At 36.6% G+C, this 57,671-nt stretch carries 55 protein-coding genes, 1 tRNA gene and 1 pseudogene (1 of these 57 running past the window's edge); 28 read left to right on the top strand and 29 right to left on the bottom strand.

The features are described 5' to 3' along the window. Together tilS and ACN1CN_RS06545 are read right to left on the bottom strand one after the other, a co-directional pair. Positions 1-258 carry the 5' end (the start) of a tRNA lysidine(34) synthetase TilS gene (gene tilS / locus ACN1CN_RS06550; RefSeq protein WP_419135064.1) on the bottom strand. It extends 1,053 nt beyond the left edge of the window, so 258 of the gene's 1,311 nt are visible here — the first part of the coding sequence; its start codon is at positions 256-258; its stop codon lies beyond the left edge, outside the window. A 134-nt stretch (positions 259-392) separates the two neighbouring features. After that, positions 393-1,679 carry an anthranilate synthase component I family protein gene (locus tag ACN1CN_RS06545; protein ID WP_419135063.1) on the bottom strand — a complete coding sequence of 429 codons (1,287 nt, stop codon included), beginning with the start codon at positions 1,677-1,679 and terminating at the stop codon, positions 393-395. A gap of 200 nt (positions 1,680-1,879) precedes the next feature. Here ACN1CN_RS06545 and ACN1CN_RS06540 point away from each other — a divergent pair, with 200 nt between their 5' ends. The 3 genes from ACN1CN_RS06540 to ACN1CN_RS06530 all read left to right on the top strand — a co-directional run bounded on the left by ACN1CN_RS06540 (position 1,880) and on the right by ACN1CN_RS06530 (position 4,655). Continuing rightward, positions 1,880-2,788 carry a DUF4349 domain-containing protein gene (locus ACN1CN_RS06540; RefSeq protein WP_419135062.1) on the top strand — a complete coding sequence of 303 codons (909 nt, stop codon included), beginning with the start codon at positions 1,880-1,882 and terminating at the stop codon, positions 2,786-2,788. 198 nt (positions 2,789-2,986) lie between these two features. Beyond that, entirely contained in the window at positions 2,987-3,361 is a 375-nt protein-coding gene (locus tag ACN1CN_RS06535) for a DoxX family membrane protein (RefSeq protein ID WP_070907066.1), read from the top strand. Positions 3,362-4,001: 640 nt separating this feature from the next. Further along, positions 4,002-4,655: a hypothetical protein gene (locus ACN1CN_RS06530; RefSeq protein WP_419135061.1), complete on the top strand. Its 654-nt coding sequence runs from the start codon at positions 4,002-4,004 to the stop codon at positions 4,653-4,655. Positions 4,656-4,707: 52 nt separating this feature from the next. On the opposite strand, the gene lpdA is transcribed toward ACN1CN_RS06530, so the two are convergent. Continuing rightward, complete coding sequence (gene lpdA, locus ACN1CN_RS06525) at positions 4,708-6,111, bottom strand: dihydrolipoyl dehydrogenase (protein ID WP_419135060.1); 1,404 nt, start codon at positions 6,109-6,111, stop codon at positions 4,708-4,710. Between the two features lie 285 nt (positions 6,112-6,396). Between lpdA and ACN1CN_RS06520 the strand changes: the two are divergent. After that, positions 6,397-6,616: pseudogene (locus tag ACN1CN_RS06520) on the top strand (cystathionine beta-lyase); the annotation flags it as partial. A 66-nt stretch (positions 6,617-6,682) separates the two neighbouring features. Here ACN1CN_RS06520 and ACN1CN_RS06515 read toward each other — a convergent pair. From ACN1CN_RS06515 to ACN1CN_RS06490, 6 genes are all read right to left on the bottom strand, one after another. Further along, entirely contained in the window at positions 6,683-7,777 is a 1,095-nt protein-coding gene (locus tag ACN1CN_RS06515; protein ID WP_419135059.1) for a DUF695 domain-containing protein, read from the bottom strand. A 279-nt stretch (positions 7,778-8,056) separates the two neighbouring features. After that, complete coding sequence (locus ACN1CN_RS06510) at positions 8,057-9,991, bottom strand: amino acid permease (RefSeq protein ID WP_419135058.1); 1,935 nt, start codon at positions 9,989-9,991, stop codon at positions 8,057-8,059. A gap of 326 nt (positions 9,992-10,317) precedes the next feature. Next, complete coding sequence (locus tag ACN1CN_RS06505) at positions 10,318-13,224, bottom strand: FAD-binding and (Fe-S)-binding domain-containing protein (protein ID WP_419135057.1); 2,907 nt, start codon at positions 13,222-13,224, stop codon at positions 10,318-10,320. Between the two features lie 252 nt (positions 13,225-13,476). Further along, the gene (locus ACN1CN_RS06500) at positions 13,477-14,010 is read right to left on the bottom strand and encodes a hypothetical protein (RefSeq protein ID WP_419135056.1); all 534 of its coding nucleotides are present in this window, start codon (positions 14,008-14,010) and stop codon (positions 13,477-13,479) included. 28 nt (positions 14,011-14,038) lie between these two features. After that, complete coding sequence (locus ACN1CN_RS06495; protein ID WP_419135055.1) at positions 14,039-14,470, bottom strand: DUF6896 domain-containing protein; 432 nt, start codon at positions 14,468-14,470, stop codon at positions 14,039-14,041. Positions 14,471-14,611: 141 nt separating this feature from the next. Next, positions 14,612-15,361, bottom strand: a complete 750-nt coding sequence (locus tag ACN1CN_RS06490; protein WP_264523141.1) for a DeoR/GlpR family DNA-binding transcription regulator — start codon at positions 15,359-15,361, stop codon at positions 14,612-14,614. A 223-nt stretch (positions 15,362-15,584) separates the two neighbouring features. Between ACN1CN_RS06490 and ACN1CN_RS06485 the strand changes: the two genes are divergently transcribed. The 24 genes from ACN1CN_RS06485 (at position 15,585) to ACN1CN_RS06370 (ending at position 42,171) form a co-directional block, all read left to right on the top strand. Further along, entirely contained in the window at positions 15,585-16,325 is a 741-nt protein-coding gene (locus ACN1CN_RS06485) for a carboxypeptidase-like regulatory domain-containing protein (RefSeq protein WP_419135054.1), read from the top strand. Next, positions 16,322-18,646, top strand: a complete 2,325-nt coding sequence (locus ACN1CN_RS06480) for a SusC/RagA family TonB-linked outer membrane protein (protein WP_419135053.1) — start codon at positions 16,322-16,324, stop codon at positions 18,644-18,646. Before ACN1CN_RS06485 ends, ACN1CN_RS06480 begins: the two co-directional genes overlap by 4 nt. Positions 18,647-18,661: 15 nt before the next feature. Then, positions 18,662-19,939, top strand: a complete 1,278-nt coding sequence (locus ACN1CN_RS06475) for a carbohydrate-binding protein SusD (protein ID WP_419135052.1) — start codon at positions 18,662-18,664, stop codon at positions 19,937-19,939. A gap of 219 nt (positions 19,940-20,158) precedes the next feature. Continuing rightward, a complete protein-coding gene (gene murQ / locus ACN1CN_RS06470; protein ID WP_419135051.1) occupies positions 20,159-20,980 on the top strand; it encodes an N-acetylmuramic acid 6-phosphate etherase in 822 nt (273 codons plus the stop codon). A 247-nt stretch (positions 20,981-21,227) separates the two neighbouring features. Further along, complete coding sequence (locus ACN1CN_RS06465) at positions 21,228-22,733, top strand: sodium:solute symporter (RefSeq protein ID WP_419135050.1); 1,506 nt, start codon at positions 21,228-21,230, stop codon at positions 22,731-22,733. A 304-nt stretch (positions 22,734-23,037) separates the two neighbouring features. Continuing rightward, positions 23,038-24,246 (top strand): anhydro-N-acetylmuramic acid kinase, encoded by a 1,209-nt coding sequence (locus tag ACN1CN_RS06460; RefSeq protein WP_419135049.1) that lies wholly within the window; start codon positions 23,038-23,040, stop codon positions 24,244-24,246. Between the two features lie 322 nt (positions 24,247-24,568). Beyond that, the gene (locus ACN1CN_RS06455) at positions 24,569-25,837 is read left to right on the top strand and encodes an acyltransferase family protein (RefSeq protein WP_419135048.1); all 1,269 of its coding nucleotides are present in this window, start codon (positions 24,569-24,571) and stop codon (positions 25,835-25,837) included. Positions 25,838-25,920: 83 nt separating this feature from the next. Further along, positions 25,921-27,492, top strand: a complete 1,572-nt coding sequence (locus tag ACN1CN_RS06450) for a glycoside hydrolase family 10 protein (RefSeq protein WP_419135047.1) — start codon at positions 25,921-25,923, stop codon at positions 27,490-27,492. Continuing rightward, a complete protein-coding gene (locus ACN1CN_RS06445; protein WP_419135046.1) occupies positions 27,479-28,801 on the top strand; it encodes an MFS transporter in 1,323 nt (440 codons plus the stop codon). The genes ACN1CN_RS06450 and ACN1CN_RS06445 overlap by 14 nt, the downstream gene beginning before the upstream one ends. Positions 28,802-28,824: 23 nt before the next feature. Next, complete coding sequence (locus ACN1CN_RS06440) at positions 28,825-29,166, top strand: hypothetical protein (protein ID WP_291285245.1); 342 nt, start codon at positions 28,825-28,827, stop codon at positions 29,164-29,166. Between the two features lie 24 nt (positions 29,167-29,190). Next, entirely contained in the window at positions 29,191-29,640 is a 450-nt protein-coding gene (locus tag ACN1CN_RS06435) for a GNAT family N-acetyltransferase (protein WP_419135045.1), read from the top strand. A gap of 2 nt (positions 29,641-29,642) precedes the next feature. Then, positions 29,643-31,256 (top strand): glycoside hydrolase family 3 protein, encoded by a 1,614-nt coding sequence (locus tag ACN1CN_RS06430; protein WP_419135044.1) that lies wholly within the window; start codon positions 29,643-29,645, stop codon positions 31,254-31,256. 137 nt (positions 31,257-31,393) lie between these two features. Then, positions 31,394-32,032, top strand: a complete 639-nt coding sequence (locus ACN1CN_RS06425; protein WP_419135043.1) for a peroxiredoxin — start codon at positions 31,394-31,396, stop codon at positions 32,030-32,032. Between the two features lie 173 nt (positions 32,033-32,205). Continuing rightward, complete coding sequence (locus ACN1CN_RS06420; RefSeq protein ID WP_007805605.1) at positions 32,206-32,514, top strand: thioredoxin family protein; 309 nt, start codon at positions 32,206-32,208, stop codon at positions 32,512-32,514. 106 nt (positions 32,515-32,620) lie between these two features. Next, positions 32,621-32,878: a DUF6952 family protein gene (locus ACN1CN_RS06415; RefSeq protein WP_017495510.1), complete on the top strand. Its 258-nt coding sequence runs from the start codon at positions 32,621-32,623 to the stop codon at positions 32,876-32,878. A 398-nt stretch (positions 32,879-33,276) separates the two neighbouring features. After that, positions 33,277-33,774, top strand: coding sequence for a thiol peroxidase (gene tpx / locus ACN1CN_RS06410; protein ID WP_264523128.1), 498 nt, complete (start codon positions 33,277-33,279; stop codon positions 33,772-33,774). A 9-nt stretch (positions 33,775-33,783) separates the two neighbouring features. Next, positions 33,784-34,158 carry a diacylglycerol kinase gene (locus ACN1CN_RS06405; RefSeq protein WP_264523127.1) on the top strand — a complete coding sequence of 125 codons (375 nt, stop codon included), beginning with the start codon at positions 33,784-33,786 and terminating at the stop codon, positions 34,156-34,158. 18 nt (positions 34,159-34,176) lie between these two features. Continuing rightward, positions 34,177-36,630, top strand: coding sequence for an FtsK/SpoIIIE family DNA translocase (locus ACN1CN_RS06400; protein ID WP_291285248.1), 2,454 nt, complete (start codon positions 34,177-34,179; stop codon positions 36,628-36,630). Between the two features lie 7 nt (positions 36,631-36,637). After that, complete coding sequence (locus ACN1CN_RS06395) at positions 36,638-37,330, top strand: LolA family protein (RefSeq protein ID WP_263362991.1); 693 nt, start codon at positions 36,638-36,640, stop codon at positions 37,328-37,330. A gap of 8 nt (positions 37,331-37,338) precedes the next feature. Continuing rightward, positions 37,339-38,793, top strand: a complete 1,455-nt coding sequence (locus ACN1CN_RS06390; protein ID WP_419135042.1) for an LptF/LptG family permease — start codon at positions 37,339-37,341, stop codon at positions 38,791-38,793. A gap of 2 nt (positions 38,794-38,795) precedes the next feature. After that, the gene (gene ribB / locus ACN1CN_RS06385) at positions 38,796-39,929 is read left to right on the top strand and encodes a 3,4-dihydroxy-2-butanone-4-phosphate synthase (protein ID WP_291285250.1); all 1,134 of its coding nucleotides are present in this window, start codon (positions 38,796-38,798) and stop codon (positions 39,927-39,929) included. A 7-nt stretch (positions 39,930-39,936) separates the two neighbouring features. Next, positions 39,937-40,335 (top strand): acyl-CoA thioesterase, encoded by a 399-nt coding sequence (locus tag ACN1CN_RS06380; RefSeq protein ID WP_419135041.1) that lies wholly within the window; start codon positions 39,937-39,939, stop codon positions 40,333-40,335. 152 nt (positions 40,336-40,487) lie between these two features. Then, a tRNA-Ser gene (locus ACN1CN_RS06375) sits at positions 40,488-40,572 on the top strand. A 291-nt stretch (positions 40,573-40,863) separates the two neighbouring features. Continuing rightward, entirely contained in the window at positions 40,864-42,171 is a 1,308-nt protein-coding gene (locus tag ACN1CN_RS06370) for a site-specific integrase (RefSeq protein WP_419135040.1), read from the top strand. Positions 42,172-42,207: 36 nt separating this feature from the next. Here ACN1CN_RS06370 and ACN1CN_RS06365 read toward each other — a convergent pair whose 3' ends face one another. The 20 genes from ACN1CN_RS06365 to ACN1CN_RS06270 form a co-directional block, all read right to left on the bottom strand. Beyond that, positions 42,208-42,519: a hypothetical protein gene (locus tag ACN1CN_RS06365; protein ID WP_419135039.1), complete on the bottom strand. Its 312-nt coding sequence runs from the start codon at positions 42,517-42,519 to the stop codon at positions 42,208-42,210. Next, on the bottom strand, positions 42,509-42,781 hold the full coding sequence (locus tag ACN1CN_RS06360) for a helix-turn-helix domain-containing protein (RefSeq protein WP_419135038.1): 273 nt from the start codon (positions 42,779-42,781) through the stop codon (positions 42,509-42,511). Before ACN1CN_RS06360 ends, ACN1CN_RS06365 begins: the two co-directional genes overlap by 11 nt. A 38-nt stretch (positions 42,782-42,819) precedes the next feature. Next, the gene (locus ACN1CN_RS06355; protein ID WP_419135037.1) at positions 42,820-43,110 is read right to left on the bottom strand and encodes a hypothetical protein; all 291 of its coding nucleotides are present in this window, start codon (positions 43,108-43,110) and stop codon (positions 42,820-42,822) included. A 2-nt stretch (positions 43,111-43,112) separates the two neighbouring features. Further along, positions 43,113-44,273: a hypothetical protein gene (locus ACN1CN_RS06350; RefSeq protein WP_419135036.1), complete on the bottom strand. Its 1,161-nt coding sequence runs from the start codon at positions 44,271-44,273 to the stop codon at positions 43,113-43,115. Positions 44,274-44,290: 17 nt separating this feature from the next. Next, positions 44,291-45,151, bottom strand: a complete 861-nt coding sequence (gene traN, locus ACN1CN_RS06345) for a conjugative transposon protein TraN (protein ID WP_419135035.1) — start codon at positions 45,149-45,151, stop codon at positions 44,291-44,293. A gap of 12 nt (positions 45,152-45,163) precedes the next feature. After that, on the bottom strand, positions 45,164-46,456 hold the full coding sequence (traM, locus tag ACN1CN_RS06340) for a conjugative transposon protein TraM (RefSeq protein WP_419135034.1): 1,293 nt from the start codon (positions 46,454-46,456) through the stop codon (positions 45,164-45,166). 4 nt (positions 46,457-46,460) lie between these two features. After that, positions 46,461-46,727 carry a hypothetical protein gene (locus ACN1CN_RS06335; RefSeq protein ID WP_374173157.1) on the bottom strand — a complete coding sequence of 89 codons (267 nt, stop codon included), beginning with the start codon at positions 46,725-46,727 and terminating at the stop codon, positions 46,461-46,463. Positions 46,728-46,732: 5 nt separating this feature from the next. Continuing rightward, complete coding sequence (traK, locus tag ACN1CN_RS06330) at positions 46,733-47,341, bottom strand: conjugative transposon protein TraK (protein WP_374173158.1); 609 nt, start codon at positions 47,339-47,341, stop codon at positions 46,733-46,735. Positions 47,342-47,372: 31 nt separating this feature from the next. Then, positions 47,373-48,527, bottom strand: a complete 1,155-nt coding sequence (gene traJ, locus ACN1CN_RS06325) for a conjugative transposon protein TraJ (RefSeq protein ID WP_419135236.1) — start codon at positions 48,525-48,527, stop codon at positions 47,373-47,375. Between the two features lie 52 nt (positions 48,528-48,579). Beyond that, entirely contained in the window at positions 48,580-49,215 is a 636-nt protein-coding gene (locus tag ACN1CN_RS06320) for a TerB family tellurite resistance protein (protein WP_419135033.1), read from the bottom strand. A 10-nt stretch (positions 49,216-49,225) separates the two neighbouring features. After that, the gene (locus ACN1CN_RS06315; RefSeq protein WP_419135032.1) at positions 49,226-49,840 is read right to left on the bottom strand and encodes a hypothetical protein; all 615 of its coding nucleotides are present in this window, start codon (positions 49,838-49,840) and stop codon (positions 49,226-49,228) included. 15 nt (positions 49,841-49,855) lie between these two features. Further along, entirely contained in the window at positions 49,856-50,539 is a 684-nt protein-coding gene (locus ACN1CN_RS06310; RefSeq protein ID WP_419135031.1) for a conjugal transfer protein TraI, read from the bottom strand. A gap of 13 nt (positions 50,540-50,552) precedes the next feature. Further along, positions 50,553-53,021 (bottom strand): TraG family conjugative transposon ATPase, encoded by a 2,469-nt coding sequence (locus tag ACN1CN_RS06305; RefSeq protein ID WP_419135030.1) that lies wholly within the window; start codon positions 53,019-53,021, stop codon positions 50,553-50,555. A gap of 33 nt (positions 53,022-53,054) precedes the next feature. After that, positions 53,055-53,369, bottom strand: coding sequence for a DUF4133 domain-containing protein (locus ACN1CN_RS06300; RefSeq protein ID WP_419135029.1), 315 nt, complete (start codon positions 53,367-53,369; stop codon positions 53,055-53,057). Between the two features lie 12 nt (positions 53,370-53,381). Further along, complete coding sequence (locus ACN1CN_RS06295; RefSeq protein ID WP_419135028.1) at positions 53,382-53,720, bottom strand: DUF4134 domain-containing protein; 339 nt, start codon at positions 53,718-53,720, stop codon at positions 53,382-53,384. Between the two features lie 130 nt (positions 53,721-53,850). After that, positions 53,851-54,309, bottom strand: a complete 459-nt coding sequence (locus tag ACN1CN_RS06290; RefSeq protein ID WP_419135027.1) for a hypothetical protein — start codon at positions 54,307-54,309, stop codon at positions 53,851-53,853. A 237-nt stretch (positions 54,310-54,546) separates the two neighbouring features. Further along, a complete protein-coding gene (locus ACN1CN_RS06285; protein ID WP_419135026.1) occupies positions 54,547-54,741 on the bottom strand; it encodes a YqaE/Pmp3 family membrane protein in 195 nt (64 codons plus the stop codon). Positions 54,742-54,818: 77 nt separating this feature from the next. Next, a complete protein-coding gene (locus tag ACN1CN_RS06280) occupies positions 54,819-56,021 on the bottom strand; it encodes a hypothetical protein (protein ID WP_419135025.1) in 1,203 nt (400 codons plus the stop codon). Positions 56,022-56,076: 55 nt separating this feature from the next. Then, entirely contained in the window at positions 56,077-56,946 is an 870-nt protein-coding gene (locus ACN1CN_RS06275) for a helix-turn-helix domain-containing protein (protein WP_419135024.1), read from the bottom strand. A 348-nt stretch (positions 56,947-57,294) separates the two neighbouring features. Then, positions 57,295-57,570: a hypothetical protein gene (locus tag ACN1CN_RS06270; protein WP_419135023.1), complete on the bottom strand. Its 276-nt coding sequence runs from the start codon at positions 57,568-57,570 to the stop codon at positions 57,295-57,297. Between the last annotated feature and the right edge of the window lie 101 nt (positions 57,571-57,671).

Genomic DNA, 57,671 nt, shown 5'->3' with positions numbered 1-57,671 from the left:
TGCTTCGGTATCAAATTGGGTACTAAAAATTGGAACAGCATTCTCATCACAGTACTTTTGAATAAAATCCTGATCCCCGAAACTTTCTAATCCGCGAAGTTGAAAATTACAATGCAAAACAGCAATCTTAACAGGCAATTGCTGAAACAAATGCAACAAAACCATACTGTCTAAACCTCCGCTTACCGCCAGAAACAGCTTTTTATCTTCCAAAAATGGAAACCTTGAAGCGAGATGATTTTGAAATTTTGAAAGCATTTATAAATGTAAAAATTTAATTCTAATTATCGAGAAAGATTCTTTTATGTTTTAAAAGTGCATGGATTTTATTCTTTTTCAGCTTTTACACCGAATCTCCTGACGCTCTAATTCTCTACCACATATTATCTTTTCTAACGTAGGACTTCGTGCATCGCTTTGGCTTTTAAAAGGCACTCCTCATACTCTTTTTCAGGAATTGATAGGGAAGTAATAGCACTTCCAACCGAAAATGAAACGTATTTTTGCTCCTGATTGTACAGGATACTTCTTATGACAACATTAAAATCAAAATCACCTTCTGGTGTAAAATAACCAACAGCGCCGCTATACAAACCCCGTTTAGTCTCTTCTAAGTTTTCGATGATTTTCATAACCGAAATTTTTGGAGCTCCGGTCATACTTCCCATCGGAAAAGTGGTTCTTAAAACATCAATTGGCGAGTATTGCGGATCTAATTTTGAAGTGATGGTAGAAATCATTTGATGCACCTGCAAAAACGAATAAATTTTACAAAGTTCCACTACTTCAACAGAACCTTTTTGTGCAGTATGCGACAAATCATTTCGTACCAAATCGGTAATCATAATATTTTCGGAACGTTCTTTTGCATCAGAGGCCAAAAATTGTTTTGATTTTTCGTCCTCAACCGGATCTGAGGATCGTTTTGAAGTTCCTTTTATCGGCTGAGAAATCAAAGTTTCCCCTACTTTTTTCAGGTAGCGTTCCGGAGAAACGGAAAGCAAATATTGTTTGTGGTTTTTAAAAAAAACTGAAAACGGAGCCTGTGATATTGCACTCAACTTCTGAAATTTTTCCAGTGGGTTAATTTCGGCATTCTCCGCAAAAAACTCCATACAAAAATTAGCCTCATACAGATCTCCTATATGAATGTGCTCCTGCATTTTTGCAACCTTTTCGAGGTACGCTTCTTTTAAAATACGTTGTTTAACCTCTATTCCGCTTAAAGTTTCGAAGCGGTCAAATTTGCTCTGAGTAATTTCTTCAAAATCATCTTCAAGTTCATCATCACAAAGCAGCAAGTATTGTATTTCAAGCTGATTTCCTCTTACTGTAAATATTTTTTTTGGCTGAAAGAAAAACAAATCCGGAAAATCCAGACCGTCAAAATTAGACGATGTCAACTTTTCGACATCATTCTTTAAATCATAAGAAAGGTATCCAAAAAGCCAGTCTTTAGTGGTTTGCTGATATTGTTTTAAATCTTCAAAGGCATTATGAAAATCCGTTTTTAAAGACGTAAAAGCATCTGCTGCCAATACAAAATCGAAACTGGAATACTCCTGTGGATAGGAGTTACTATCCAAAAAAACAACCTCACGAAATTGTTGTGACCAGCTTAAAAGCTGCTGTTTAAAATGCTCTGGATCTGAAATATTTTTATATGTGGTAACTCTCAAAAATAGGTATTTTTTAGGGCTCAAAATTACAACAAAAAAAATCCCTCAATAAAATAAATAGACAAAAAATATTGGCACACTTTTTAGTACATCGATTTAACAAGAACTCTTAACCACTTTACTGCCTATTGATTCAAAAAATACTTCTTAAAAAAAAACAGACCCTTTAAATTATTTATGAATCAAATTCTAAAACCTTTATGAAAACAGTTGCAAACCTTGGATTAACTTCCTTAGTGATTATCACTTTATTCTTTTCCTGCAAAAAAGCCGATCCTGCTGCGGAAACAGCAAGCACAGATTACAAAACCACAGCAGACAGCACTGCAATTTCTTCATCGGCTGCGGTGGAGAAAAAAGACAGTAAGCAGAAATTCATTCGGACTGCCGATATTAAGTTTAAGGTTAAAAATGTCGTCAAATCAACTTATGCCATTGAAAACGCAACACAAAAATTCGGGGGTTTTGTAACTTACACGAATTTGCAAAGCAACATTCACGATCAAATTAAAACTAAAATCAGTCAGGATAGTACGCTGGAAACTACCAAATACACCGTCGAGAACAACATTACGATTCGCGTTCCCAACACACAACTTGATACGGTTATAAAAACCATAGCCAGACAAATCGATTTTCTTGATTTCAGAGTTATCAAAGCCGATGATGTTTCTCTAAAATTACTGGCTAATCAGCTTTCGCAAAAAAGAAGTACGGTTACAGAGAAAAGGGTCGAAAATGCAATTGATTCGAAAGGCAAAAAAATCAATGACGTTATGGAAGCCGAAAATGCACTGGCAAACCAAAAAGAAGAAAAAGACAATCGTGCCATTGAGAATTTATCTTTGCAGGATCAGATTAATTTCAGCACCATTACTTTGCAGCTCTATCAAAACGAAACGGTAAAACAGGAAATAATGGCAAGCGAAAAAAGCGGTAATGCTTACAAACCAAATCTGGGCATTCAAATCATTGATTCTCTTAAAAACGGCTGGTATATTCTCGAAACGATCTTTGTTTTCATTCTTAATTTGTGGCCTTTTATTCTGATTGGTTTTGGTGGATTTTTCTTTTACAAAAAATACATTAAGAGACAAGAAAAGTGTTAATTAAATAGCAATTTCATAAGAAAAAATTCGTTATATTTGATATAGCATTCTATTTTTCCTAAAATAGAGCAATAAAGACTGTAAAACTCTCAACACAAAAGCCTTAAAAGCTGCTTTTCATTTTATTTGAGAGTTCAGATTGTAACGTTTTCCAAAAATAAATTATACTTTTTTAACCCATTAAAAATCTCAAGTATTATGAAAATTGCTACCATTATTGTCCGTGTTTTAATTGGTCTTTTGTTACTATTCGCCTCTCTTAGTTTTTTCTTTAAACTGGCACCGGAACCGGAAACTACCGGTGATTTTAAAGCTTTTAACATGGGACTTGTAGCCTCAACTTATTTATTGCCTTTAGCAAAATCAATCGAACTTCTTTGTGGTATTGCTTTTGTAACGGGGCGTTATGTAACATTGGCTAATATATTGATCCTACCAATTACGGTAAACATTCTGTTTATTAATTATTTTCTGGCTCCACAAGGTTTACCGCTTGCCATATTGCTATTCCTTGCCAATTTATTTTTAATCTACAGATATTGGGATAATTATAAAAGTGTTTTCACCAGATAGTCTATTTTCACTTTATACCAAAAGTAAACCCGACAGATTTTAAAAACCTGTCGGGTTTGTTATTTTAAAAGTATACATGCACTGTAACCTAGAACTACAACTGCTATCCCCTGTAATCTCAAATCGATAGCAATTTCATTTTAATCCGAATAAAAAGGACCAAAAAATGAAACCTTAAGCATACCAACATTGTCCTTTTTGACAAACCTGGCTTTTCCCGATGCTTTCCTCCCATTTGTCTTTTATGACATTATAGCCCCTGTTATTAACCTTTTATCAATCATTAGTATTTAAAAGAACCAGTAGTTACATTGTTTAAAACTCACTTTCATGGATCATCTCACCCGGCAATTTTACTAAATGTTTTAGAGGAGTCAAAATTGGATTTTTTGATTTTTTTTGATCTTCAAAAACAAATCAGGTACCTAATTCTTCATTTCTTCTAAAAGCAAAACTACACCACTGTTTTTCAAAACATTACCACTTTCATCTTACTAAATACAGCGACAGAATCCTACCTCTAATTTACAAAATTTTTCCTAAACTTCCTCTTTTTTGAACTCAAATTTTAAAAGAATAAAATTGATCTCTCTAAATAGTTTTACTAAACAACTATATTTGATTAAAATTAGCCTTTTACATGAAAAAATACCATTTGATTATTTTATTACTGTGTATTAATTTTTTGAGATCGCAATCTATAAAATCTGTAGATTCTCTAACCATTGAAATCTGTAAATCATTAGTGCAAAACAAAGTATTGGACAATGAAATCAGAATTAATACCATCAATAAGACTCATATCACTCCTTACCTCACAAAATTTAAAGACAGCATCGTGCAAAGGAGAGTATTTGAACAGGTATTTTACCGATTACATAAAAACTGCAACGAATTTGTAGCGCTTTTTCCAAATGAATCTGCACAAAGCAGCTGGTCAATGCAGGACGAAAAACCTCTCGATGAAATATCCAGAGAAGAATGCAATCGTTTTGACCAATCTTCAAAATACTATTATTTCGAGCATGGAGGTGCTAAAGTAGAAGTAACTTTAAGCGATTATCTATGGATCGAAAAATTTGCCGACAATACCTTTTCAAAATTGCATTTCAGAATGAAAAGTAATTGTGAATTTGAGCTGGAATTTATTGAAAGCAACAATCTGGCACGAAAAAATTTAAGTATCAAAGGCGACAAATATTTGTACCATTTGTACAAAGAAGAGAACGGGACTTACGGTGTGTATTTAAAGAACAAAGAAACTTATTATACTTTTACCGTAATTAAGCAATAAAAAACCCGTCAGAAGTACTTCCGACGGGTTTTTAACTATAGTTTTACGTAGCTTATACGTGTAATGCTCTGTTGTCTGTAGCTGCCAAAGCTGCTTCTTTTACTGCTTCAGCAAAAGTTGGGTGTGCATGGCTCATTCTTGAGATATCTTCAGCAGAAGCTTTAAATTCCATTGCAGTAACTGCCTCAGCAATTAAATCTGCAGTACGGGCTCCAATCATGTGAACACCTAAAACCTCATCTGTCTTAGCGTCAGCAATAATTTTTACGAAACCATCAAGATCTCCACTTGCTCTTGCACGTCCTAATGCTTTGAAAGGGAAGCTTCCTACTTTGTATTCTGTTCCCGAAGCTTTTACCTGCTCTTCTGTTTGTCCAACAGTAGCAACTTCCGGCCAGGTGTACACTACACCAGGAATTAGGTTGTAATCGATATGTGGTTTTTGACCTGCTAAGATTTCAGCAACCATAGTTCCTTCTTCTTCCGCTTTGTGTGCCAACATCGCTCCACGAACAACGTCACCAATAGCATAGATATTTGGAACATTAGTTTGTAAATGATCGTTTACTTCTACCTGTCCTCTGTCTGAAATTATCACTCCTGCTTTGTCAGCGTTCAATCCGTCTGTATACGGACGACGACCAACAGAAACTAATGAATAATCTCCTTCTAAGGTAATAGTTTCTCCTTTTGCATTCTCAGCCTGAACCACAACAGCATCGCCATTTCTTTCTACTGATTTTACTTTGTGAGAAACGTAGAATTTCATTCCTTGTTTTTTCAATACTTTCGTCAATTCTTTAGACAAAGCGCTATCCATTCCCGGGATAATTCTGTCCATGAATTCCACTACAGAAACCTGAGCTCCTAAACGAAGGTAAACTTGTCCAAGCTCAATTCCGATTACTCCACCACCAATAATTACAAGGTGTTTTGGAACTTCTTTTAAAGCTAAAGCCTCAGTAGAAGTGATGATTCTTTCTTTGTCAATTTTAATGAAAGGCAAAGAAGATGGTTTAGAACCTGTAGCGATTACAGTATATTTTGCTTCAATAGTTTCAGAAGTTCCGTCAGCTTTAGCTACAGCAATATGTGTTGCATCTACGAAAGAACCTAAACCATTAAAAACAGTAATTTTATTTTTATCCATTAAGTAGTTGATTCCACCTACGGTTTGATCTACAACTGCTTGTTTGCGCGCGATCATTTTCTCTAAATTGATTTTTACATCTCCAGAAACCTCGATTCCGTGATCTGCAAAATGTGCAATTTCTGCATAATGATGAGAAGACGATAATAATGCTTTTGAAGGAATACAACCTACGTTAAGGCAAGTTCCGCCCAAAGAGTTATACTTTTCTACAATTGCAGTTTTAAAACCTAATTGTGCGCAACGAATTGCTGATACATATCCGCCAGGACCTGAACCTATAATGACTACGTCAAATGAACTCATAGTTTGTCTATTTTATTTTTAGCGATACAAAATTAAGGAATAAAGTTTTGTTTAAAGTTTAAATCTCAATGTTTTTTGTGTGAAATTTTACTTAATGTTTTACTTGTTATTGGTTTGTCGGATCTGCAAAGATTTGATGCGTTTAGGTTGCATTTTTTTGCTCGCGAAGGCGCGAATACGCAAAGATATTTTTGCTCTGAAATCGGTTTTTGAGGATGTTAAAGTAAGGCTCTCGCAGATTGGGCAGATCAGGCAGATTTTTTTCTTTTGATAATCGTGGAGACGCACAAAACATTATTTAGTGCGCGGGGAATTTCTCAAATTCAAACGAAATTTCGTCAGAAGAGCAAGCCAAAATGGGCTTGACAGAAAGCCTGATTCGTTTTTCTATTGGTCTTGACAATGACATAGAGCGTACTTATGAAATGATGAAAAGTTCATGATTGAACTTGGGATTTTGAACCCCTTAAAGATTCTCAAAAAAGTTTTTACAGAAATTTGCTAAGTTTATTTTTGCCACGAATTCACGAATATATTATTCAAAAAAAATTCGTGAATTCGTGGCTATAAACTATCTCGGCTCGTAATGCCTAAACGTTTGCCAGTATTTGTCTTTGTAGATTTCGTAACTTATATCAAAAGAACTACTATATTTTTTAAGTATTGCATCTGCTGTTTTTGATGGCTTTCTAAAATCCTTGCACGCAAAAAAGATTTCCCTTTTATTCCCTACCGTCTCTCTTCCAATGTTTAAATATCCATCAAAGTCTTTCAATTCGACTGTAATTTCATCTTCAATTTCATTCAGTAATTGATACGTTTCTTCGTCAGGCATTCCATTAGTATTACTTCCATCAAACGGAATACTAATAATAAACATCCACGGATGTGATGCTTTTTTATCCCATTCCAAAATAGATGTATTCATAATCGCTAAGAGAATACCGCCTTCCTCTGTATTTGCTTCAAAGCTTGAATAACTATCATTTTCAGTATTGTACCTGATGCCTTCATATTTTTCCACAAACTCTTTTTCTCTCCAAATCAAATAATCTTTTAATTTTCCAATTGGTATTAACTCCTCAGAAATTTCGTTGTTTCCTATTACTTGCATGTTATCTATCGAAGTAACAGAATCCAATTCGCCTAAATAATTATCCAGAAAAATATAAACTCCATTAATTATTAACTGCTTCTTATCTTCTATAAAATGATCGTAAACGATCGTCAAATCAATCTCATCTGGAAAGTCTTTTCTTATATTAGGATAAAATTTTAAATTATCAGCATTGAGTTCAAAATTTTCAAACTTTATTCCAACATTTTCAATATTTATTGCAGGCTTAAGAGCAGTGAATTTCCAACCTTCAATTTTTGGCGCAGTATTTACTAACTCTTCTATTATATAAATATTTCTAATTACTCCGTCGGGCGTTAAAACTAATTCAGCTGTCTGACTATCAATCATTCCCGCCAAAAAATAAATCTGAGAGTGAATTTCTGCTAATTTTGGCCCCAATTTATCAAAAAAGCCCTTAGGGATGTTTTCTCCCCTTTGAACAATATTAAAAAACTCTTTTTCATTTTTCAGAAACCAATTCCAAAAATCATCATACGAATTTATTGGGGCTTGCTTTTTACCCAATATTTTATCAAAAAAACCCATGTATAAAAAATTAAAAATCTATAAAAACAAAAATAAGAAAAAACCTTCTTTTAACTCTGTTTTCAAGATGAGAAATTTCATGAAATTTATTCGGAATTCTTCAGTACGGAACACAGCGTTTTTCGCACAGATTTGCCCGATTTTCTTTTTTAGATTATAAACAGGTTTTTACTAATCTGCCTGAAACAAAAAAAATTTTAACCTCTTTAATCTACATCAAAATAAAAAAGCCGTTCTGAAAACTACTTCTCAGAACGGCTTATCTTTTTTATATTCTAACTATAAAGTTTCTACATTCAGTTTACTGTTTTTTCGGCTGAAGCCAAAGTAAATACAAAGACCAATAAGCAACCAAACTGTGAAGTAAATCCAGTTCCAAACACTCAATTCTGCCATCATATACAAACAACAGATTAACCCTAAAAGTGGAATCAATGATAAGTTTTGTTTGAAAGCCCAAACTGTCAAGCCCATCAAAACAAGTAAAAAGATCCACATTGGAATTTTATGCTTGAACAAACTGAATCCGCTTTCGAATTTTAAGGAATCACTAATTGGTAAACCTTTTACCACCTCGGCATATTTCGCATCATCCGATTGATATTGGCTTAGTAAATGCTCTAAATCGGCTGTTTCTGAAGTTTTATTCTGAACATCGATGCTTTTTAAATAATTGAATACTTTTTCGGACTCACTTTTATCCAATGAAGTAATGATGTCTGCCGGGCTATTAATTTGAGTCTCGTTTGTGATAAAGCTCATCGTCGCTTTTTTATTGTATCCAAAGGCGAAAACTAATCCGATGATTAATAAAATAGGCATTATGTATTTTGAATTGATGTAAGGCGTTTTAAACTTTCCTCTTGGAATCTCTGGTTTGTTTTGCAATACCAAAACTCCGGCGCAAACCAATACGAAAGCGAATAAAGTTCCAATACTACACAAATCTGTTACCATAGTAAGATTTAGGAATAAGGCCGGAACAGCAACCACAAATCCGGTTACAACAGTTGCATAAGAAGGCGTTTTGAATTTTGGATGTACACGTGAGAAACGTTTTGGCAATAATCCGTCACGGCTCATACTCATCCAGATACGGGGCTGTCCCATTTGAAAAACCAATAAAACGCTGGCCATCGCCACTACCGCACTTACTGCAATAATTCCGGACATCCATTTTAAATCTAATTTTTCGAATACAAATGCTAATGGATCCCCTACATTTAATTCGTTATAACGTACCATTCCGGTAAGAACCAAGGCAATGGCGATATACAAAAGCGTACAAATAATAATTGCCCACATCATTCCGCGCGGTAAGTCTCTTTGCGGATTTTTACATTCTTCGGCCGTGGTCGAAATAGCATCAAAACCAATATAAGCAAAGAATACTGCTGAAACTCCCTTTAGCACTCCACTTACTCCATTTGGTGCAAACGGATCCCAGTTGGCTGTATCCACATAAAATATACCCACTGCGATTACTAAAAGTACAATACAAAGTTTTACTACCACCATAATATTACTGGCATTACGGGACTCTTTCATTCCGCGATAAATCAATGCTGTAATTAAAATGATGATCAATAAAGCCGGAAGATCGGCAACAAAATGAAAGGAACCAAATAAAACCGGTGAAGTCGTCCAGGCGGTATAAGCCGACTGCAGGGCTGGCTCTAAATTATCAAACGCTTTTCCGCTGTGCATCAGAGCGGTTGCATTATTAAATCCGTTTGAAGCGGTTAAATAGTCCATTTGAACCCACTGCGGGAGATGAATACCTCCGCTGGCAAGCAGTCCTGTGAAATAATCACTCCACGATATGGCGACGGTTATATTTCCAACCGAATATTCCATGATTAAAGCCCAACCGATAACCCAGGCAATAATTTCTCCAAAGGCAACATACGAATACGTATACGCACTTCCTGAAACGGGCACCATTGAGGCAAATTCAGCATAAGCAAAAGCAGCAAAACTACAGGCCACTGCCGTAAATAAGAACAAAAATATAACGGCTGGTCCACCGTCTGCACTGGCTTTTCCGATAGTACTAAAAATTCCGGCACCAACAATAGCAGCGATTCCAAAGGCAGTTAAATCTCTGGCAGTTAAGTGTTTTCCTAATGCATTATGACCGTCTGCATCGTTTTTTGCAACCTGCTTCAGAATATCTTGTACCGTTTTTTTTCGGAATAAACCTGATAATGCCATATGTAATTATGCTTTTAAAATTAATTTAATTCGGTCTTTGTGGTTTTATTTTGCAAATAATGCAAAAATTATCCTGATTTCAAATATATAAAACGATTTTGTTTTGCATCGTTTTTTGTGATGAATTATTTTGCCCAGGGATTGTTGCGGATTAAACGGATTTAAGCTGATTTTTTTTTTTCGCCACGACCCGAGCAATAGCGAACAGGCGAAGCAATTGCACGAATTAGCACAAATTATTCTTTTGCCACAGATTATGAGGATTAAAATGATTAAAAAAAAATCTGCGTGAGAAAAATCTAAAATCTACATTCTAAAATCTAAAATTACTTCAGGCAGTTTCTTAAAATACTCACCGGATGCTGTGCTTCCCTGCTCGTTCCATCATAAATCTGATGACGACAACTGGTTCCTGCTGCGGCGATTTTTACGTCCTGAGCGGTCGCTCTTACTTTCGGAAATAAGGTATCTTCTCCCATTTGCATACTCACCTGATAATGTTCTTTTTCGTAACCAAATGATCCTGCCATCCCACAACAACCCGAATTGTAAATGGTAACAACATTGTTTGTTGGCAAATTCAGCATAGCAAAAGTCGCTTCAACCGAACTCAGTGATTTCTGATGACAATGTCCGTGAATCTTAATTTCTTTCTTTTCTCCTGAAAAAGAATCGGACGTAATCTTACCATCGCTAATTTCCTTTTTAAAGAATTCTTCTATCGTAAAAGCATGCTGCGCCACTTTTGCTGCAGCTTCCTTGTCGGTTGCCAGACGTAAATATTCGTCCCTGAACGTTAAAATTGCCGAAGGTTCAATTCCGATTAAAGGTGCTTTCGCAGAAACCAAATCCTTGAAAATAGTCACGTTCTCGTCTGCAATTTTCTTCGCTTCTTCCAAAAATCCTTTCGACAAATAGGTTCTTCCACTTTCTTCATGATGGACGATCAAAACTTCATAGCCTAATTTCGTCAGTAATTCAAAAGCATCGATTCCGATAGTAACATCGTAATAATTCGTGAACTCATCATTAAACAAATACACTTGTCCGTTGGGGAAATTCTTGTGCTGCGGTTTATGATTTTCGTACCATTTTCGAAACGTTTTTTTCGCCAATAATGGAACCTGTCTTTCCGGCGCAATTCCCATGCTTTTTTTTACGAGGGACTGATTGGAAATAAAATTCGTAATCGACGGAAACAGGCTTCCCATCTTATTCAGTTTGGCGTTGTGTGCAAAAATCTTATTTCGGGTCGAAAAGCCATTTGCTTTTTGATATTGATATAAAAATTCTGCTTTCAAAGTGGCCACGTCCACATTACTCGGACACTCACTGGCACAGGCTTTACAGCTCACGCACAATTCAAAAACTTCGTAAAGTTCTTTCTGGTCAAATTTGTTTTCTTTCTCTGAATAGGTCAAATATTCACGTAAAGCATTGGCTCTTGCGCGTGTGGTTTCTTTTTCATTTTTCGTCGCGCGGTAACTCGGACACATAGCCCCTCCTGCCGACGGCAATTTTCTACAATCACCCGAACCGTTGCATTTTTCGGCAGCACGCAAAATCCCTAAACTATCAGAGAAATCCTGAAACGTTTTAATATCCGGTTCTACCCTGCCCGAAACGACACGATGATTTTCGTCCATTTTCAAAGCATTTACAATCTTACCGATATTCAAAGCCGAATTTGGGTCAAACGCAAGCTTGATTCTTTTCAGCAATTCATAATTCGTTTCGCCAATCATGTACGGAATAAACTCGCCGCGCACGATTCCATCACCGTGTTCCCCGCTCAACGAACCCCTGTATTTTTTAACCAAAACAGCCACATCGGTCGCAATAGTTCTAAAGAGTTTTAAGTCTGATGTTTTTTTCAAATTCAAAACCGGACGCAAATGCAGCTCGCCCGCTCCGGCATGTGCGTAATAAATCGCTTCTTGACCGTGGCGCTGCATCATGGCCGAAAACTCGGCAATATAAGCCGGTAAATCGCTCAATTCAACAGCAGTGTCTTCGATTGAATCGGCAGCTTTATCGTCTCCCACTATACTTCCTAAAAGTCCGAGACCCGCTTTACGAAGTTCGTTTACTTTTTCGATATCCGCACCATAAATTTTTACGAGTGCGTAACCAAAATTATTTTTCTCCAAATCAGCAATTAAAGCGTTGGCTTGGTTTTCAGCATCCTCTGCCTCATGCGAAGCCACTTCAAAGAGCATAATCGCTTTGGGTTCGCCCACTAAAAAGAACCTGTTTTTCGATTGTTCGCGGTTGGTTTTAGTACAATCTAAAATCGTATCGTCGATCATTTCAGCGGTATACAAATGATGTTTCATCGCTACCACAACAGACTCTAACGATTCCTGAATGCTATGATAATGCGCCACGACCATAATGTTATTGGCAGGTGGTAAATCGTCGACTTTTAATATAATTTCAGTTGTAAAAGCCAGCGTTCCTTCGCTTCCGCAAAGCAATTTCCCTAAATTAATAGTAGGTTCTGTCCCGCCAAACAAATCCGATTTCAGCAGAATATCCACGGCATAACCTGTATTTCTTCTGTGAATCTCGGGCTTTGGAAATTCTTTTATGATTTCGTCCTGCGTTGCTTTTACCGAAAGTTCGTCGTAAATGCTTTTATAAATTTTATTTTCTAAGGTATCCCCTTTGGTTTTTTCGATAAATTCAGCCGACGTCAGCTCTTTAAAAACCGTCGCCGAACCGTCGCTCAAGATGGCTTTGATTTCGACAATTTTATCACGTGTTACCCCATATCGAATCGAAGTAGTCCCGGACGAGTTATTCCCCACCATTCCGCCAATCATACAGCGGTTGGAAGTCGAAGTATTGGGTCCAAAAAATACACCGTGAGGTTTTAGGAATAAATTCAGTTCGTCACGAATGACACCGGGTTGCACCGTAACCGTTTTTTTAATCGGGTCAAAATTCAAAATCTTAGTAAAATTCTTCGAAACATCGACTACAATTCCGTCGCCAACCGTTTGTCCAGCGAGAGAAGTTCCGGCCGTTCTTGGTGTAATCGAAATATGATGTTGTCCCGCAAACCGGATTAGTTTGCTAATGTCTTCGATCGTTTTAGGTACTGCCACCGCTTTTGGCCGGATTCGATATACCGAAGCATCGGTAGAATAAAGTGTTTTATGAAGATCGTCGTATAAAAGTGTTCCTTCTAATGATTCTGATAAGTGTTGTAACTCTTTAATTATTGACATTATAACTTGATTTATGAACTAAAACGGATTCAGTGAATTACAAAAATAGTTTTTTTTAAGGTTCTAAGCTTCTGAGAAACTAAGGTTCTAAGTTTTTTTCTTTGATTGTGTCTTTTTGAATTGGAATTTTATTTTTTAGGAGCAATTTCCTGCTGTCTGCTATATCTTTTACCCCGAAGCCCGGCGCAAAAGGATGCCGCTTCCATCAGGGCTAGAAATCTTGTTTTCAAAAGAAACTTAATCGAATAAGAATTAACTCAAATACCAGGGAACATCTTTTAAATCATCAAAATTATCAGCGGGAATTCCGTGTAATTCTGTCATTTTTGCACAAATTTGATCAAAATTAGCGTGATCAGAATATGCCATATCAATAACGCGATCAGTATCTCCAAATCCTCCGGCACCAAGTAAAAGTCTATTTGAAAAGCAAAATTCTTTTGCGAGTTCTGTTATTATTTTGAATAACTGATCTGAAGTGTTTTTTTCTTTAAAATACAAACTATTAAATCGTTCTGTGCAACCTATTAAGACTACATTTTTATAAATATCAACAGAAAAAACAAAACCTTCTCCCATAGTATATTCGGGCTGGTTATCATGGGCAGGGACAAAAATTAAAAACCATTTTTCGTTTGTATTTTCCCTTTTTGAAAAATGCCCAAATTCTCTTAAATGCAAAACTTCAGTTTTTAATCGAACAAAAACGTCATCAAGTCTTTTTCTAAGTTCTTCTATTTCAAAATCTTTTTCTCTTGGAATTATACAATCAATACTTGTTCCCATTTTTTGAGGTTTGAGTTAAAACAATAATTTAAAATAAAAGCGATTCGTGAACAACTCTATAACATTTAAAAACACACCCAAAAGGAGGTTTTTCTGTATTCTTAATAATCTCCCAATCTAATATTCCTTTATTTATAAGCTGATACAATTCATACTCAATAAAATCATCACTATAATTTAGCTTCTGATACTCTGGATGCGTTCTAACAAACTCTGAAAATTTCCATTGTGAAAACTTAATTTCATTTACAGTAATATCATAGGCATAAATAACACCGCCCTTTTCAGCAGTGCAGCCACTTCCGTGAAACCAATATTTAATTCCCTCGATCGTACCTTTTCTTTCAAAAAAAGTACTCGAAAATGAACATGGATTTATATCCTGTTTATATTTCTTTTTTAATAAAGTTTCAAATGTCCTTATAAAACCGATATACTCCTCTACTGTTTTTTCAATCATAATTGTCCCAAAATTAAAATGAAGATATAGGATTCACAACCCTCTTTCACAGACGTGAGCGGGGCGCCCGCACCAACGAAGGGATTCATTTACCTAAAATACTCCACTCAATAAAAATCCCGCACAAAAACGCAAATTTACTCACACAACCCTCGCCCCGGCTTCCACGAAGCTTTTAATCTTAGCACTCTTCGGATTCAGCTCAGTAACGATAGCATCTACTTTGTCGAGACCACAAACCTGATGTGGCATTTTGCCATTTATTTTATCTGAGGTCGCCAGTACAATTACTTTGTCTGACGCATTGATCATTTCTTTTTTGATGATCGAAACTTCGTAACCCATTTCGGTAAGTCCCTGATTTACATCTAAACTACTCACTCCCAAGAAACAAACATCGGCTCTGATTTTAGACAACACCTGAACTACGTCGATACCCACTGTTACCATGGCTTTTTTCTGTAGTTTTCCTCCAATAAAAATCAATTCAATATTGGGATGCTGCGACAACTGCATCGCGATGGGTAGACTGTACGTATATATAGTAGCCGAAAAATCGATTGGAATGAGCTTGCAAAAAGACAGATTAGTGGTTCCTCCTGTCATGATAATCACCTGACCCTCATTTAGAAACGATAAGGCTTTTTGTCCTACTACAATCTTTTTGTCTTCATTGATAATGGTAATATCAAATACATTATTGGATTTCTCCTTTACCGGAAAAGCAGCTCCATATACCTTATTAATCAGGCCTTTGTTGTGCAACTCATTAAAATCTCTGCGTATGGTATCCTCAGAGATGCTGAGCTCTGCGGCAAGATCGATCGTATGTATTTTTTCGACATCCTTAAATTTATCCATGATAAACTGATGTCTTTCTTTCTTAAGCATTTTAACTTTTTTGAACAAATATAAATTATAATGCGTTATTATGCACTATTTACCTACTATAATTTACAAATTATCTTACACAAGCCTTAAAACATTAAAAAATAAAATAAAAACTGCATTATTATGCATTTTATAACAAATTTTATAAAAAGTTTGCATTAAATCGCATTTATTAAAATTAATTCCTATATTTAGAATCTCTAACCAAACAAATATTTTAAAAATGAAAAAACTGTTATTTATTCTATTTGGAATTATTTTGTTTGCGCAGCCCATTTTTGCGCAGTCAAAAACCGTAACCGGTACCATTACCAGTACTACCGACGGACTTTCTTTACCTGGAGTATCTGTTTTGATTGAAGGTACTTCAAAAAGCACTACAACTGATTTAGACGGAAAATTCAGCATCACCGCAAAAGAAAACGAAACGCTCGTTTTTAGTTTTGTAGGATTTGCTACTAAGAAAATTAAAATCTCAGCAAACACCACCACCATCAACCTAAAAATGACCGAAGAAACAAACGCTCTTTCTGAAGTAGTTGTACTTGGTTCCACCGTACGCGCTACTCGTAAAGAGCTCGGTAATGCCGTAACCAGTTTAAAAGGAGAAGATTTGGTTAAAGCACAACCCGGAGGGCTTTCAACGGCTTTGCAGGGAAAAATTGCGGGGGCTCAGGTTTCTCAAAACTCAGGGGATCCGGCAGGAGGTTTCAGCATCAAGCTTAGAGGAACTTCATCTATATTAGGTTCTTCAGATCCTTTATATGTTATTGACGGTGTGGTTTTAAACAACGCGACCACCAATGTAACCAACTTAAATGTAACGACCGGAAACTCTAACATGCAAATTGGTCAGAACAGATCTTCAGACATTAACCCTAACGACATACAAAGTGTCGAGGTGTTAAACGGAGGGCTGCAGCTGCCATTTACGGATCAAGAGCAGCCAATGGTGTGGTTTTGATTACCACTAAAAAAGGTGTAGCAGGAGAAACCAGATATACGTTTTCAACCAGCGTAACTTCTAACCAAATTCGCAAAAAACTAGATATGAATATGTCTGACAAGCAGTTTGTAAGCACTTCTCCCGCACTGTTCCCTATTCAGGGTAATCCGGCTAGTCCAACTACAGTTAGCGTTTTAGGCAGAAACCTTGAAACCAGAACGACTAACGTACAACGCTACGACTATCAGGATGATATTTTCAATACCGGTGTTGGAACCGATACTTATTTCTCACTACAAGGCGGAGACGAGAAAACCAAATATTTTGCTTCTCTTGGTTATCTGGTAAACGAAGGAATTATAAAAAATACCGATTTTAAAAGAGCCGGAGCCAAAGTAAGATTGAAACATGACTTCAATTCGAAACTATCTGCTACGGTGGGATTAAATTATATCAACTCGAGTTCGAATGAAAAACCGGACGGGAATGTTTTCTGGAGTCCGATTAACGCGATCAATATCACCAATAATATCTACGACATCAATCAAAGAGACGTAAACGGTAATCTGCTGGCTGTTGATCCCAACAGGGTGAATCCGCTTTCGATCATCGAAACTTTCAAAATCAAGCAAAACACAGACCGTATTATTTCTGATTTACAATTAAACTATACGCCGTTTAAAAATTTCAATGCCGATTTGATTTTTGGTATTGACAATTACAATCAAAGAGGAAATGTTTTCATCCCGAGATATCCGTATGTGGTTAATCCGGCGTATTACAATGACGGTTACGTTTCTGAAGCCACCAACAGAGTCGTGCAATTCAATAACGATTTGAATTTAAGATACCTTTGGAACATTAACGAAAAATGGAAAGCCACTACTTACGGAGGTTACAACCTACAAACCTACCGTGATAATTTTGCGGCAGTTGAAGGCCGTAACTTAAAACCATTTATCGAAACCATAAATGCTTTTAATACTTTGATTCCGGGTTCACCAAGTTCGAGCCAATCCAAATATAATTTATGGGGCTATTACCTTCAGGAAACTGTTGGTTACAAAGACAAATTGTATCTGACAATTGCCGGAAGACAAGATGCTTCGACTATTTTTTCGAGTGCCAACCGTTCTCAGTTTTATCCAAAAGCGAGTGTGAGTTATGTTTTCTCAGATGAAAAATTCATGGAAAACATTCACGATGCTGTAAGTTCTGTACGTTTTAGAGCTTCATGGGGAAAATCAGGAAGTTTAACTGCGATTAAACCCTATGCACGTTTCACCAATTATTCTACCGGAACCCTTTTAGGAAACAGTACTTTTACCATTGAAGGGTTCAAACAGGGGAATTTAGATTTAAGACCGGAACAAAGTGTTACCTATGAAATTGGAGGTGATTTTGGTTTTATCAAAGACCGTCTGAATTTGTCTTTCAGTTACTACAATGCTGATATTGACGATTTGTTATTACCGGTTCAATTGGCTGCTTCTGAAGGCGCTACCAATACGATTAAAAATATCGGAAAAATGAACAACAAAGGGTTCGAAATCAATTTGAAATACGATCTGATCAAAAAAGAAAATCTTCATCTTGATGTATTTGTCAACTACAGCAGCAACCGAAACAAAGTAACAGGATTACCGCAAACCCGTTTCAAACTGGATAGTAACCTGGCTGGGGCACCTGTTTTTGTTGAAATGAACAAACCAATCGGGATTTTCTACGGAACTTATTTTGCCCGAAATGCTGACGGAAGTTTATTGCTGACTCCTGGCGGATATCCGCAAACCGAAAAAGGAGATGTAAATACCGGAGCTCCACAAAGAGACGCTTCAGGACAGCCGACAGGAACTATTTTGAACAAACAAATCGGTAATCCAAATCCGGATTACATCATCGCATTCGGAGCGAATCTGAATTACAAAAAATTTGGTCTTTCAATATTGTTTGACGGTGTTCAGGGCGTAGATGTTTTTGATGCCGATTACAGAACCAGACAGGGTGTGGGATCAGGAAAACTGGTTACTCAGGAACTTAACGGTGAGTTACCGCGTGGGTACATCTGGTCGGTTTACAACGTGGAAGAATTTAGAGTGGTAGACGGAAGTTACCTGAAATTAAGAGAAGTTTCGCTCAATTATTCTTTCGGAAAGCTAAACAAATTCTTTGACGATTTAACCGTTACTGCCAGTGGAAGAAACCTGATTTCATGGGATAACTTTACCAGTTTCGATCCTGAAACCAACTCGGGCGGACAGTCTTCGGTTGCGAAATACAATTTTGGAACAGTGCCAATTCCAAGTTCTTACTCCTTGGCGGTAAAAGTTCAATTTTAATCAAATCAAAACATCATGAAAAAAATATTCATCCCTATAGTAGCTCTTACATTACTTTTAACGAGCTGTAATGAAGATTATTTAGACCCAACCAAACCGTCTCAGGAATTAGTTATTGGAACGCGAGAGGGAATTATTGGTGCTGCCAACGGATTACAACTGCTGTGGAGCGTTGACCGAACAAGCCCCGTTTACAATACCATTACCGGAAACGGATTTACCACAAAAGAACTGCGACTGCTAAACGCCGGAAATGTCGACGAAGGCGAACTTTCTGTAGGCGCCGGTGTACTTTCGACCAAAAATCAGGTCGTAAATAACTTATGGTCACAATGCCTTGTTATTAAATCTGAATCGCAAAAAGTAATCGATAATGTCAACGTATTAACTTCTGACACCGAGAAAGCCAGTGTTCTTGTTCATGCCTCTATTTTTAAGGCAATGGCGCTTACAACTTTGGTACAATATTTTCAAAGTGTACCGCTAAAAACCGGTAAAAATGTCACTTTTGATTCCAGAGCCGATGTATTGGCCGAAGCCATCAAAATTTTAAAACTAACAGAGCCCCTATTAGACAAAGCCACCGGAGTAACGGGATTGGTGAACACTATTAATTACAAAAATACCGTTTATGCTCTTTTGGCCCGAACGTATCTTATGACCGGAGATTACGACAATGCCATTGCTTATGCCGGTATGGTTGATCTCTCTGTAAAATCAGTATTTGCTTTTGATCAGATTAGTGCGAATCCAATTGCCTATATTTCGATCACAACCAACAATGTTTTTCAGCCTGTTGATCTCACCTTGGGATTACCTGCTGCTTTAGCCCCTTCAAATGCTGATGGAAGACTTAATTTTTACATCAAACCGGGTTCAAATCCGACAGTTGCCACAGGATTTTTTGATTCGAATACCAAATCCATTCCATTGTATTTACCGGGTGAAATGATGCTGATTAAAGCCGAAGGTTATGCCCGAAAAGACAATTTACCGCAAGCACTTATCGAGTTAAATAAAGTTTTAACCAAAACAACCGGAGCAGACACCTATGGCATTGGCGCCAATCTTCCGCCTTATGCGGGGGCTGTAACCAAAACTGCTATTTTAACTGAAATTTACAGAAATCGTTGTATCGAAATGTACATGTCAAGTCTAAAACTGGAAGACAGCAGAAGATTTGACCGTCCGGCAGCAGGAACAGCCGGTGCCGAAAGAAACCGTAACTGGTACCCTTTTCCGGATTCTGAAAGAAACAACAATACCAATACCCCTGTTGATCCGGCTATTTAAAAATTGTCGGTCTTCGACTTCGCTCAGACTGACAATTTTGACTCTGATTAGACTGACATTCTCTGATTATTATTTTTTGATTTATAAAACCTAAACTCAATTTATAATAAATACGATTTGTCAGTCTGAGCGAAGTCGAAGACTGACATCTTTAATTGTTGATTTTTGATTCCCAAACAACAAACAGCTAAACGATTAAACAATACTACAGCATGTATTATGAAAAATAAAAACCCAGAAACCGAACAAGAATCCCTTTATAAAAATCTGGATCAGATGAGCACCAAAGAACTGCTCATCAATATGAATACAGAAGACAAAAAGGTACCTGATATCATTGAAAAACAAATTCCGAAAATTGAAAAATTAGTCAAAGCCATCGTCAAAAAAATGCAATTGGGCGGACGTTTATTTTACATTGGCGCCGGGACTTCAGGACGCATCGGGATTCTGGATGCTTCTGAATGCCCTCCTACTTTTGGAGTATCCCATGATATGATTATCGGAATTATTGCGGGAGGTGATACTGCCATTAGAAAAGCTGTAGAAAAGGCCGAAGACGATACCAAACAAGCCTGGAAGGATTTATCCCAACATCAGATCTCAAGCTTAGATTTTGTTATTGGGATTGCCGCTTCCGGAAACACACCCTACGTACTGGGCGGACTCCAAAAAGCCAAAGAAAACAATATTAAAACCGGAAGTATTTCCTGCATCAGCAACGGACTGATTGCCCAGGAAGCCGATTATCCCATTGAAGTAGTTGTAGGTCCCGAATTCTTAACCGGAAGTACCCGAATGAAAGCCGGAACAGCACAAAAACTAACTTTAAACATGATCTCAACCTCGGTCATGATCAAACTGGGAAGAATCAAAGGCAACAAAATGGTAGACATGCAATTGTCTAACGAAAAACTGGTAAAAAGAGCCATTAAAATGATCATGGAAGAACTCCATATCGAGCACGATCCGGCTGCTGAGTTGCTGGAGAAACACAAAAGCGTGAGGGCCGTTTTACAGCAAAATAGCGCTAACAAATAAACTCGATAATACGATGATGAATCAATTTCCCGCAGAGTAACTGTCATTTCGAGGAACGAGAAATCACACACGAGACTCCGCATAGAAAGTCGCCAATCTTTGTCGAATTACTAGTGTGATTTACTTCGTCAGTCGCTATCGCTCGAGTCTCCCTTCGGTCGAAATGACAACATTGTATTTAATTTACCTTTTGCCAGGCACATCATACAAGTTAAAAAAATAATCTCATCACTAATCCAAAACCAAAATGTCTTCAAGCACCATCTTAATTTTTATCATTGTATATTTTGGAATATTACTGCTGATTTCACAAATCATCAGCAAAAAAGGACAGGACAATGATTCGTTTTTCAAAGCCAATAAAAACTCCAAATGGTATTTAGTTGCTTTTGGTATGATTGGTACTTCACTTTCCGGACTTACTTTTATTTCGGTTCCCGGTGAGGTTGGATCACCAAACGGAGAACAGTTCAAATACTTTCAGTTTATATTGGGACAAGCTGTAGGGCTTATCATTATTGCAAAAGTGCTGCTTCCTTTGTATTACAGAATGAACCTTACTTCGATTTACAGTTATATCGAAAAAAGAATGGGAACAAACAGTTACAAATCAGCTGCCTCTATTTTCCTGGTCAGTCGTACCGTTGGTTCTGCTTTACGCTTTTATCTGGTGGTACTCGTACTGCAGCGTTATGTTTTTGACTACTACCACATTCCGTTTCCGCTCACCGTATTTTTAGGTCTGACCTTTGTTTTTCTCTACACCTACCGCAGCGGTCTGAAAGCTATTATTATCACAGACACCCTACAGACATTCTTTCTGGTATCCTCTGTTTTTATTACCATTTATTTTGTTTTAAACAGCTTAGACTTAACCATTTTCGAATCGGTTTCAGCCATCCGAAACAGTAATTATTCTAAGACCTTTTTCTTTGATGATTTCCTGACCAATAAATTCCATTTTGCCAAGCAATTTCTGGGAGGATTGTTTATAATGATTGCGATGGTCGGACTCGATCAGGATTTAATGCAAAAAAATATCAGCTGTAAAAACATCGGAGAAGCACAAAAAAACATGTACACCTTTACCGTTATTTTTGTCACCATCAGTCTCCTCTTTTTAAGTCTGGGTGCCTTACTATACATGTATGCCGCAAAAAATAATATTGCAGTGCTGTTGGATTTAGTAACCAACAAACCCAGAACCGACCTGCTTTTTCCGGAAATTGCGCTGAATCATTTAGCGACTATTCCTGCATTGGTCTTTCTGTTAGGAATTATCGCAGCCACTTTTGCGACTACCGATTCTGCCTTAACAGCCCTCACCACTTCATTTTGTGTTGATTTTCTAGGGATGGATAAAGCCGAAAACATTTCAAATCCCAAAAATGTAAAACGAAGACATTTGGTACACCTTGCCTTTTCCTTTCTTTTCTTTCTGGTGATTATTGTTCTGAATTCCTTTAATGACAGCTCTGTTGTTGCACTGGTTTTCAAGGCCGCCTCTTATACTTACGGACCGCTGTTAGGTTTATACGCTTTTGGATTACTACAGAAAAACAGAATTGTAAAAGACAAACTGGTGCCCTTGTTTTGTATTTTGGCTCCTTTGTTGACCTATTTATTAAGCGAAAATTCCAAAGCCCTTTTGGGCTATGTTTTTGACAATGAATTAATAATTGTAAATGCTCTGATTACTTATACAGGCCTTTATTTTACCAGTAAAAAATCAAAGAAAAAAATATACTTTTAAGCCGATTAATGCCAAAAAAATCTATTTTTAACCCGTTAACAAAAAAATGATAACACATAGAAACATAGATTTTGTAAGCTCAGAAAAGGTAAAACTAAATGATGCATCATTTACATATAGGATGAGTGAATAAAAAATTTCGCCACGAATTCACGAATTAGTATAAAGCGATAATTCGTGAATTCGTGGCAGAAAAAACGCTAAGACCATATAATCCATGCCGCTATATGTTAAAACAAATCATCACAACAGCTTAATTTTAAAACCTTTACACCAAAAATCATCTTCATAAAATTCAAATTTCATGAATAAAAATATTAGCGCACTGTACCAAATTGCAAAAAAAGAAACCCGCAGCATTATTGGGTTAATGTCCGGCACTTCGCTTGACGGACTCGATATTGCCTTATGCGAAATTTCAGGTTCAGGGCAAAATACCGTTGTCAAAATAGACCAATTTGAAACCATCGATTATTCGGAAGACATTAAAGTTGAAATCCGTAAAGTTTTTGCGAAGAAAGAAATTGATTTTCAACATTTGGTCATGCTCAACGAATGGATTGGAATTTTGCACGCCGATATGATCAACGATTTTCTGAAAAAACGAAATATCCCCGCTAGCCAAATCGATTTGATTGCTTCACACGGACAGACGGTTTTGCACGCACCTAAGTTTTTGCACCAGCAGGAAAAATTTTCAAACGCCACTTTACAAATTGGTGACGGCGATCATATTGCCGTAAAAACGGGTATCATCACCCTGTCTGATTTCAGACAAAAACACATTGCTGCAGGTGGTGAAGGCGCTCCTTTGGCCGTTTATGGTGATTATTTTTTGTTTGGAAAAAAGGGAGAAAACCGCATCATGCTCAATATGGGCGGCATTGCTAATTTTACTTTTTTACCTGCTTCCTTAAATGCTGAAGAAACCTTCGTGACCGATACCGGAACCGGAAATACCCTAATCGACCTTTTTACCAAACAGTATTATCCCGAAAAAAGTTATGACAAAGATGCCGAAATAGCCAAACAAGGAACGGTAAACCAGCTGTTGCTAAACCATTTAAAAGACGATGCTTTTTTCCGTCAGGAATTCCCAAAAACAATTGGACCTGAGCTTTTTAGTGCCGAATACGTAAAAGCAGCTTTGGACAAAAGTACCCCCGATACAATTTCCCCTCCCGATTTGCTGGCCACTTTAACCCGTTTTAGTGCCGAAACAATTGCTGAGGCGATTCAGTATGCCGTAAGCCAGACCGATTCAAAATTGGAAGACTTCAAAATTTACCTGTCCGGCGGAGGTACACACAATCCCTTGTTAGTCCAATGGCTTAAAGAATTATTGCCTTGCGATTTTCACAAAACAGACGAACTGGGTATTTCTGGCGATGCCAAAGAAGCCGTTTTATTTGCCATTCTGGCCAATGAAACCATAGCCGGAGACGATTTTAATTTTGGTTCACATAAAGGGATTCCATCGGTTACCATGGGAAAAATTTCGTTACCAACTTAAGTAAAAATTATTGTGACTAATAATTAAACACATAGTTACGAAGCTAAAGAAAACCTACAATCCTATGACCAACCAGGTGAAAATATTGTTATGAAAATAATTGGCCTAGCCCCGATAGAAGTGAAAATCCTTTTGTGTCCGCTGCGGCGGACGCAAAAGATTGAAACGGATAGCGTGATTAGCTCCTAAAAAGAAATGCTTTTATCATAGAAATCGAAATGACACATACTGGGGTAACTTTATCGAGCTACTAGTGTGATTTCTCCCTTCGGTCGAAATGACAATATTGTCCCAAACGGATTAAATAAAATTAAATAAAAAAATGAAAGACCGTATCATTTCAGTTGATGTTTTAAGAGGACTTACCGTCTTGTTAATGACCGTCGTAAACAATCCGGGAAGTTGGGATTATGTTTACCCCATTCTCGATCACGCAAAATGGAACGGTTGTACCCTGGCCGATCTTGTTTTTCCGTTTTTTATTCTTGTCGTCGGAATTGCGATTCCACTCGCCATGCCTATCAAACAGGACAAACCCGAAAACATCTTAAAAATAATCACCCGTTCCCTGCGCATTATTTGCCTCGGATTCTTTCTATACTTTTTTAACAGTATTTATTTCTTAGGGCTCGACGGATTCCCGCTTCTACTGGTTCGTTTAGTCATCACCTTTTTGGTCGGATATGCTTTAATCGGAAACTTCAATCTTAAAACCAAAACCATTTTAGCCGTTGGACTTTTCCTTATTTTCCTGACTTTAGCTTACGGCGGACACGAAAATTTCAGCGATGTCAGACTTCCGGGCGTGTTGCAACGCATTGGGATCGTCTATTTAGTGGTGTCTATTGTTTATTTAAAAACAACCATAAAAACCCAGATCCTTCTAAGTGTCCTTATTTTATTGGGATATTGGGGCATCATGACGCTGATTCCCGTTCCCGGAATTGGTCCTGCAAACCTCGAACCGGGTACCAATTTAGCTTCGTGGCTGGATAGTATTTTACTCAAAGATCATATGTACATCGCTACTAAAACCTGGGATCCTGAAGGCATTTTAAGCACGGTACCCACTATAGCCAACGGATTGATTGGTTTACTAATTGGGCAATTGCTTCTTAAACCTTTACCTAAAATCGAAATTGCCAAAAAAATGGGAATCCTAAGCATTGTACTGCTTCTTTCAGGATTACTTTGGTCCATCGTCTTCCCGTTAAACAAAGCACTCTGGAGCAGCTCTTATGTGCTGTTTACCGCCGGAATTGCGCTTTTCCTTCTCACCCTGATTTATTATATCGTAGACGTGCTGAATCACAAAAAATGGACACCGTTTTTACTAGCTTGGGGTGTAAACCCGATGATCGTATTCTTTGTTTCCGGAATATTACCTCGCGCTCTCGCATTGCTTAAAGTTCAGGATCCTCAAAATATTTCAAATTCCATCAACGTTAGAGACTATGCGTACCAATATTGGATCAGTCCGCTTTTTGAAAATCAAATGGTATCTTCTCTGACCTATTCTATACTATATGTTCTTTTATGGAGTTGTATGTTAAGATATTTTTACAAAAAAGGACTCATTTTTAAGGTATAATTTTTGTAAAAAAAACGAAGAGCATATAATTTCTTATACTCATCTAAAAAAACTATTTTTGGTTTCTGTTAAAAAAGATTGAAATGCATAAAAATCAGCAACTATTATTCTCTATTCTATTTTTATTTTTCTTTGGATGGAAATCCAATGCACAGGAAAAAGACCTTTACCCTAAAAACGAATTTAGAGGGGTTTGGATTGCAACCGTGGTAAACATCGACTGGCCCAAAACGGCTACAGACGGCGTGGAGAAAGAAAAAGCGGACTATCTTGAAATTTTAGAAGCCTATAAAAAATTAAATTATAACGCCGTAATTGTTCAGGTCAGAAGTGTTGGTGATGCTTTGTACCCAACAGAACTCGCACCCTGGTCTCGTTTTCTGACTGGCAAAGAAGGTCAGGCACCCAATCCGTATTACGACACATTAGCCTGGATGATCGAAGAAGCTCATAAAAGAGGCTTTGAATTTCACGCCTGGCTGAATCCGTATCGTGCCACTTTCGATCTCAACAAACAGCAGCTAAGTCCTAATCACGACATTTTTAAACATCCCGAATGGATGATCGAATATGCAGGGAAAATATATTACGATCCGGCACTGCCTGAAGTTCAGGAGCATTTAACCAAAGTCGTAAAAGAAGTAGTCGACAAATACGATATCGACGCCATTCATTTTGACGATTATTTTTACCCATACACCGTTCCGGGAAAAACCTTTAACGATACCGCCTCTTATAAAAAATATGGAGCCGGGCTAAGCATTGGCGATTGGCGTCGTGCGAATGTGAGTAATTTTGTGCACACCATTTCTACCATGATCAAAGCCAGCAAACCATGGGTACAATTCGGAATCAGTCCGTTTGGCGTTTGGAGAAATAAATCGCAGGATCCTAAAGGTTCTGAAACCCAATCCACTTCAAATTACGACGATTTATATGCCGATCCTGTTTTATGGATGGACCAAAAATGGATTGATTACATTCTGCCTCAATTGTACTGGAGCATGAACAATCCGAAAGCTTCCTATTCAAAATTAGTCAAATGGTGGTCGGAGAACTCCAACAATACTGCTTTGTATATCGGACACGCATCCTATAAAATTAGAGGAGACAATGACAAAAGCTGGAATTTTGCAAGTGAAATCCCAACTCAGATTGATTATGCCAGAAGTTTCAAAAAAGTAAGCGGAAGCGCCTATTTCAGCTCTAAATGGTTCATGAACAAAAACTTTGACATTGTTCGTCTTTTAGAGGAAAATCAATATAAATATCCGGCACTTCCGGCTGCGGTTCCTAATTTAAAACACATTATAATCGATACACCGTTTGTAAATGAATATTCAAAAGACAGCAGCAAATACACCTTCACGATCAAAAATCCGTTGAACACAAAAGTGCGTTATATGGTAATTTACGGTGGCGATCATGTCTCGAAAGTAGACATTAACGACGCTACAAAAATTATCGATAAAATTACCGTTCGCGAAACTGGTGACGTGATTACCTTTAGCATTCCTGTCGAAAAAATCAGTCAGTACAAAGCCTGCGCTGTGACCTTTATCGATTATTATGCCAACGAAAGTACACCCGCTGCGATCGACTTAAAAAAGACATTTAAACCTTATACCCCTGCCCAGCCTAATGAAAACAGATAATAAACCATGGTTCTGGATTCCGTTTCTCAATTTCGCATCTGGATTGCCTTATGCCATAATTATCTCCGTTTCTGTAATTATGTACAAAAATCTGGGAATATCGAATGAAGACATTGGTGTTTACACCAGTTTATTATACTTACCCTGGGTGATTAAACCGCTCTGGAGCCCGCTAATCGAATTGACCGGTACCAAAAGAAAGTGGTTTTTATCGATGCAGCTGCTTATTTCCATTGCTTTTTTAGTAGTCGGATTTACGATTCCGGCGAGTGGATTTTTCATGATGACCTTAGCGATTTTCTGGGTGGCCGCTTTTGCTTCGGCTTCTAATGATATAGCCAGTGATGGTTTTTATTTACTGGTTTTACCAAAAGAGCAACAATCTTTTTTCTTAGGAATCAGAAGTACATTTTACAGACTTTCGATGCTTGCCGGAAATGGATTAATTGTTTTGCTTGCCGGTTATTTAGAACATAAATATGGCGACAATACAAAAGCCTGGTCCTATACCATGATTATTGTTGGTTTGTTAATGACCTTTATCACGCTTTACAATTTCATCTTTACTCCAAAAGACGAAATAAATGCATCAGAAAGTACTGATAAAGCGCATCATCAAAACTTTGCGACTGTATTTGCCAGTTTCTTTCAAAAAAAGCAAATTGGAATAATTCTCGCTTTCATCCTTGTTTTCAGACTTGGTGAATCACAGTTACTTAAAATGTTAAGCCCTTTTTTATTGGATGGAAAAGAACTGGGCGGAATGGGATTAGATACCGAAGCAGTTGGAATAATTTACGGAACTTTAGGGATTTTTGCTTTAACTGTTGGAGGAATCCTGGGTGGAATTGCACTCTCTAAACACGGTCTTACCAAATGGATGTTTCCTATGTTTTTGACGATGCATCTACCTATTCTTGGTTTTATCGGATTGGCCCATTTTCAACCGCAGGATATTTTCCATCTGCATTTAAATTTTTATTTTTTCGAAATTAACTCTCCTCTAAATCTCTATACCTGCATTACTGTCATTCTCGAACAATTTGGATACGGTTTTGGTTTCACAGGCTTTATGATGTATTTGATACATGTTGCAGAAGGAGAATCGAAAACTGCACATTACGCTCTTGCAACTGGTTTTATGGCATTAGGAATGATGCTTCCGGGAATGCTAAGTGGTTTTATACAAAAATATTTAGGTTATGAAAACTTCTTTATTTGGGTAGTAATTGCCACAATTCCAGGTCTTATTTTATCACGTTTTTTAATTTTCCCGAAAGATTTTGGAAAAAAAGCTGAAGAAGTTTAAACCCCAAATCAAACATCTTACATATGGAAATCAATGAGAATCTGCAGGCCGAACGCAACCTCAAAGGAGCTGAGTTCGAGAAAGCAGGAAATTTAGAAAAAGCAATTGAGTTGTATGAGGAAAATGTCAAGGAAAGCTTTAAAGGAAATCATCCTTATGATCGATTAGCAACGATCTACAAAAACGAAAATAATATCGATAATGAAATCAGAGTTTTGGAAAAAGCCATTATCGTATACGAAGAAATTACAATCGAAGATAGAATTGAAGGTTTACCAAAGCTTTTCCGTTTTAAAAACCGATTAGAAAAAGCATTACACACCAAAACACAACTTGCCAAACAAAAGAAAAGCAAGCTGAAATAAACCTAACTTTTAATACAATTTGCCATGATTGCTTTAAAAAGAACCAACTCTGACGACATTGATTTTAGAAACCTGGTAGTTTTACTGGATCAGGATTTAAAAATCAGAGATGGAGATGACCATGCCTTTTACAATCAATTCAACAAGACCGATCAAATAAAACATGTTGTCGTTTTTTACGAAAATGATGTTGCTGTGGGTTGTGGCGCTTTCAGAGAAAAAGAAAAAGATACGGTAGAAATCAAACGCATGTTTGTACATCCGGATTTCCGTAAAAGAGGGATTGCTTCTCAGGTACTGGCAGAACTGGAACAATGGGCTAAGGAAGTTGAATACCCTTATACGATTTTAGAAACCGGTAAAAATCAGCCCGAAGCCATCAATTTGTACCAAAAATTAGGTTACACTATTATCCCAAATTATCCTCCTTACGAAAAAATGGAGAATAGCGTTTGCATGAAAAAGACTTTATAATAATGAAAATAACAGCTCAAGCATTAAGACAAAAAGTGGGACAATTTTTTTTTCCTGCAGTTTTTATAAACGATACTGAAGAAAACATTCAGGAAACGGAACGTTTAATAAAAGAACACAACATTGGCGGACTTACCTTTTTTCACAGCCGTGCCAGTGCCGCGACGAACTACGAAAGCAAGAAGAAAGTCGAATTCAATGACGATAGTTATCAAAAAATAAAAGACCTGATCGTTCGCTACCAAAAAGCAGCCTCCACCCCACTTTTAATCAGTATTGATGCCGAATGGGGCCTGGCGATGCGCATTGAAAAAACACCACAATACCCCTACGCGATCACTTTGGGAGCATTACCGGAAAGCCAATCACATTTGGTTTATGAAGTTGGAAAACAAATTGGTTTAGATTTAAAAGCGGCCGGGATTCATTACAACTTGTCGCCACTGGCAGACATCAACAACAACCCTAATAATCCGGTAATTGGCTATCGTTCTTTTGGTGAAAACAAAGAAAAAGTAGCCGATTTTGCTGTCGAATATCTGAAAGGTATGTCCGAAGTTGGAATTTTAGGCTGCCTCAAACACTTTCCGGGGCACGGAAATACCAATGTCGATTCGCATCTGGGATTACCGGTTTTAAACGAAACTTTGGAAGAATTACTCGAAAATGAATTATACCCATTTATTAAAGGAATTGAAAACAATGTCGATTCGATTATGATTGGACATTTGGCCGTTCCAAGTTTAAATGACGGAAAAAATACATCGGCAACTTTATCAAAACCTATTATCGAAACACTTTTACGAGAAAAATTAGGTTATGATGGTTTGGTAATTTCTGATGCCCTGAACATGCACAGCGTTTCTAAATTATACGAAACCAAAGGAGAACTCGAATGGGAAGCCTTTAATGCCGGCAACGACGTTTTATGTTTCGCCGAAAATGTACCCGAAGGAATTGAAGCCATTCTTAAAAATGCTTCTCCGGAACGCATTGAAGAAAGTTTTAACCGAATCCTAAAAGCCAAACAAAAAGTTGGGATCTTAGCTGAAACTCCATTTACCTCAGGAGAACTGAATTTTGAAAAAACCTCAGCTTTAAATCTTGAAATTGCTCAAAATTCCATCACCAAAATCATCAATAATTTCACTACTGAACAAGTTTTTGAAGCACAAAGAAACAAGCAGCTGGCCAAATTGAGTTTGTACAAAAACAGCAATAATCCGTTCTTTCAAACCTTAAATTCAAAGCTAAATTCAGCAGAATTTGCTTTTGAGAACCTGGAAGATTCAAACCTTCAGCAAATTCAAAAAAGTATGGAGCCGTTTGAAACGATTATCATTTCCTTATTTGTTCCGAAAGCAAAACCGATGAACAATTTTGAAATCAATGCCGAAGTTTTGACATTGCTGTCTGATTTGCTTCAAACCAAAAAATGTATTCTTTATGTTTTTGGGAATCCTTATGTTTTACCAATAATCCCGAACCTTTCAAAGGCTTCAGGACTTGTTCAGGTGTATCAGGATTTTGAAGAGTTTCAAAAAAATGCCGGAAATCAATTTCTTGAAAATAGTACCTGCAAAGGAAGCCTTCCCGTAAATATTGACATTCAATAACTTACAATACACAAACTATTACTCATAATCAAAAACTATCAGTTAATAAATATTAATAATCACATCTTATTATAAGATTCTATACTTATACCCTACTTTTGCAGCAGAAATAAATTTTTAACTTTAAAACGAAAAATATGTCTTTAGTAGGAAAAAAATTCCCAAGTATTGCAGTTGATGCTATCTCTGAAATGGGTGATAATTTAAAAATCAACATTTTTGAAGAAGCAGTAAACAACAAAAAAAAAGTATTATTGTTTTGGTACCCAAAAGATTTCACTTTTGTTTGCCCAACTGAATTACACGCCTTCCAAGCTGCTTTACCAGAATTTGAAAAAAGAAATACTATCGTAATCGGAGCTTCATGTGACACAAACGAAGTACACTTTGCCTGGTTGAACACACCAAAAAACAATGGTGGAATCGAAGGTGTAACTTACCCAATCTTAGCAGATACTAACCGTAACTTAGCTAACATTTTAGGGATCCTTGATATCGAAGCTACAAGCTACAGCGAAGAGACTGATTCAGTTATCATTGAAGGTTCAAACGTAACGTACAGAGCTACTTATTTAATTGACGAAACTGGAAAAATTTTCCATGAAAGTGTTAACGATATGCCATTAGGACGTAACGTAAACGAATACTTAAGAATGGTTGATGCTTACACACACATTCAAACTAAAGGTGAAGTTTGTCCTGCAAACTGGGAAGCCGGAAAAGAAGCAATGAGCGCAGACAGACTTAGTACTGCTGAGTATTTGAGCGCTAACTAATTCCTTTTAAAGGTTCTAAGCTACTAAGATGCTAAGGTTCTAAGATTTTATCTTAAAGCCTTAGTAACTTAAAATCTTAATGCCTAAAAACATCCCAAAAAAGACTGATAGAAAAGTAGCAAAAACTTAGCTGCTTAGAACCTCAGTACCTCAGAATCTTAAAAAATAAAAAAATGTTAATCGACTTAAACGAAGATACGTTAGCAGATTTAGTTGCTAAAAACGAAAAAGTAGTAGTACAATATTCAGCTTCATGGTGTGGAAATTGCCGTATTATGAAACCAAAATTCAAAAAATTAGCAACAGAAAACGAAGCTATCACTTTTGTTTTGGTTGATGCTGAAAATTCACCGGAATCAAGAAAGTTAGCCAATGTAAGCAATCTGCCTACTTTCGCCACTTTTGTAAACGGACAATTGGTTGGAGAAACTCAAACCAATAAGCAAGAAGTTTTAATCGACTTGGTAAACGCGATCGCGTAATGAGATTGGTTAGACTTACTTAGATTTTTAGACTCCTTAGATGATGTCTAAATTTTCAAGAAAGTCTAAGAAGTCTAAGAATGTCTAAAATCTAAGAAATCTAATTATGAAATTACCCGTAATAAAGCAATTGACCCAATTCATCGAAGAAAACGATCAGGATTATATCATTGAAACCATCGAAGTTTTGGAAGCTATGACTGAAATTCCGTCTTTGAAAGATGAAGAATTAGATGTAATTGGCGAATTAATTTCAAATATGTATGGTGCGCTTGAAGTACACAAAATGGTAGTTCAGGGTACCGATAAAAAAGAAGCTCTAAATGCGTTTATGAAACGTGTTTTAGGTTCCATCGATAAATAATCGAGCATTACAAATAAAAAAAACATGACAAGGAAAAAAGCGTTTCAATTTTGAGACGCTTTTTTTTTAGTTTTCAGTCTCAGTTTTCAGTCTCAGTGGCGGTATTCAGCCTCAGTTTGAACCAATGGTGTCTTCCTGAGCGAAGTCGAAGGACTTTCACGCTACAAAAGATCTTCGTCCCCACTCAGACCAACAAACGAAAAACGCAAGTTTAGCAACAAACTCCCTACTCCCGTTTTGTTAAAATTTGAAACTTTAACAAAGCCCTCTCCATTCAAATTCGTTAATTCATACCAGCCCAAAAACTATCCTTAATCTCTCCTTAAACCCATTAACAAATACTTTTAGATTCAAATATTAATCCTTACTTTTGAACCTCATTAATTTAAATAAAAATCATGGCTTCAATAACATTGGGAGGAAATCCTATTCATACTTCAGGCGAGTTACCAGCAGTTGGATCACAACTGGCTGATTTCAAATTAGTACAAAACGATTTATCAGTTGCTTCTTTAGGGAATTTCAGCGGAAAAAAATTAGTTTTAAACATTTTCCCAAGCATCGATACTGGAACTTGTGCTACATCTGTTAGAAAATTCAATGAAAGCGCGAGCAATTTAGAGAACACAACTGTATTGTGTATTTCAAGAGATTTACCATTTGCTCAAAAACGTTTTTGTGGTGCAGAAGGATTAGAAAATGTAGTTAATTTATCGGATTTCCAAGCAGGAGATTTCGGAAAAACTAATGGTTTAGAAATTGTTGACGGACCTTTAGCCGGATTACATTCAAGAGCAATCATTGTAGTTGATGCTGATGGAAAAGTAGTCCACACAGAACAAGTAGCTGAAATTGCAAACGAACCAAATTACGAAGCAGCTTTAGCAGCACTATAAGACCTTTAAATGGAATTTCAAAAAGACAATACCTTTGTTACTGGCCGATTAAAAAGTATGACCTATGCTTTTAATGGAGCCGTAAAATTGATCAAAACAGAACACAGCATTATGGTTCAATTCTCATTGGGAATTATCATGACCATTGCCGGGTTTTATTTTCATATTTCACAGACCGAATGGCTGTGCCAAACATTAGCCATAGGTCTAGTTTTAAGTGTTGAAGGTCTGAATACGGCAGTCGAAAAAATCGCCGATTTTATTCATCCTGATTACAGCAAACGAATCGGTTTTATTAAAGATATTGCCGCCGGAGCGGTGTTTTTTGCTGCAATGACAGCAATAGCAATAGGCTTAATCATTTATCTCCCAAAATTTATATAGGCAACAGTAAACGCAAGAATGGCAAAAACAACCAAAAAAGAAACTTTAGACAAAAAAAACGAATCAAAGACTGAAACCGCTAAGTACTTGAAATTAACCAAACAGCAAAAGTTTGTTTTGGGATGCCTTTTGGTGCTCTTTTCAGTTGCACTATTAGTGGCATTTATTTCTTTTTATGTCAACGGACAATGGCAATCTGACCAAAGTGCGGTAACCCAGTTTGGTGATCGTACTGAAGTTGTAGAAAACTGGCTCGGAAAATTCGGGGCCTTCCTCGCCGATCTTATTGTATACAGAGGTTTTGGTATTGCCGCCTTTGTACTGGTGCGTTTATTTTTTCTTACCGGAATGTTTCTGGCTTTGGAACTCTCTACCAAAAAGTTAAAAAACATTTGGTTCTGGGATCTGTTTGCTATTATTATTGTTTCTGTACTATTTGGATTTTTCGCCACATCAGCACCTGAATTAGGCGGAACAATTGGGTACGAACTTAACCTGTTTTTACAAGATTACATTGGAAAAACAGGTACTTTACTTACGCTTCTTTTCGGGTTAATTGTATACCTTATTTTTAAAATCAAACTATCACCTGAAAAAATTCAATCATTTTTTGATTCTACCAAAAAGGAATTCAGTTCAGAACTCGCGTCTATAAAAAAGCCACAGGAAGCTGAAAGCGCTTATAATTTAGAAGAATTTGCAATCGAGGAAGAAGATCCGGAATTGGACAATATTCATTTAAAATCGGATGTCAGCCAATTCGAAATCAACAAAGAAGCTCTGAAACCTACCATTTCAAATGCATCAGAAATTGATTTGAATCCGGTTTTAAAACCAGTTCAGATGGATGTAAATCCGGTAACTGTAAAAACCCCTGTTCACACAGAAGAATTTGTAATTGAAAAAGCAGAAGAAGAGGATATTATCGAAGAAAATCTGGCTTCCCGTTTGGTAGCCGATTTTGGTTTATTTGACCCCACTTTGGACTTATCCAATTACAAGTTCCCAACAATTGATTTATTAAAAGAATATTCGACTGGCGGAATCACTATCAATCAGGAAGAATTAGAAGAAAATAAAAACAAAATTGTAGATACACTGCGCAATTACAAAATTGAAATTGCCCAAATCAAAGCAACCGTTGGTCCATCGGTAACTTTATACGAAATTGTACCGGAAGCCGGAATCAGAATCTCTAAAATTAAAAGTTTAGAAGACGATATCGCGCTATCCCTTTCGGCATTAGGGATTCGTATTATCGCCCCAATTCCAGGAAAAGGCACCATTGGTATCGAGGTTCCGAATAAGAACCCGACAATGGTTTCGATGAAAAGCGTTATTGGATCGGCAAAATTTCAGGAAGCCGAAATGGAGCTGCCAATTGCCTTAGGAAAAACCATTTCAAACGAGACTTTCGTGGTCGATTTAGCCAAAATGCCTCACTTATTGATGGCAGGAGCAACCGGACAAGGAAAATCTGTAGGTTTGAATGCCGTTTTAACCTCTCTTTTATACAAAAAACATCCGGCAGAAGTCAAATTTGTACTGGTAGATCCGAAAAAAGTAGAGCTTACGCTTTTCAATAAAATTGAAAGACATTATTTAGCCAAACTTCCGGATACCGAAGACGCCATCATCACAGACAATGCCAAGGTAGTAAATACCCTAAACTCTCTTTGTGTTGAAATGGATAACCGTTACTCCCTGCTAAAAGACGCAATGGTGCGTAATATTAAGGAGTATAACGAAAAATTCAGAGCACGAAAATTAAACCCTGAAGCAGGTCACCGCTTTTTGCCATATATCATTCTGGTAGTCGATGAGTTTGCCGATTTGATTATGACGGCAGGTAAAGAAGTCGAAATTCCGATTGCGCGTTTGGCCCAGCTGGCCCGTGCTATTGGTATTCACTTAATTATTGCCACACAAAGGCCGTCGGTTAACGTTATTACAGGTTTAATTAAAGCGAATTTCCCTGCGAGAATTGCTTTTAGAGTAACTTCTAAAATTGATTCCCGAACGATTCTGGATACTCAGGGAGCCGATCAGTTAATTGGACGTGGAGATTTATTATACACCAACGGAAATGATGTAGTACGTGTACAGTGTGCTTTCATCGACACTCCTGAGGTAGAAAAAATTACGGATTTTATCGGTTCGCAAAAAGCGTATGCCACGGCTTATTTGCTTCCGGAGTTTATTGGAGAAGAAACTGGCATCAATCTTGATGTGGATATTTCCGAAAGAGACACTTTATTCAGAGAAGCTGCTGAGATTATTGTCAACGCACAACAAGGTTCCGCTTCACTACTGCAAAGAAAATTAAAATTAGGATACAACAGAGCCGGTCGTTTGATCGATCAGCTGGAAGCAGCCGGAATTGTTGGCCCTTTTGAAGGCAGTAAAGCAAGAACTGTAAACATAACTGATTTAAGTGCTCTTGATCAATTTTTTAATAATGAACAAAATTAAGCCCATCATGAAAACAAAAATTCAGGAAATCCAAAACAATTCTATTACTAAGACGACTAAAAAGTGCATTCAAATGGCAGTTTTATTGCTTTTGAGCTTCACTTCTATTCAGGCTCAGGATAAAAAAGCCAAAGATTTATTGAATGAAGTAACTTCTAAAATAAAGAGCTACAACAATATTGTTATTGACTTTAAATACACTCTGAATAACGCCAAAGAAAACATCAACCAGGACAGTAAAGGTAATGTGACAATGAAAGGCAATCAATATGTATTGAATTTTATGGGAGTAACGAAGATATTCGACGGTCAGAAAACATACACTATCGTTCCGGAAGATGAAGAAGTAACCATTTCTAAAGTAAACGAAAAAGACGATACTGCTATTACGCCTTCAAAAATGCTGACTTTCTTTAATTCAGGATACAAATACAATATGGATATTGTACAGAACGTAAAAGGAAGAAAAATTCAATACATCAAATTAGCCCCTACAAATTCTAAAGACCAAAGAAAAGAGATTCTTTTAGGTATTGATGTTCAGACTAAACACATCTATAATTTGATCGAAACCGGAAAAAATGGAACAAAAACCACTTTAACCGTTAATTCTTTTAAAACCAATCAGCCTTTATCAAAAAATCAATTTACATTTGTAGCGAGCAAATATCCAAAATACTACATCAATAAATTAGACTAATTACAAGGTTGAAAATTTTAGACAAATACTTACTAAAAACATTCCTGATTACATTTACTACGGTATTTGTAATCCTTTTTTTTATCTTCATACTTCAAACCGTATGGCTCTTTATCTCAGAACTTGCAGGTAAAGACCTGGATTTGATACTGGTGGTAAAATTCCTTTTATTCTCGATGCCCCGAATCATTCCGCTGGTTTTACCTCTATCGGTTTTACTAGCCTCTATTATGACTTTTGGAAATCTGGCTGAGAATTATGAATTCGCGGCCATGAAATCATCCGGAATATCGCTTCAAAGAGCGATGCGGGGTTTAATAGTGTTTATCTTTGTTTTAAGTATTGTCGCTTTTTGGTTTGCCAATAATGTGATTCCGTATGCGGAATACAAGTTTATTAATTTTCGAAAAAACATCGCACAGGCCAAGCCCGCAATGGCAATTGCCGAAGGACAGTTTAATGATGTTGGATTCTACAATATTAAGGTCAACAAAAAATCAGGAGAAAATGGAAACATTTTAACTGGCGTTACTATTCACGAAAAGCCAAACAATACCGGTGAAAACAAAACCGTTATTAAGGCTAAGAGCGGTAAATTAATGAGTAACGAAAAATCCAGCATTTTAAAATTAGTTTTAAATGATGGTTATTACTACCAGGATGTTACTCCGAAAAAATACGAGGATCGCGCCAAACTGCCTTTCATAAAAGGAGCTTTCAAAAAGCAGATCATCAATATCGACTTATCTGAATTAAACAAAATCGATGACGATAAGGAAAATATAAGCAATACAAATGGAATGCTGAATGTTAGCGAGCTTCGCTACACACTGGATTCCCTGAACAAAAATCTGGACAATGAAATTATTTCTTTTTCAGAAAACATCAATCAGCGTGTTGGGATCCGAAAATCGCCACCAACCTTAAAAACAGCTATAAAGAAAAAAGATTTACCCAATAATCTTTTATCGCTCTATACCACCAAAGAGAAATCTGATGTTCTTAAAATGGCCAGCAGCAATGTTACAAGCAACATCTATTCGATTGAAACCACACAAAACGATTTAAAAGACAAACAAAGAGACATCAACAAGCACTTAACGGCCTTATATGAAAAGTTCGTTATTGCGTTTGCCTGCTTTTTAATGTTTTTTATTGGCGCACCATTAGGAGCCATCATCCGTAAAGGAGGACTCGGTTTGCCTATAGTTTTTGCCGTTTTAATTTTTATTACATTCCATTTCATCAATACTTTTGGAAAAAGACTTTCGCAGGAAGGCGGAATGAGTCCGTTTATAGGATCATGGATGTCTTCTTTTATATTATTGCCTTTAGCTGTTTTATTAACGTATCGTGCTACTAACGACAACGGATTAATCAACTTTGACGCAATTACAACTCCAATATCACAACTATTTCAAAAAATTTCAGAGCGGTTCTTCCCTGCTCAAAATCAAAAATAATTATGTCAACAACAAAAATACAACTGAATACCATTGAAGAAGCTATTGAAGACATTCGTCAGGGTAAAGTAATCATTGTAGTCGATGATGAAGATCGTGAAAATGAAGGTGATTTTCTGGCTGCTGCCGAAAAGGTAACTCCGGAAATGATCAATTTTATGGCGACTCACGGACGTGGGTTAATTTGTGCCCCATTGACAGAAAGCCGTTGTAAGGAATTAGATCTAAGACCAATGGTTACCAACAATACGGATCATATGGAAACTGCTTTTACAGTTTCTGTTGATTTAAAAGGACACGGAGTAACCACTGGAATTTCAGCAGCTGACCGATCTAAAACAGTGTTAGCACTAACAGATTCAAATGTTAAGCCACATGAACTGGCACGCCCGGGGCATATTTTTCCTTTGGTAGCCAAACAAGGCGGTGTTTTAAGAAGAACAGGACATACAGAAGCTGCAATTGATTTTGCGAGACTAGCTGGATTCAAGCCGGCTGGTGTAATTTGCGAAATTCTGAACGAAGACGGTACCATGTCACGCTTACCGGAATTAGTAAAAGTAGCTAAGAAATTCAATTTGAAATTAGTTTCGATTGAAGATTTAGTAGCCTACAGAATGCAGCACGACAGTTTGATTGTAAAAAAAGAAGATTTTGATATCGAAACACGCTTTGGAACTTTTAGATTAAGAGCATACGAGCAGACTACCAACAAACAAATTCATATTGCGTTAACAAAAGGAACCTGGAATCTGGGAGAACCTATCTTAACGAGAATCAATTCTTCACAGGTAAACAATGACTTGTTAGGAACATTGACCAATAATGCCGAGCAGCAATTAGACGATATGTTTAAGGTGATTAATGAAAATGGCAAAGGCGCTGTATTATTTATTAACCAGGACATGACGGCTGTAAATCTGTTGAATAGAATTGCAGAACTTAAAACCTTACAAGCAGGAGGAACAATGAAAGCACCAAAAGTGATCATTGACAGTAAAGATTACGGAATTGGCGCTCAGATCTTACACGATATTGATATTTCAAAAATCAGACTAGTCTCTAACACGGAACAAACAAAACGTGTGGGAATGATTGGATACGGTCTTGAAATTACCGAATACGTAAGCTACTAAATAAATTATGGGAACATTAGAAGAAAGAATTGCAAAATCGGAAACACACATTTTTAAAGCGGTTTTTCCGAGTACAACAAACCATTATGACACTTTATTCGGAGGTACTGCACTTCATCTGATGGATGAAGTTGCTTTTATTTGTGCGACACGATTCAGCCGAAAAAAAGTAGTTACGATTTCAACCGGTCAAATTGATTTTAAAAAAGCAATTCCTGCCGGAACTTTAATCGAATTAGTAGCCAAAGTGATTAGCGTTGGAAGAACGAGTTGTAAAATTCACGTAGATATTTTTATGGAACAAATGTATTCTGAACTTCGCGAAACCGTAGTTTCAGGAACTTTTTCGTTTGTTGCAGTTGATGAAAACAAAAAACCAGTACCGGTTTTAGACGACTTGGAATAATTTTTTCAAAAATCAGTTCCTCGTAAATACTGGTAATTAGACACTTGAAAATTATTAAAAAAAACTTTCAAAAAAAGTCCAAAAAAAGTTTTGAGAACCGAAAAAGCATCTTATATTTGCACTCGCAATCAGCAAATGATCTGCGACATACTGGAGAAATGGCAGAGCGGTCGAATGCGGCAGTCTTGAAAACTGTTGACTGTAACAGGTCCGGGGGTTCGAATCCCTCTTTCTCCGCGAAGGCCCGAAAACAAAGGAAAAACAAGATTTTCAAAGTTTTCAAAAATGGCCAAAAAGAGCGGTAAACCCTGCAAATCCAACGATTTGCAGGGTTTTTTCTTTTATACCACTTTTCAATATTTATAAAATCGAACAAAATCTTTGTGGCACATTCGTGGCACACTTGGAAATTTCGAAAATGTGCCACAAAATTTCATCTTAAGTCCCGATATCAAAGGGGTTAAGCACGTTTACATCTTGTTTAAATGAGGTTATAATTCTACATTTACTAATCTAATAAGTTGAATTATGCTAGAGAACAGCTTTGGGTTGATATTCTTTTTGAAAGCATCCCGCAATGAGAGTAACATTAGAATCGTTTATTTCAGGATAACCGTTGACGGAATCCCGAAAGAAGCATCCACAAGACGGAAATGGGACAGCGAGCGCTGGAACCAGAAAACCGAGAGAGCAACAGGTACAAAAGAAGACGCAAAATCCCTGAACTTTTTTCTGGATTCACTCGCTATGAAGATCCATGAAATCAAATCAGAAATTATGTACACCGGAAAACCCATAACTTCCCAAAAGATCATGGACCATGTTATGGGAAGAATGACACCCAGAGCCAAGGTGCTGGAAGAATTTCAAAAACACAATGATGAAATGAAAGCCCTAATTGGCAACGGATATACTGAAGCCACATTGGAAAGATTCAATATCACTAAAAATCACGTAACGGCTTTCATTAAATTCAAATACAATACTAGTGATTTTGAATTTGCTGATTTAAATTTTGAATTCATAAAAGATTTTGAGTTCTATCTTCGCACAGTAAGGAAATGCGCAAATAATACCACACTTAAATACATTTCCAATTTCAAGAAAATTGTAATACGAGCCATCGATAAAGAAATCATAATTAAAGATCCATTTAGGAATTTTAAAGGGAAGAAAACTAAAATTGTAAAGAAGCCCATATCTGCAAAAGAATTGGCTGAACTGGAAAGACGCCAATTTTCAACTGAAAGACTCAATACCGTGCGGGATATTTTTGTTTTCCAATGCTACACAGGACTTGCTTACATTGATGCTTTTCAGCTCCAGAAAGCTGACATAAAAGATGGTGTTGACGGAAATCAGTGGATTTTATCTGAAAGACAGAAAACAAATTCTACGGCAAGAATCCCGCTTCTTCCCAAGGCTATCAAAATTCTTGAGAAATACAAAGACCATCCGCTCTGTCTTAAGCGCGGAGCTGTACTGCCGGTTTCTTCTAATCAGAAAATGAATGAATACCTTAAAGAAATTGCATCTCTATGCGGTTTCTCATTTACTCTGAACACACACATGGCCCGAAGAACATTTGGAAGCACAGTAACATTAAACAATAACGTCCCCATTAATGTAGTAAAGGAGATGCTTGGCCATTCATCAGTTAAACAGACTGAATCTTACGCCATCACAGAACAAGCCACCATAGGCCGGGAAATGACGCTTCTTAATAAAAAACTAAATCCTGAAAAAGCTGAGATGGCAATGGAAGATCTTACTGCACTTAGTAGATTAGAGAAAGAAATCCAACTAATTAAAGAGAAATATAAGATCACATCGTAAATTATAAGAACATCAAATAACGAAAAAGAGGTTATCTCACATCTGAGATAACCTCTTTTTATTTAATTCAACTTCGCTCCTGCAGCCTGGATGATAAGAAGGTTTATATTTTATATAACCTAAATTTTGAAGTTCTTTAAAATATTTATGATAAGTCGGCAGTGTATTAATATGTGAAAGCATCATAATTCTACTGCGGCAGACTTTTATGCTGCTCCAATCTCTCTGCTGATATCCGAGGCTCAAAAGTGCGGTTAAAATCATCAAGTGCCATACATTCAGTTTTGGATCATTTAAATAAGCGGATAAATAATTCATTAACTGCTTTTCTTTTGGTCTAACGTTCATCTTTAAACAGCTTTTGAAGATCCTCTTTACTATAATAATAAGAACCCAAAACTTTTTTAAAGCGTATTTTGCCAGTCGCTCTAAGATTCTGCACAGATCCTGCAGAAATATCAAGCAGTCTTCTCACTGCCTTGCTTTTAAGCCACTCAGGATCCATCGAATTTTTATCAGCAAAATTTGCGTTGGCAAATGCAGTTTGTATCTTGTCAAAAAGTACCAGTCCAAACTGTCTTAAATCTTCTTTTGTCACAACTTCACTCATAACTTAATTTTTAAATTCATTTTTAAATTCATTTTTACTTACTGATCGGTTATAAAATAAATCTTGCTCTTCTGCTTTCTTTTCTTCACTGGCATATAAACTAGATAGCCATACTCATTAAGCTCACCTACACACCTTAGATATACTTTTGATGAAGAAAGTTTAGCTATCGGTTTAATATCATCTGCAGATGCTGCAATGGGATTAATAAACCCCATATCTGATCTGAATTTCAGCAGTGCTGCATAAATGGCAATATGCGTTGAACTAATACGAAAATCCTTTTCAACAGCTGAAAAAAAATCAGATAAGGGTTTTAAACTGTCCATTACTAAATCGAATGCGATTTACTTTTTTTATTATTCTTTTTGTTTTCAGGTTCAGAAGAATCGGAATCAGCATCAATATTCTTTTTCTGCTCTTTTGAAACAGATTGATTCTCAGATTCAGATTTTTTCTCTTCTTTACTTTCACGGTGATTAATTCGCTGGAAATTCACATCATAAACATTTAATGTTTTGAATTGAGGATTGGCCTCTACATATTGTTTGCTTTCTACTCCTCCAATAACAAAAGTTACCGACTGCAGATTTCCTTTTTTCAGTGAGCTTAAAAGGTCCTCCTTATATTTTGGAGTATTCAGTTCTTTAATTGAATGTTTTTCAAGACTGGCTTGCAGATCATAACCGTAATTTTGATGATAATGACTCAGTTTAAAGTTTCCATTACTGTCAGCTGCCTCCTTGAAATCCATTTTCAACCAAACATTATACAATTCGCCTTCTTTAGTTTTTAGGTCTTTGTTTATCGAGCGGCCTTCCATTAAATTGTAAGCTTCTTTGAGTGTAATACTGCTGCTGTCTTTATTGATATAAAAGGTTTGCTCCAGCCCCGGCTTATTTTCCTCTTTCTGCAGATTCACATGATAGGAATTAAAAAAATACATATCAGTCTGGTCTGACTTCTTAAAGTTCAATTCAACGGTCAAGGTATCTTTGTTTGGGACACCATTATTCATAATGCCGTTATGGATAATTTTAAAATCCTTATCTCCTCTCTGCATGTTCTCTTTCAGTTCAGCTTCGAACGTCTCACCAAATCCAGTATATTTTAACTGGTCTTTTAGGTATTCTAAATTTTTCTGATTCATTATGTTTATATTTAAGTTATTTTCTAATAATTCCTTTTTCTCCCTTTCCAATCGGGCAAATGCAGTAAGATCAAGTGCCTCATTACATGAAATATCAATTCCGCTCTGCATAAGTATCTTTAAGTCACCTATAAGTAATTCAATTGGCATACTCTTAAAATAGTCCACATCATTAGTCATCACAAAGCAGTATTCCTGAGCATCAAATGAGGTCCTAAAAAACTCAATCGTATCGGAATCAGTTATCTGATCCGGAGAAAAAGCTGCATAACGATGGCCGTAAGAAGCCATTTCTTCAGCATACGACGACAGCATTTCAGCATCGGCTATATTTATAGTCATAATTGATTTTTTAAACTTTAATAAGCACTGCTGTTGAATTCCGGGATTGGAAATACTTTATCGGTCAGATTATTATTAATATTAACCTCTAAATGCCTTCCGCCATTTTTTTCAATGAGCTGAAGTGTCAGATACTTATTCTCAGGAATCGTAAATTTCTCTAGTGCATAGACTTTTATTACTTCAGACTTATAGGGAATTACAGTAGATGATGAAGTGGTATACAGTGGCAGGATTTCTATTTCCTGTGACGCAGTTCGTTTTGATTTTCTCTGGTCCCTTATAAAAAAACGCAGCTGGTCGATATCATAATTAATTTTGGATTTATTTTCAAATACGACCCTCAAATACAAAACATTCTGATGAATAAAAATACCGTTTACCTCAAGTCTAATCTGAAACTTCGATTTTTCCATTCCACTGGTCTTTTTCTTTTTTGATAAGGCAAGTGAGGCCAGCTGTTCTATTTTCTTTTGATTTTCGTTCTCCATTGAAAATAAAACATCTTTACTGGCAGCCACAGCATTTTCCGCTTTTATGTTTAAGTCGGGGCAGTTGTCATCATAATTCAGTACAAATACGTACAATCGTGCGTCGGTAGTGACCACTGTGAGATTGGTCTGGAAAAAATACTGTTTAGCTGCTTTTACCAGCAGTATATTCTCCACTCCTTTGGCTTTCTGAACCAGCACATCAGCACTTCCTTTATCTACACTTTTAATTGAGTAAGGAAAAACGATGCTTGTTGTTTTAGAGTACCCGATCTGAAGGTTGTCATACTGATCTTCATTGACAGTTTCCCTGCCGTTTAACTGCGGATAAACTAGAACAGAAACCAGCAGTAAACTGATTAAAAACAAATAATTAATTCTTTTCATCTTCTATTTTTTTTAAGGTTTTAAATTCTTTTGTTTTTCATCATACAGAAGCACCTTATATCCTGCTTTCACAACCACTTTTATAAGTTTTACTTTTTTACTCATAAGGCTCTTAGCCGCTTCAATTCCCATTCCGGCAGCCTGCGCTCCCCAGGAATCCGTTAGCCCTGTCATTCCTAAGGTCTGAATAGACCGGTCCGCCGAAGCTTTAGCAACATCCCTGCTGACAGCTCCGGGAATATAAATGCCGTCAATCCCATCCATATCATAAACTGTGAGTTCCACAGGGAAAATTGAATTTCGAAACTGAATGTTATCGATTTTAACTTCCAGTCTCTCCCCTTTTAAAGAGGCTGTACCGTACAAAAAAGTGTTCTTGGGAATTATAGTGCCCTGAAGCATTACATCAGTACTGAGTCTGAGTTTTACCACTGAACCATTTATAATGGTCTGGGTCTCGTGTATTACTGCTTCAATCGAATTCTGAAAGGGCCCTGGGTCTGTAATTTCATCAATACCATAAAATGAATTTGATTGTAAAAAATTGGCAGAGGCGACATTTTGTTGCAGCGAAGTGATATTATCCACTTCTTTTTTATGGTTAACCGTAAAGATTTTACCTTTTTTACTCTCTGAAGACTCTTTTAAACGCTCCTGTACACGGGACGGATGCTGAATATCCAATATGTTCTCAAGCATTCCACCAAGCTGTTTGAGCTCTGGGTCAGGCTGCTGAGATTCTCCCATCGTGGCCATCATTTGTTCCAAGTTTTTTACCTCATCCGAGACTCCTTTGGAAGAACCATAGTTTTCGAACTCCCTCATATCCTGACCGTAATTGCCAGGCAAAGCAGGCTTGTTGATTGCTTTTTGAAGTGCATCTAGTTTTTCATACACTTTTTGCTCATTTCTATCTTGAAATGATGATGAATTAAAAGCCGTTTTTCTTTTTTGAAAACGCTCTGCTGCAAAATCGGTATCTGCAAATTCTCCCAGGGATTCTTGTACTCTTTTTTGATTGGAATAATTAGGGTCTTTTTTAATCTGCTCCTGAAGTTTAATAGAATCTATTGCTGCCTGATCATAATAACTCATTTTATCAAGCGCCGAATCTTCTTTAAATTTTGGAATAGGAAGGCTAAAATTAAATCCCTTTTTGATATCATTTTTAGCTTCCATTGCTTCCATTTGCCCTCCTCCTAAAGTGTAAAAAAGAATAGTGATAAAAGGAAGTATTATAACAGGCAGAACCAGAAGCATTTTTCGCTTTTTGGCTTCTTTAATTGATATTGTTTTTTGCTCCATGACTTTACTTTTTAATATTGATACTTTTAATTTTTGAAATAACAGCTGTGTTATTGACTTGAAGAGAATTACTCTTTGAAAGCGCTGCATAAATATTGTAAATGAAATAACCGGCGGTCAGAACGGTAAATAAAACCAGCAGGTACATAAGCTTTGCTTTGGAAAGACCACAGGTCATTACATTCATTTTCTCAGCCCATTTCTCTTGCATAAATGTGTAATATTTATGATAAGTAAAAGGCGTTTCACGTTTTTTGAATAATGATTTCATAATGGTTATTTTCTATTCTCAACAGCTAAATCTTTGTTTTCAATGGTATTCCATCTCTCGATTAAAAAACCGTGCGGATTGTTATCACTTCGCGATACGTTCCTAAGGCCTCCTTCTGTAATAAGACTCCTTTTTAAAATACTGGTAGTCCTTATGATGTTCTGCTTTGCAAAACATTTAAAGCGGTAGGGATATTCACGGGTATCGATTGCGATACTGTCAATCTGAATGGTCTGACTAATATTTCCGGAGATAATTCCGGAATAAAAGCCATTTTCTTTCAGGTCATCATAAATCCGCTTTGCGCTGTCATCAGCGAGATATAATGCTTTAGTCACATTGGTTTTAATTACCTTATCATCAGGATCCAGGGTAAAGAAAAATTTGTGAAAGGTTTTCACATGATCCCTTGCTTCTACCGGTACATTATCCTTTCGTTCTGATGCGTAAGCTTCCAGTGCTTTTCCGTTGGCCAGTATATAAACCTTATCCTGCATCTGGGTTACAGACTCAAAACTTTTATAAAGAGTATAACAGCAGATGACAATACACCCCACAATAACGAGCATTGTAAATCCTCTTACATACCGGAATGCTGTATCTATATTTTTCATTTTGGTAAACATGTGCTTATTCTTTTTAAGTTTATTTCGAGTTCCCTTTAAGCTTATCGCTCATATAGTTTCCTTTCTCTTCAAAATAGGGAGAACTCCCAGCTGATGAAGACATACTCTGTGACGTTCTGCCCGCTGCATTGCCCATTGAATCTAGCACCATGCCAGCTCCCTGCGATGTTCTCGAAACAACTGAGCTGGTTGAAGTGCTGAACAAACCAGTAACTTTCTGTCCTAAGGCGCCACCTCCGGCTGCATGAACAATGTAATTCGCCACCGACGGCACAGTAAAATATCCTATTATGCCTATAATCATAAAAATGAGATACGACATATCGGTCCTGCTGAAAAAGGTATCTCCTGTGGACTGTACCTGGGACAGGTCAAGTTTGAGCATCAGTTCCTGAATCTTGCCGATAATACTTCCAAATATATTGGCCACTGGAAGCCACAGGTAAATGTTTATATATCTTGCCAGCCAGACAGTAAGTGTATGCTGAAAGCCATCAAAAACAGCTATTCCAAATACAAGAGGTCCCAGGATAGAAAGTACCACGAGCTGAAATGTCCTTAGCGTATCAATACACAGTGCAGCAGCTTCAAATAAAACTCTTAGCACTTCACTCATAAATTCCTTGACAGAATTTCGAAAGTTATAGGAAGCTTTTTCCATTGCAAATTTGACATCGTTGCCGATTCCGGCCAGCATGCTCTCATTGGACGGATCTTCATCATGGGTATATTTATACCATCTATCCCGATCTCCGGTTCCCGCCTCCCCTACATACATCTTCCACGGATCAGTTTCTTTGATGGCTTTTTCTTTCTCTTTGAGAAGGACTGCAACAGCATTATTGGAACCGGTAACCATAGCGGCAGTTGCTGTAACCGTTGGTTTCATAACCCCGTTAATTAGCGCCAGTACTGAGGGAAAAATCATAATGCAAAATCCGATTACAAAAGGCCTAAAGAGCGGATAAAAATCAATCGGCTCGGCGTTTGCAATATGCCTCCAAACTCGGGAAGCTATATACCAGATTGTACCAAACCCAGCTATCCCCTGCCCTACAGCTAATAGATTACTGCACATAGGCATCATCTCATCGTAAAGCTGATCCAAAACTGAGTGAAGGCTCTGCATATTATCTCCGAGTCCCTGTGCCTGTGTCATAAAGGGCGTCAGCATTGCTCCAGTTATAAAAAAAACTGTTTTAAAACATTTATAAATATTCATCTTGCTAGTTTTTTAATTCCTGAAGTTCTTTGGAAGCATAAACATCTTTTGCCTCTTTTGCTCTCTGAAGAACCAGAACACTTGATGATTTATTAAAATCTCTGAGAAATAAAAGCTTATCCTGCATCTCCAAATAAATATCATCTACAGCCTGGAGTCTTTCATCATCAGACATCCTGAGTTTATCAGCGGTAATAACCATCGTAAGCTCATCAAGATTCCTTAAACTCTGGCTCAGAAGATTTCCATAAACCTTTTCAAAATATTTAATTTCCTGCGAGCTGAAGCTGTCACTCTTCACAAAACGGTTCAATCCATTTTTGCTTTCCCTCACTAGCAGCATCTGAAAATTAACTATATCTCCTACTCTTTTATAATTCTTCACAACAGGACTCACCTGCATAAGAGCGTCCAGGAAAGTTTTATGCAGATTGAAATTTCCTTCTGACATATCTTTAACTGTTTTATAGCCTCCTGAGAGCAGTTCATATCCCTTTTTCATATCACTTAAAATCTTTTTGAACTGGGATAATTTTTCAATGTTTAAGATTAACTGCTGGATTTCCGCTGACTGCGCATTTGCCTTATCAGGAACAAATACCAGAAAGACCATCAATATTAAAATCACTAATTTTTTCATAACTATTATTTTATAAGCCGTATATAGAATTTGTCCGCTCTGTATCACTTTTTTCGCGGGATTTTGACAATGACAATAGCTTTGCTTCACGACTGAAAAACAAACAGAAATTATAATCTTCCAGCATGGTTTTATGCAGGGCATCAATCCGCCCTATTCTCTGATCATCTTTGAGTTCCAATTTTGAATCAGTCGTCAAAACTAAGAGCTGGTCAAGGGTAGCACTGCAGTTCTCAAGCAGTCTTTCAAAAGAACGCTCTATATAATCGAGTTCACTGCCGTGAAACAGATCATTTCCTTTTAGATCAGCATATGTCCTTTTATAGATTTTCATGATTTTAAACTGCATAGAAAGAATTTCTGCGACCTTATAATAATTCTTAACCTTCGGATTAATCTTCAAAAGTGAAGTAAAATAATCATCATGCAGATTCACTTCCCCTCTTTTCACATCCCCGATAAAATTCAGTCCTTTTGATACCGCTGAATACCCTTTTCTGGCGTAATCAATGTAAACCTGAAGCGCTGCAATCTGCAAGAGCAGTTCCTTTCGCTGCTTTGCCTGTGCCTGTATTGCTTGATTCAGAAAAAGTCCAACAAGGAACAGTACAATAATTTTTTTCATAATATTTTTTTTGAATTACGGAATTCCGTAAAATTGTTTGATCCGGTTTACATCTGCTTCTGTTTTGGCTCTCTTAAGGCTAAGCATTACATTCTGCTGATTAAAAAGAGTAAGATCATCGTAATTAGCATCAATCTGATCTGCAGCCTTATTGATTATTTCGAGTCTTTTCAGATCGCTCATCTGGGTTGTGAAGGAATCCAATATTAAAAGGACATAATCAATATTCTTCAGACTTTCTTCCAAAATACACGAATAAACCCCCTGCATATATTGAATCTCACTTTCCTTAAAATGACTATCCTGTTTGAACAGGTTCCATGCTCTTTCATATTCCCCAACCAGTCTGGTCTGCTTTTTAGTAATATCTTTTATCCGTTGGTAATAGGTAATAATAGATTTGACTTTAGCCAGTTCTTCATAATAGCCTTTATAAAGATCTTTCTGCTTCTTTGTCCAATCTGAGATTTCATCCAGCTTTAATTTAGAAAGCACATTTTCAATTTTCTTTTGGGCATTCTGAAGCCAAATGGTTTTATTCTGCAGTTTCTGAATTCTAAGGTCAATTGCTTTGATAACTTTCTTGGTAACCGCTTTTACAATCTCCAGTATTGGCAGTGCAGCGTTCCTCTCTGCTGGTCTTGCCGGAGTGCCGATAAGCAGCAGGCAGATCAGACAGGTAATTATTTTTGCTTTCATTTTTCATTTTCATTTAGGTTCCTTCTCTTATTTCCTGAGCCATTGCTGCGATTCCTTTTTTGATGTCACCCCCAAACTTTTGAGCATACGCATTCATTTTCACTTTCTCGCTTTCCTCCGTTGTATAAGCCAGATATTCCTCCAAAGAAACTTCTGTCCGGTACACTTTTGAAAGCATCCCTCCTAGCGAAATAAACACTTCCTTATATTTCTTATCAGGATCATTAGCTTTATTAACAGACAGGACAAGTGCCTTTTCTTTTTCCGTGAGACCCAGCAGTTCCTGTATCTGGTCAAATTTATTCTGATACTTGCTTTGATCCAGCAGGATCTTGCAGTCGCTGTTATTGATAATGGCTTGTTTAACAATTGGTGATGATATAATGTCTTCTACTTCCTGTGTTACCACTATGGCCTCTCCAAAGAACTTACGAACAGTCTTGAAGAGATACTTGATATATTCGGACATTCCCTCCTTGGCGATTGCTTTCCATGCTTCCTCAATCAATATCATTTTACGGATGCCTTTGAGTTTTCTCATCTTGCTTATAAAGACTTCCATGATAATGATCGTCACAACAGGAAAAAGAATCGGATGATCCTTAATATTATCAAGTTCAAATACAATGAAACGCTCTTTTAAAAGCTCCAGATTCTCTTTGGCATTGAGCAGGTAATCAAATTCTCCTCCTTTGTAGTATGGTCTTAGTACATAAAGGAAATTGGTAATATCAAAATCTTTCTCCTTCACCTTGTCAGTTTCCAAAATCTTTACAAACTCATCTTTTAAAAAATCATAAAAGCTGTCAAAACAAGGAAAGACCTCCTGTTCTTTGCCCAGTTTTTCATAATAAAGCTGCAAAGCATTGGAAAGAGCCACATACTCACTTCTGTTAAAGGTTTCGTCGTCTTTTTTCCAAAGTGCCAGAAGCAGCGTTTTAATACTTTCTTTTTTCTCCGTATCCAGATTATCACCTTCTGAAATGTAAAACGGATTAAAGCGTATCGGGTTCTTCTCATCATAAGTGAAGTAGTATCCTTTTACCATATCACACAGCCCTTTATAACTGTGACCAACATCCACTAGTACGATATGCGTCCCTTGCTCATAATAACTCCTGACCATATGATTGGTAAAAAAGGACTTGCCGCTTCCTGAAGGTCCCAGTATAAACTTGTTTCTATTGGTGCAGATTCCCATTTTCACAGGCTCATCACTGATATCAACATGAACAGGTTTTCCTGTAAGGCGGTCTCCAAGCCTTATACCCATCGGACTCAGCGAAGACCTGTAGCCTGTTTCCATATTCAAAAAACAGACTGCCTGCTCGGTGAAGGTGTCAAAAGTATCATTCATTGGAAAATCCGCTTCATTTCCCGGCATTCCTGCCCAGTAAATCTGAGGTGCCCCTACCGTTTCCTGTTTGGCAGCTGCATCCATCTGAGCCAAAGCTGATGACACTTTGTTTTTAATTTCTTTCAGTTCTTCCTTATCTGTGCTCCAAGCCAGGACATTGAAATGCGCTTTAACAGGCAGCCCCTGCTGCGATACTGCTTCATTGAGAAAATCATTCGTCGCGTCTCTGGCAATCATATTCTCCCTGCTGTACGCCGATAAAGATTGAAGTCGTAACCTTTTACTTTCGAGTTTTTGAATAGTTTTTTGGGCGTCTTCAATAAACAGATACTGATTGTATATATGATTACAGGATAAAAGCTGTCCCAAAGTGGATGCAAAACCGATACTGAATTTAGTTTTATCAGTTGAATACCGGTCAAAGTTGATTCTCGAACCACACAACGCCGGCAGATCAGCCGCATCCCCAAGGGTAAAAAGCTGGCAATGTTTATCTCCTACCGCTAAACCTTCATCAAACTTGATGTCTTTAAAAACAAATGAATCTTCCCTCTCTGATAGAAAACAGTACTTTTCGATTAGCCCCAATTTTCGGCTTTCACTTTTAAGTAAATTGTTCTTTAGCCTGGTAAGCTTTACAAAACCGCTGTCCTCCATAATTCTTTTAAACTGGTCGGTACAGTCAATAAAATCCTGCAGCAGCTGCGCTTTTAAAGTTTCTTCAGGTACTAGTGAGTTTCGCAGAAGATTTGAAAAAAGCGAGCTTGAATTCTTTCTTCCCTGAGGTTTCTTAGTCAGCATAATGTAACAGGAATGATCCAAAAAAGGTCTTTCATTAAAAAACCGCTCACTGCTTCTGGTTAGAAAACTACTGTCATCACTTGTAAAGTCAGCTCGGTAGCCATTTTCTAAAAACCAATCTTGCTTATGAAAAACACAGAACTTTGGAAGCACTTTAACTGCCTTGATCCACGACTGATGAAATGCTTCATACTCCTGGTCCGATAAGGTAAAAATCTCAGGCAACTCAGCCTTAAATACCACTGTTACATCACCCTGCTTTGATAAAATACAATCATGCTCCACTCCCATGATCGGCAGTAAATCTTCCATCCTCTTCTCCATCTCCTCTTCATTTTTATATTTAACGCTCTGTAGCTATATCTTTATAAAAATATCCCTACTGTAAACTTTAATGCATTTTGGAATCTGCTTTTTGGCCACTGCCTTCATCATGCCGTACTCTCCATATTGATTACTCATTTTGTATATTTTAAAAACAAGAAAAGCACCAGCTGTCCCAACGAGGCCAACACACAATAATGACGGAAGACCACTAATATACATGACTGCAAAAAGTATCATAAGCGATACAACACCTCCTCCCAAATACCAGATGTACTGAGCTTTTAAACCTTTGAATTCTATACTCTGATTGATTCCCTTGTTGATCTGGTAAACACTGTTACTCATAAGATCTTGTCTTTAAACCCCGAAGAAGGATTTAATTACTGTGGCTACCACAACTAGAAACACACAACTTCCAAACCAGGCTGCCGCAACTTTCCCGGTATCCGGATCTCCTGCATTCCATTTCTGGTAGACTTTCACCGCTCCTATAAGGCCAAGTATAGCACCAACAGCATACATCAATTCCGTACCTGCATCAAAATAACTTCGCACTTTCTGGTTGGCTTCATTAATTCCGGCTACTCCGTCCTGGGCAAATCCGTCCCCGTTTATTAATACCGCTAAGAGAAAAGAAGTGATCAGTAACTTTCTTTTCTGTAATAAACTCTTTAATTTCCATCTGCATTTTTTCATCATTCATCATTTAAAGGTTATATATATCGAAATAAGAAACAGAGGAATAACGCCGTCACATCAGCTATTCTCCTTGTCACATTCTATCATACCGCACTAGAGCGGACGGGGAATATTCCTCTGTATTTTTTTAAGAAATGGTCTCATCCCACAACCCATCCATTTCCGGGTAAGTTAAAGTCAGCTGCGGGTGCTTTTCGCATTCTGAGACCATAAGGGAGTTAATTTTTTCCCGAAGAGAAGAATTCTTCACATACGGATATTCTTCCATGATACATTTGATATAGTTTTTGAATACTGTACCCGAAATATTGGCTTGGCTTGATTCAACAACTGCCTTTTCTAATCTTGCAAAGAGCTCTCTGGCATCTTCCAAAGTATCGAAAGGTTCTTTGAATTCTGAAAACAGATCTTTAATCTGATTATTCTCCGTTTTAGATTTCGTTTTAAAAAAGTAAAGTTTTCGTTTTCCGTTTAATAACTCTTTTAAAGGGCCGGAATAGAATTTAAGAATTAAAAAAAGGTAGCAAAAAACTAGTAATACTACAACTGTAACTGCATAGTTACTCCAGGAAATATTTGAAAGCATAATCATCTTCATTAATAGTTACACATCATCTTCTGCATTATAAACCAGTTCTAAAAAGGTTTACGGTTTATTTACATGCCAAAGGAACAACTACTATGAAGTTTCTACAAGTACAACTTTTATTGTACCTTTTTGTACCCCTAGTAAATACTGAGGCTGAAGCCTAAAAAAATACTCACTAGAACAATAAAATTTATTATTTCTAGCGAGCATTACATTTAATTTGGCAGCATTCTGCTATTTTCTAATAGCTTTAATTAATTTATTGTTACGCCTGTCGGCTCTTGAATTTTGTAAAGAGACTACTGCCCATATTGCCGCAGGAATCCAGCCTATTAAAGTAATCTGTAAAATTAAACAGAGTAGCGCGGTCAAAATCTTTCCTCTTAAAAGAAAAGAGATACATGGAAAAAAAATTGCTATTAAGGTCATGATCTAAGTTTTTTTTAATGTGTCGTAAATAATGAAATTTGTTACTCATATAATTTTTAGTAGTGTAGAAATATTTGCTAGTATGAATTAATCTTTTTAATAATTTTTTCGAGTGTCTGTACTGCTATGTCTTTATCGCGGTCCTCAGCGTTATAAGATTTACTTCTTACAGACTGATAAGATAGATTTTTCTTAAATGCTGTAGACAAATACGGAACGATTGTTTGAAAAACTAGATTCATTGATCGTGCTTTAATAATTCTTGACTCATCAGCCGCCCTAAGAATCAAAGCCAGCTGGTCCGCTGATAAATCGCATTCAACTTTGCTTTCTAAAACATTATCTTTAATTTCTTCATTCGAAATATTTGATACTAATTTATCTCTCCATATTTCAACCTTTTTCTCCAAGTAACCAATTTCATGTTTAAACCAATTTTCTAAAACATTTGTAATATTCTGCTTCCTTGGATCGTATGATATTTTTCCACTGCAGTAAATTTGATTGAAATCTTTGTAATAGAGCTGAAGCAAACCAAGCTTATCACAATCAGATTCAAATAAACTTAAATTATTCGAAAAATATTCGATTAGAAAATTTATGTACTTTCGGTTATTAAAATTCATTTCAATTAATATTTCATCCAAAGGTGAAAATATTTCAGTAGCTTCTTTTAAATAATCAGTTTTAATCAAAACTTTCAACAGTTGTCTCTCATAAAAGATCTGTCTAAAAGTGGCCTTTGTTTTTAATTTTAATTCTTTGCTTTCGGATAAGGCATCCGTAATAATTTTAATTTTAGCTTTGTCTGCTTCCTTGTTTACTGTAATCATTCTTAACCTGTTTAATTTGACATTCATTTCTTTTCTATGAACTATCAGGTAAGTTATCGGAACTCTTTCATCAAGTCCTAAATAATTTAAAAATCTGGTCTCCACAAAAGAAAGAAGCTCATCCATAGTACTAACAACAAGCTCAAAAATTTTAGATAAACCAGTATTTTCAAACTCTTTACTTTTTTGATTTTCTATCATAGCTTCAAGCAGAAAAATTAAATTAGAATGATACTTTCGCACCAGCAGACGAATCTGTCTTTTTTTTGCTAAAGAGAAAATTTCATTTTTAATTCGCGACTGTATTTTATATGATTCTTTTAAAACATTTTCTGAAATAATTTCTAATTCCTTATCCGTTAAAGCTGTCACATCTGTTTTTCTCGGATTTAAAGTTTGTAAAATTAAAGAATCTAACCAGGTTAAAGGATACGTCTCAATCATCATTATATTGTTTTAATTAAACAATCTCTGTCAGTCATAAGGAGCAAATTTAAAGTGATCATTTTTTGGACGAACGATATTCAGATGGCAAAATATTGGTGTGTCTTCTAAAAAATTCGCCAAAATTAGCTGCACTGCTAAATTCCAGTTCATCAGCAATCATAGCAATTGAAAACTTTGAATTTTCAAGCAGGTTTTTCGCTTCAATTATAAGAGCTTCAATTATAAATGTTTTAGCCGACTTACCAGTTCCGAGTTTTACCATTTTATTTAAATGTCCAGGAGTTACGTAGAGAGCACCTGCATAAAACTGCACATGATGCTGTTTTCTGAAGTGAATTGCCAGAACGGTCAAAAATTGAATTGTTAAACTTTCTTTCCTTTTGAAGTCTAAATTAACTTCAGGCAAATACTTTGAATAAATAAGTTTAAGTTCGTAAATAAACAAATTAAAGCTAATGCGTCTAAGATCATTGAAAACTTGCTTATTTTCTGAGGTTCTCTGTAAAAAAAACATCAATTTATAAATCATTGACAAAACTGTAAAATCTTTTTCATCGAGTTTAACCTTGTGATCTGATTGGAGCATCAGTATACTAAAAGCATCGGCAAGTTCCTTTTTGTAGCAGTTATCAAGTACAAAATCAAAAGACGTCCTAATCAGATATAGCTGAATATTGTCTGATGTCTCAAGATGAGTACAAATTGAATTAACTGGTATTACTAATAAATCTCTGCGCCGTATAACTTTTCTTTGAGAAGAAAACTGTATCCTCAGATTACCTGCCTTAATTAAAAGCACGGAAAAATTAGGGATCTGAAATGGAACTTTCACTTCGTGCTTTAAGGTATAGTGCTTAATAACATTTATAAGTAATCCTTCATTTTCCGTGCTTTTTACTTCCGTATTTAATATTTCCTTAATCATAAACTATAATTTGAAGCAGATTTAATTTTTAAATTTTGTCTTTAAAAAGATATTCCATCCATATAAAAAATTGAAAATATAGATTAGCAAATGAGCACAATAGCAGCAGATAAGCAAGTTTTCTCGGGCATTCTGTTAGCCGCCCTTCATTTAAAACATATCTAACAAGCTCATCGTAACTAAACAGATTAATAATAAAATAAAGAGTAAGCAGATTAAAAAGGAAAAGAATAATATAGAATATTGGTCGTTTTTTCATGACAAAAAAAGCTTAGATAGTTAGTAAAACTGAGAGTTAAAAATCATACGATTACCGATCATACTACTGGAGTTTTGAAAATCAGCAATTTATTTGTTCTTTTTACTCGTAGTTGATGTCTCCCAATCCCTGTCCTTACGTGCCTTTTCAATGTAAAGGGATGCTTCCGAAATAGAAGAAATATTCAAAATCGTATTCTTTTCATCAGCCGTCAGAGATTGATCAGCACGTTTACCTATTTCATATTGTATAATGTAATCATCTACAATACTATAGTCCTGACCTTTTAAAGCATTTAGACTCACGATATAATTCTTAATGTTTTCCTTCAGTGGAATACTGGAAAAACCGGTCAATTTGACCACCTAATTCCGGAGTAAATTGACCACCCGTTCCGGAGCAAACTGACCACCTGATTCCGGAGCAAATTGACCACCAGGTTTTGTGGTTAATTAACGATTAAAAA

This window comes from Flavobacterium sp. T12S277, assembly GCF_048514875.1.
Lineage (GTDB): Bacteria > Bacteroidota > Bacteroidia > Flavobacteriales > Flavobacteriaceae > Flavobacterium.
Note: the sequence above shows the minus strand (reverse complement) of the source record. Positions and strands in the feature narration are given on the sequence as shown.

Excerpts from the sequence above, each read along its gene's own strand:
- ACN1CN_RS06540 (WP_419135062.1), top strand. The coding sequence starts at position 1,880 with ATGAAAACAGTTGCAAACCTTGGATTAACTTCCTTAGTGATTATCACT.
- ACN1CN_RS06535 (WP_070907066.1), top strand. The coding sequence starts at position 2,987 with ATGAAAATTGCTACCATTATTGTCCGTGTTTTAATTGGTCTTTTGTTA.
- ACN1CN_RS06530 (WP_419135061.1), top strand. The coding sequence starts at position 4,002 with ATGAAAAAATACCATTTGATTATTTTATTACTGTGTATTAATTTTTTG.
- lpdA (WP_419135060.1), bottom strand. The coding sequence starts at position 6,111 with ATGAGTTCATTTGACGTAGTCATTATAGGTTCAGGTCCTGGCGGATAT.
- ACN1CN_RS06515 (WP_419135059.1), bottom strand. The coding sequence starts at position 7,777 with ATGGGTTTTTTTGATAAAATATTGGGTAAAAAGCAAGCCCCAATAAAT.
- ACN1CN_RS06510 (WP_419135058.1), bottom strand. The coding sequence starts at position 9,991 with ATGGCATTATCAGGTTTATTCCGAAAAAAAACGGTACAAGATATTCTG.
- ACN1CN_RS06505 (WP_419135057.1), bottom strand. The coding sequence starts at position 13,224 with ATGTCAATAATTAAAGAGTTACAACACTTATCAGAATCATTAGAAGGA.
- ACN1CN_RS06500 (WP_419135056.1), bottom strand. The coding sequence starts at position 14,010 with ATGGGAACAAGTATTGATTGTATAATTCCAAGAGAAAAAGATTTTGAA.
- ACN1CN_RS06495 (WP_419135055.1), bottom strand. The coding sequence starts at position 14,470 with ATGATTGAAAAAACAGTAGAGGAGTATATCGGTTTTATAAGGACATTT.
- ACN1CN_RS06490 (WP_264523141.1), bottom strand. The coding sequence starts at position 15,361 with ATGCTTAAGAAAGAAAGACATCAGTTTATCATGGATAAATTTAAGGAT.
- ACN1CN_RS06485 (WP_419135054.1), top strand. The coding sequence starts at position 15,585 with ATGAAAAAACTGTTATTTATTCTATTTGGAATTATTTTGTTTGCGCAG.
- ACN1CN_RS06475 (WP_419135052.1), top strand. The coding sequence starts at position 18,662 with ATGAAAAAAATATTCATCCCTATAGTAGCTCTTACATTACTTTTAACG.
- murQ (WP_419135051.1), top strand. The coding sequence starts at position 20,159 with ATGAAAAATAAAAACCCAGAAACCGAACAAGAATCCCTTTATAAAAAT.
- ACN1CN_RS06465 (WP_419135050.1), top strand. The coding sequence starts at position 21,228 with ATGTCTTCAAGCACCATCTTAATTTTTATCATTGTATATTTTGGAATA.
- ACN1CN_RS06460 (WP_419135049.1), top strand. The coding sequence starts at position 23,038 with ATGAATAAAAATATTAGCGCACTGTACCAAATTGCAAAAAAAGAAACC.
- ACN1CN_RS06455 (WP_419135048.1), top strand. The coding sequence starts at position 24,569 with ATGAAAGACCGTATCATTTCAGTTGATGTTTTAAGAGGACTTACCGTC.
- ACN1CN_RS06450 (WP_419135047.1), top strand. The coding sequence starts at position 25,921 with ATGCATAAAAATCAGCAACTATTATTCTCTATTCTATTTTTATTTTTC.
- ACN1CN_RS06445 (WP_419135046.1), top strand. The coding sequence starts at position 27,479 with ATGAAAACAGATAATAAACCATGGTTCTGGATTCCGTTTCTCAATTTC.
- ACN1CN_RS06440 (WP_291285245.1), top strand. The coding sequence starts at position 28,825 with ATGGAAATCAATGAGAATCTGCAGGCCGAACGCAACCTCAAAGGAGCT.
- ACN1CN_RS06435 (WP_419135045.1), top strand. The coding sequence starts at position 29,191 with ATGATTGCTTTAAAAAGAACCAACTCTGACGACATTGATTTTAGAAAC.
- ACN1CN_RS06430 (WP_419135044.1), top strand. The coding sequence starts at position 29,643 with ATGAAAATAACAGCTCAAGCATTAAGACAAAAAGTGGGACAATTTTTT.
- ACN1CN_RS06425 (WP_419135043.1), top strand. The coding sequence starts at position 31,394 with ATGTCTTTAGTAGGAAAAAAATTCCCAAGTATTGCAGTTGATGCTATC.
- ACN1CN_RS06420 (WP_007805605.1), top strand. The coding sequence starts at position 32,206 with ATGTTAATCGACTTAAACGAAGATACGTTAGCAGATTTAGTTGCTAAA.
- ACN1CN_RS06415 (WP_017495510.1), top strand. The coding sequence starts at position 32,621 with ATGAAATTACCCGTAATAAAGCAATTGACCCAATTCATCGAAGAAAAC.
- tpx (WP_264523128.1), top strand. The coding sequence starts at position 33,277 with ATGGCTTCAATAACATTGGGAGGAAATCCTATTCATACTTCAGGCGAG.
- ACN1CN_RS06405 (WP_264523127.1), top strand. The coding sequence starts at position 33,784 with ATGGAATTTCAAAAAGACAATACCTTTGTTACTGGCCGATTAAAAAGT.
- ACN1CN_RS06400 (WP_291285248.1), top strand. The coding sequence starts at position 34,177 with ATGGCAAAAACAACCAAAAAAGAAACTTTAGACAAAAAAAACGAATCA.
- ACN1CN_RS06395 (WP_263362991.1), top strand. The coding sequence starts at position 36,638 with ATGAAAACAAAAATTCAGGAAATCCAAAACAATTCTATTACTAAGACG.
- ribB (WP_291285250.1), top strand. The coding sequence starts at position 38,796 with ATGTCAACAACAAAAATACAACTGAATACCATTGAAGAAGCTATTGAA.
- ACN1CN_RS06380 (WP_419135041.1), top strand. The coding sequence starts at position 39,937 with ATGGGAACATTAGAAGAAAGAATTGCAAAATCGGAAACACACATTTTT.
- ACN1CN_RS06370 (WP_419135040.1), top strand. The coding sequence starts at position 40,864 with ATGCTAGAGAACAGCTTTGGGTTGATATTCTTTTTGAAAGCATCCCGC.
- ACN1CN_RS06365 (WP_419135039.1), bottom strand. The coding sequence starts at position 42,519 with ATGAACGTTAGACCAAAAGAAAAGCAGTTAATGAATTATTTATCCGCT.
- ACN1CN_RS06360 (WP_419135038.1), bottom strand. The coding sequence starts at position 42,781 with ATGAGTGAAGTTGTGACAAAAGAAGATTTAAGACAGTTTGGACTGGTA.
- ACN1CN_RS06355 (WP_419135037.1), bottom strand. The coding sequence starts at position 43,110 with ATGGACAGTTTAAAACCCTTATCTGATTTTTTTTCAGCTGTTGAAAAG.
- ACN1CN_RS06350 (WP_419135036.1), bottom strand. The coding sequence starts at position 44,273 with ATGACTATAAATATAGCCGATGCTGAAATGCTGTCGTCGTATGCTGAA.
- traN (WP_419135035.1), bottom strand. The coding sequence starts at position 45,151 with ATGAAAAGAATTAATTATTTGTTTTTAATCAGTTTACTGCTGGTTTCT.
- traM (WP_419135034.1), bottom strand. The coding sequence starts at position 46,456 with ATGGAGCAAAAAACAATATCAATTAAAGAAGCCAAAAAGCGAAAAATG.
- ACN1CN_RS06335 (WP_374173157.1), bottom strand. The coding sequence starts at position 46,727 with ATGAAATCATTATTCAAAAAACGTGAAACGCCTTTTACTTATCATAAA.
- traK (WP_374173158.1), bottom strand. The coding sequence starts at position 47,341 with ATGAAAAATATAGATACAGCATTCCGGTATGTAAGAGGATTTACAATG.
- traJ (WP_419135236.1), bottom strand. The coding sequence starts at position 48,527 with ATGCTGACGCCCTTTATGACACAGGCACAGGGACTCGGAGATAATATG.
- ACN1CN_RS06320 (WP_419135033.1), bottom strand. The coding sequence starts at position 49,215 with ATGAAAAAATTAGTGATTTTAATATTGATGGTCTTTCTGGTATTTGTT.
- ACN1CN_RS06315 (WP_419135032.1), bottom strand. The coding sequence starts at position 49,840 with ATGAAAAAAATTATTGTACTGTTCCTTGTTGGACTTTTTCTGAATCAA.
- ACN1CN_RS06310 (WP_419135031.1), bottom strand. The coding sequence starts at position 50,539 with ATGAAAGCAAAAATAATTACCTGTCTGATCTGCCTGCTGCTTATCGGC.
- ACN1CN_RS06305 (WP_419135030.1), bottom strand. The coding sequence starts at position 53,021 with ATGGAGAAGAGGATGGAAGATTTACTGCCGATCATGGGAGTGGAGCAT.
- ACN1CN_RS06300 (WP_419135029.1), bottom strand. The coding sequence starts at position 53,369 with ATGAGTAACAGTGTTTACCAGATCAACAAGGGAATCAATCAGAGTATA.
- ACN1CN_RS06295 (WP_419135028.1), bottom strand. The coding sequence starts at position 53,720 with ATGAAAAAATGCAGATGGAAATTAAAGAGTTTATTACAGAAAAGAAAG.
- ACN1CN_RS06290 (WP_419135027.1), bottom strand. The coding sequence starts at position 54,309 with ATGCTTTCAAATATTTCCTGGAGTAACTATGCAGTTACAGTTGTAGTA.
- ACN1CN_RS06285 (WP_419135026.1), bottom strand. The coding sequence starts at position 54,741 with ATGACCTTAATAGCAATTTTTTTTCCATGTATCTCTTTTCTTTTAAGA.
- ACN1CN_RS06280 (WP_419135025.1), bottom strand. The coding sequence starts at position 56,021 with ATGATGATTGAGACGTATCCTTTAACCTGGTTAGATTCTTTAATTTTA.
- ACN1CN_RS06275 (WP_419135024.1), bottom strand. The coding sequence starts at position 56,946 with ATGATTAAGGAAATATTAAATACGGAAGTAAAAAGCACGGAAAATGAA.